Here is a 54,529-nt window from a genome sequence, read left to right as displayed (position 1 = left end):
GTACTCGACGAACACGCGGCCCTTGCGCAGCACCCCGGCCGCGAGCTCGGTCTTGCCGGGGCAGTCGCCGCCGACCGCGTTGACGTGCATGCCAGGCATGACCTGGTGGCCGCCGAGGATGGTGGCGTAGGCCTTGTCGGCCGTGACCGTGGTCACGATGTCGGCGCCGCTCAGCGCCTCGTCGGTGCTGCCGCAGCACACCACCTCGAGCGCGTGCGGCGCCAGGTTGGCGGCCAGCTTGCGCGTGGCGGCCGGGTCGACGTCGTACAGCCGCAGCTGGCGGATGCCCAGCAGGCCGTGGAAGGCGAGCGCCTGGAATTCGCTCTGCGCGCCGTTGCCGATCAGCGCCATGGTGCGGCTGTCGGGGCGCGCCAGCCGGCGCGCGACCATGACCGAGGTGGCGGCGGTGCGCAGCGCGGTAGTCAGCGTGAGCTCGCTGATGAACTCGGGCATGCCGGTGTCCACGCTGGCCAGCGCGCCGAAGGCCATCACCGTCGGCAGGCCGCTGCGCGTGTTGATCGGATGGCCGTTGACGTACTTGAAGGCGAACTCGCGGTCGTCCGAGACCGGCATCAGCTCGATCACGCCATGCGGCGAATGGTTGGCGGTGCGCGCGGACTTCTCGAAGTCCTGCCAGCGCCCGAAATCCTCTTCCAGAGCCTGCGCCATGCCGCGCATGGTTTCGACCACGCCGGTGCGCCGGACCAGTTCGGCGGCGCGCGTGGGGCTCAGGAAGAAGGTCTCGAGGTGGTGGGGCGCCGCGTTTCGCGCCGTGTGTTTTCGTGTCATTCGCTCATCTCCTGGTTGGGACGTTCAAAGGCTCCCACAGAAGAAGATCAAATCAAATCGCCAAGACTGCCTTTAATATGGTAATAGTCGATCAATTTGAATGATCCATTTGCCGAAATGAACGATCTCGACGCGAAGCTCATCGCGCAGCTGCACCACAACGCGCGCGCCAGCGTGGCCACCCTCGCGGCCCGCCTCGGGGTCTCGCGCGGCACCGTGACCAACCGCATCCGCAAGCTCGAGGACGCCGGCGTGATCGTGGGCTACACGGTGCGGCTGCGGCCCGAGACCGAACTCAGCGGCCTCACGGCATGGATGAGCATCTCCGTCGAGGGCAACGACACGCGCCGCATCACGGCCTCGCTGCTGGGCGAGCCCGGCGTGGCCTCGCTGCACAGCACCAACGGCCGCTGGGACCTGCTGGCCGAGCTGCAGGTTGGCAGCCTGGTCGAGCTGGCCCACGTGCTGGAACGCATCCGGCTGATCAAGGGCATCAGCAACAGCGAGACCAGCATCCACCTCGAAACCATCAAGGCGCCGCTGCGCAAGGAAAGCCGGACGCCGAAGCCGGCCTGACGAAATGACGCGGCACCGGTGGCGAAATGCACGCAACCGGCGCCAAGCGCGCATTCGGCGCCCTGTGTTCTGCCCGGCGCCCGTGTCACGCTCGGTGCGTTTTTTTCTTCGACACCACAGGGAGGACTCCAGCTTGAAAACCCATTCGACCCCACGCCGCTTCGCGGCCATCGCCGGCGCCACGGCCGCGCTGCTGCTCGCCGCGGGCTGCGCCCAGACGCAGGCCCCGCCCGCCGCCGCGGGCGCCGGCACGAACAACCTGCTGATCGGCGCCGTGGCCTGGAAGCAGACCGCGGCCGAGTACCGCGCGCTCTATCACCAGGGCTTCAACGTGGCGCGCATGCACGTGGAAGCGGCGCTGCAGAAGCGCCGCCCGGGCGACAAGCCGCTGGCGGTGGTGACCGACATGGACGACACGATCCTGCTGCCGCTGGCCTACTGGGGCTACCTGATCAACGAGGGCCAGGACTTCTTCGACGATCCGAAGTGGGACGCGTGGATCCCGAAGAACCAGATCGTGCCCTCGCCCGGCTCGCAGGAGTTCCTGCGCTTCTGCCGGGAGAACGGCGTAGAGGTGTTCTACGTGACCAGCCGCGAACAGGGCGAACGCACCTACGAATACGCGATGGAACACCTCAAGGTGCTGGGCGCGCCCTATGCCGACAAGGAGCACCTGACCGTGCTGCGCGACAGCAGCAACAAGCAGCCGCGGCAGGAGCAGATCGCGCAGCAGTTCGACGTGGTGGTCTACCTCGGCGACAACCTCAACGACTTCCGGCGCAAGTACTACGTGAAGAACGTCGACCAGCGGATCCAGGCGATGGAAGCCGACCGCGAGCAGTTCGGCCGCAAGTACGTGCTGTTCCCGAACCCGACCGACGGCCACTGGATGGCCGCGATCTTCGGCGACTCGGAGCCGCCGGCGAGCGACGCCAACCGCCAGCTGTTCAGGAAGGCCGCGACCCGCTCCGCCTGGGACGGGCGCTGAGGGGCTTCGTCAGGCCGCGCCGATCCCCGCCACCAGGCTGCCCGGCGCGATGCCATTCTTCAGCCCGGCCGTGAAGGCCAGCATGCGGTCGATCGGCACGCGCGCGCGCAGGCCCAGCGCCGGGTCGACGTGGATCTCGCCGGCACCGGTCTCGAGCGCGTTCGCGAGGTCGGCCAGCCCGTTCATCGCCATCCACGGGCAATGCGCGCAGCTCTTGCAGGTGGCGCCGTTGCCGGCCGTGGGGGCCTCGATGAAGGTCTTGCCCGGATTGAGCGTGCGCAGCTTGTGCAGCATGCCGTTGTCGGTCGCGACGATGAACTCGGTCGCGTCGAGCTGGCGCGCGGCGTTGAGGATCGCCGAGGTCGAGCCCACGGCATCGGCCAGCGCGATCACCTCGGCCGAGGATTCGGGATGCACCAGCACCTTGGCGCGCGGATGGGCCTGCTTGAGCAGCTCGAGCTCGAGCGCCTTGAATTCGTCGTGCACGATGCAGGCGCCGTTCCAGCTCACCATGTCGGCACCGGTCTGGCGCTGGATGTAGTCGCCGAGGTGGCGGTCGGGGCCCCAGAGGATCTTGCGGCCCTGCGCATGCAGCGCGCCCACCACGTCGAGCGCGCAGCTCGAGGTGACGAGCCAGTCGGCGCGCGCCTTCACGGCGGCGCTGGTGTTGGCGTAGACGACCACGGTGCGGTCGGGATGGGCGTCGCAGAAGGCGCTGAATTCGTCGACCGGGCAGCCCAGGTCGAGCGAGCAGTTGGCGTCGAGGTCGGGCATCAGCACCCGCTTCTCGGGCGACAGGATCTTGGCGGTCTCGCCCATGAAGCGCACGCCCGACACCACCAGCGTGCCGGCCGCATGGTCGCGGCCGAAGCGCGCCATCTCGAGCGAATCGCTGACGATGCCGCCGGTTTCCTCGGCCAGGTCCTGCAGGTCGGGGTGGACGTAGAAGTGCGACACCATGACCGCGTTGCGCTCGCGCAGCAGGCGGCGGATGCGCTCCTTGAGCGCCTCTCGCTCGGTGGGCGTGGGCTCGGGCGGCACGCGGGCCCAGGCGCGGCGGGTGTCGCAGACGCTCCCTTCGGCCGGCTGTTCGTACTCGACATCGATGACGGCGGAGGAAGCCATATGCGCGTCTCCCTCAGCGGTCCTGGAAGCGCATCGAGAAATCGATGGCCTTGACGTCCTTGGTCAGCGCACCGACCGAGATCCGGTCGACGCCGGTCTCGGCCAGTTCGCGCAGGCCCTCGAGCGTGACGCCGCCCGAGATCTCGAGCACCGCGCGGCCTTCGCCGGCGGCGTCGTTGATGCGCACCGCCTCGCGCAGGGTGGGCAGGTCCATGTTGTCGAGCAGCACCATGCGCGCGCCGGCGTCGAGCGCCTCGCGCAGCTGCGCCAGGGTCTCGACCTCGATCTCGACGAAGTCGGCGCGTTCGGCCGCCGGGGCCACGGCGCGCAGCGCGGCGGCCACGCCACCGGCCGCGGCGATGTGGTTTTCCTTGATCAGCACGGCGTCGTACAGGCCGATGCGGTGGTTGAGGCCGCCGCCGGTGCGTACCGCGTACTTCTGCGCCAGGCGCAGGCCCGGCAGGGTCTTGCGCGTGTCGACGATGCGCGCGCGCGTGCCCTCGACGATGTCGCTGTAGAGCGCGGCCTTGGTCGCCACGGCGCTCAGCAGTTGCAGGAAGTTGAGCGCGGTGCGCTCGGCGGTCAGCAGCGCGCGGGCCGAGCCTTCCATCTCGAGCACGACCTGGTTCGGCTCGCAGCGTCCGCCCTCGGCGCAGCGCCAGTCGATGCGCACCTGCGGATCGAGCTGCGCCAGCGTGGCCTCGACCCAGGGCGCGCCGCACAGCACGGCCGGCTCGCGCACCAGCACGCGCGCCTGGGCGCGGCGGCCGGCATCGACCAGGGAGGCGGTGAGGTCGCCGTCGGCGACGTCCTCCTGCAGTGCGCGGGCCGCATCGGCCTGGGCCAGCGCGGCGATGGCCGGCGCGGAGAAATCGAAACGGGAACGCATGGGGCGGCTTGTCTTCCGGATGTTGTTATGGGGGCGGCCGGACCGATTCGGGCACCGGGTCGCGCCCGGTCAGCGCGGCCACGGCGTCGGCGGGGCTCACGCGGCCGTCGAGCAGCGCGACCACGCCTTCGGCGATGGGCATTTCCACGCCCAGCCCGCGCGCGCGCTGCACCACGGTGCGGGCGCAGTAGACGCCCTCGGCCACGTGGCCCAGCGAATCGACCGCCTGCGCCAGGGTGCGGCCCTGGGCCAGCAGCAGGCCGACCTTGCGGTTGCGCGACAGGTCGCCGGTGGCGGTGAGCACCAGGTCGCCCAGGCCCGACAGGCCCATGAAGGTGTCGGTGCGGGCGCCGAGCGCGAGGCCGAAGCGGGTCATCTCGGCCAGGCCGCGCGTGATCAGCGCGGCGCGCGCATTGAGGCCCAGCGCGAGGCCGTCGCACAGGCCGGTGGCGATGGCCAGCACGTTCTTGACCGCGCCGCCGACCTCGACGCCGACGATATCGTCATTGGCATAGACGCGCAGCGCGGGGCCATGGAAGGCGTCGACCAGCGCGTCGCGCACGGCGGCATGCGGGCTGGCCGCGACCAGCGCGGTCGGGCGGCCCTCGGCCACTTCCTGCGCGAAGCTCGGGCCGCTGAGCACGCCGGCCAGCAGATCGGGCGCGACCTGCGCGCGGATCTCGTGCGCCAGCAGGCCGAAGGAGGAGGCGGTGGTGTTCGCGGCCTGCGCGGGCTCCACGCCCTTGCAGAGCCAGGCGACCGGCACGCGGGTGCCGCTGTCGCGCAGGGTCTCGAGCTGCCGGCGCAGCGCGGCCATGGGCGTGGCCACGATGACCAGGTCGGCGCCGGCCTGCGCCTGGCCGATGCCACCCGCGCGCACCGCGAGCGAGGCCGGCAAGGCCAGCCCCGGCAGGTAGCGGGTGTTCTCGCGGGCCCGGGAGATGGTCTCGGCCTGGGCCGCGTCGCGGGCCCACAGCGTGACCTCGTGGCGGGCGGCCGCATTGACGGCCACCGCCGTGCCCCAGGCGCCGGCGCCATGAACGCAGATCTTCATCGGCGTCGCGGCGTTGCGTGCCGTCAGGCTTATTGCGTGACGATGGGCGAAGGCTGGCCGGCGGCCTGGGCCTGCTGCTGCTCGTACATGGCCTGGAAGTTGATCTCGGCCAGGTGCACGGGCGGGAAGCCGCCGCGCTGGATCACGTCGGCCACGTTGCCGCGCAGGTAGGGGTAGACGATCTGCGGGCAGGCGATGCCGAGGATCGGGCCCATCTGGTCTTCGGGCAGGTTGCGGATCTCGAAGATGCCGGCCTGCTTGGCTTCGACCAGGAACACGGTCTTGTCGCCGATCTTGGTCTGCACGGTGGCGGACACCGACACCTCGAAGATGCCGTCGGCCACGGGCTGGGCGTCCACGCCGAGCTGGATGTCGACGGTGGGCTGTTCCTGTTCCAGCAGGATCGCGGGCGAGTTGGGTTGTTCGAGCGACAGGTCCTTGAGGTAGACGCGCTGGATCTGGAACACGGGATCTTGGGCTTGCTGGTCGGCCATGGCTGAACTTTCGAGGGTCAAAACAAGGCCCGCCGGGGAATGGTTTCCCGCGGCGGGCCGCAGATGGTGAACGGGCGATTATCGCCCGGCGATGTGACGGCTACGGACCGGCGGTCGGCCGGCCTTGAATCAGGCCGCCTGGCCCTGCAGCAGCGGCACCAGGCCGCCGCGGCTGTCGAGCGCCATCAGGTCGTCGCAGCCGCCCACGTGGGTGTCGCCGATGAAGATCTGCGGCACCGTGCGGCGCTGGGTGATCTCCATCATGGCCATGCGCGCCTGGGGATCGCTGTCGATGCGGATCTCCTCGATCTGCTCGACGCCCTTGGACTTGAGGATCTGCTTGGCGCGTGTGCAGTAGGGGCACACGGCGGTGGTGTACATCTTGACGGCTTGCATGGTTCGTATCTCGGTGGGGTTCAGGCCTTTTCAACCGGCAGGTTAGCCGCTTTCCACGCCTTGAGCCCGCCGGACACCGCTTGGGCCTGCTCGTAACCCAGCTTCTTGGCCGCGGCCACCGCGCGCTGCGCGCGCGAGCCGTTCTCGCACACCAGCAGCAGCGGCACGTTCTTGTTCTTGACCGTGGAGGCCAGCTTTTCCTCGAGCTGGGCCAGCGGCACGTTCTTCGCGCCGATCATGTGGCCGGCGGCGTATTCCTCGGGATCGCGCAGGTCCACCAGCACCGCGCGCTCGCGGTTGATGAGGTGCACCGCCGCGTCGGCCGTCAGCGTGCCGCCCCCCGCGCCGCGAATCAGCGGCCAGGCCAGCATGGCGCCCGAGCTGAGCACGATCAGGACCAGCATCCAGTTCGCGGTGACGAATTCGATCAATTTCACGGGGGTTCCTTGGAGAGAGGCAAACCCGGGATTTTAGAATGTCGGGTTTACAAAGCGCTGCCAAAGGCCTCCGACATGCACAAACTGGTACTGATCCGCCACGGCGAATCGACCTGGAACCTCGAAAACCGCTTCACCGGCTGGACCGACGTCGACCTGACCGAGACCGGCGTCGAGCAGGCCAAGCAGGCGGGCCGGCTGCTGAAGGCCGAGGGCTACGACTTCGACGTGGCCTACACCAGCGTGCTCAAGCGCGCCACCCGCACCCTGTGGCACACGCTCGACGAACTCGACCGTACCTGGCTGCCGGTGGTGCATTCGTGGCGCCTCAACGAACGCCACTACGGCGGCCTGCAGGGCCTGAACAAGGCCGAGACGGCCAAGAAGTACGGCGACGAGCAGGTGCTGGTCTGGCGCCGCAGCTACGGCACCCCGCCGCCGCCGCTGGAAGCCGACGACCCGCGCAGCGAGCGCGGCGACGTGCGCTACGCCAAGCTCGCGCCCGAGCAGATCCCGCTGACCGAATGCCTGAAGGACACGGTGGCGCGCGTGTTGCCGTTCTGGAACGAGTCGATGGCCCCGGCCATCCGCACCGGCCGCCGCCTCGTGGTGGCGGCGCACGGCAACTCGATCCGCGCGCTGGTGAAGTACCTGGACGGCATCTCGGACGACGACATCGTCGGCCTGAACATCCCGAACGGCATTCCCCTGGTGTACGAGCTCGACGACGATCTCAAGCCGCTGCGGCACTACTACCTGGGCGATGCCGCCGCCGCCGAGAAAGCCGCCGCCGCGGTCGCCTCGCAAGGCAAAGGCTGAAGCCGCGCTGTAGAAAAACCGTGCCCGCCGCTCCACCCGTGGAACCCCGGCGGGCAATTTGTTTCCAAGCTGTGTATATTGGTTCGACAGCCGACAAGGACACTTACCCATGGGCCAGAAACTCAAGATCACCGGCTGGGTCGCCGCCGGCGCCGTCGCAGGCGTCCTGACCACCGCCTCGCTGCAGACCGTCGCGCGCGGCTCGCTCGCGCCACTGCCGCTCGAGGAACTGCAGCAACTCGCTGCCGTGTTCGGCATGGTCAAGAGCGACTACGTCGAACCGGTCGACGAGAAGAAGCTGATTTCCGACGCCATCTCCGGCATGGTCGCCGGGCTCGACCCGCATTCCCAGTACTTCGACAAGAAGTCCTTCAAGGAATTCAGGGAAGGCACCACCGGCCGCTTCGTCGGCGTGGGCATCGAGATCTCGCAGGAAGACGGCCTGATCAAGGTGGTCTCCCCGATCGAGGGCTCGCCCGCGTTCCGCGCCGGCCTCAAGCCCAATGACCTGATCACCAAGATCGACGACACCGCGGTGCGCGGCCTGTCGCTCAACGAGGCGGTCAAGCGCATGCGCGGCGAGGCCAACACCAAGGTGCTGCTGACGATCTTCCGCAAGGACGAGAGCCGTACCTTCCCGGTCACGATCACGCGCGAGGAAATCCGCACCCAATCGGTGCGCGGCAAGATGATCGAGCCGGGCTACGGCTGGATCCGCCTGTCGCAGTTCCAGGAGCGCACGGTCGACGACTTCGTGAAGAAGATCGACGACCTGTACAAGGAAGACCCGAACCTCAAGGGCCTGGTGCTCGACCTGCGCAACGACCCGGGCGGCCTGCTCGACGCGGCCGTGGCGGTATCGGCGGCCTTCCTGCCCGAGAACGCCACGGTGGTCACCACCGACGGCCAGCTCGCCGAGAGCAAGGCGGTCTACAAGGCGGCGCCCGAGTTCTATCAGCGCCGCTCCGGCAGCGACCCGCTGCGCAGCCTGCCGGCCGCGCTGAAGTCGGTGCCGCTGGTGGTGCTCGTGAACGAAGGCTCGGCCTCGGCCAGCGAAATCGTCGCGGGCGCGCTGCAGGACCACAAGCGCGCCACCATCATGGGCAGCCAGACCTTCGGCAAGGGCTCGGTGCAGACGGTGCGTCCGCTCGGCCCCGACACCGGCCTGAAGATCACCACCGCGCGCTACTACACGCCCAGCGGCACCTCGATCCAGGCCAAGGGCATCGTGCCGAACGTGCTGGTCGACGAGAGCGCCGAGGGCAGCCCCTTCGCCGCGCTGCGCATGCGCGAGGCCGACCTCGAGAAGCACCTGGCCAGCGGCCAGGGCCCCGAGGTCAAGGACCCGGAGCGCGAGAAGGCCCGCGACGAGGCCCGCAAGCGCCTCGAGGAAGAAGCCAAGAAGCCGCCGCAGGACCGCAAGGTGCCCGAGTTCGGCTCCGACAAGGACTTCCCGCTGGTGCAGGCGCTCAACCGCCTCAAGGGCCAGCCGGTGCTGGTCAGCAAGACGCAGGTGATCGTCGACAACAAGGAAGAGAAGAAGGAGAACTGACCGGCCGGGGCGCAAGCCCCTTCCGGACGCTCCGACTTCGCATCCCACCGCAGGGGACCGGCCAGACCGGTCCCTTTTGCTTTCTCCCCGCCATGAACGAAGACGACGACCTGCTGCGCTACTCGCGCCACATCCTGCTCGAGGAATTCGGCATCGATGGCCAGGCGCGCGTGAGCGCCGGCCAGGTGCTGGTGATCGGCGCCGGCGGGCTGGGATCGCCGGCCGTGCTCTACCTCGCGGCGGCGGGCGTGGGGCGCATCGTGCTGGTCGACGACGACGAGGTCGACCTCACCAACCTGCAGCGCCAGGTCGCCCACACCGAGGCGCGCGTGGGCCAGCCCAAGGTGGCGTCGGCGGCGCAGGCCATGCGCGACATCAATCCCGGCATCGCCATCGAGACCCACGTGCTGCGCCCCGACGCCGACCAGCTGTCGGCGCTGGTCGCGGCGGCCGACGTGGTGCTCGACTGCACCGACAACTTCGTGACGCGCCAGGCCGTCAACCGCGCCTGCGTGGCGCACGGCAAGCCGCTGGTGGCGGGGGCCGCGATCCGCTTCGACGGGCAGCTCAGCGTGTACGACGTGCGCGATCCGGCCTCGCCCTGCTATGCCTGCCTGTTCCCGCCCGACGCGGCCTTCGAGGAGACGCTGTGCGCGGTGCTCGGGGTGTTCGGGCCAGTGGTCGGCACCATCGGCACCCTGCAGGCGCTCGAGGCGCTCAAGCTGCTCGCGGGCATCGGGCCGTCGCTGGCGGGCCGGCTGCTGATGTTCGACGGGCGCAGCGCTTCGTTCGACACGCTTCGCGTGGCGCGCGATCCGCATTGCGGCGTCTGCGCGGCGCACCGCCCCGCACCCTAGCCCCGCTCGGGGTCAGGGCTGCTGCTTCGCGCCCTTGGCCCGTGCCGCACCGTTGGCGGCGGCACCGGCGGTCGGCTTGTTCGCCTGGGCCAGCACCGCCTTGCAGTCGGAATCCTCGCCGGGACCGGTCTCGATGGTCGCGGCCAGCGCCAGCAGCGGATTGACCGCGCCCAGCGCCAGCGCAGCCAGCCCGCGGCCCGCCAACGGCCCGACCTGCAGCCCGCCCTTGGGATCGCCGAAGCTGCCGCTGACCACCAGCGGCGTGCGGATCGACAGCAGGCTCTTGCTCTTGGGCTCCTGGTGGACCACGAAGTCCAGCCCCTCGGTGGCGAAATTGGCCTGCCCCGTGGCCGTGAACAGCGCGTTGGTGGTGTCGACTATCAGCGTGCGGCCGGTCGCCAGCCCCTTGTTTACGTCGAAAGCCACGGCCGCGCAGCGCAGTTCGACGTCGCGGTCGCCGCGCAGCAGGAACTTGAGGATGTCGCCGCCCACCAGCGTCGCGAACACCGGCAGCAGGTTGCCGAACTGGCCGCGGCCGGCCAGCACCGCCACGTCGCCCGAAGCGCCGCCGAGCCAGTTGGCGACCGTGCTGCCCGAGCCCGAGAGGTTGATGCGGCCGTCGAGCCGGCCCAGGCTGTTGCCGGTGGTCTCGAGCTTGGGGAACAGCCGCGCGAGCTGCATCGCGCGCACGTCGAGCGCGGCGCGGATGTCGGCCGGGTTCTTCGAGCCGTCGATGCGGATCGCGCCGCCCAGCTTGCCGCCGGCCACGCCGAGCAGCAGCGGATCGAGCGTGAGCACGCCGTCCTTGAGCTTGACCTGCACGCTGCCGCTGTCGAGCGGGACGTCGCGCACGTTGCGGATGCGGTCGGCCGTGTACTTCACGTCGGCATTCATCGCGCGCAGGCGCTCGAAGTCCAGCGGCGCGGTCGGCAGCACCTTGCCGCCCGGGCGCTTGACCTGGGTCACGGTCGGCGGCGGCGCAACGCCCTCGACGGTGGCGGCGGTGCGCGCGGTCGGCGGCAGGCCGATCAGCGGGCCGAGGTCGTCCATGTCCATCACCTTGGAGCGCAGTTCGCCCGCGAGGTAGGGCACCTGGGTCGCCTGGTCGAAGCGCATGTCGCCCGCGATGTCGGACAGGCCCAGCTTGCCCTGCAGCGCCTTGGCCTCCCACAGGCTGCCGCGCTTGCTGAGATTGCCGCGTACCGCGTAGGGCGAGGTCTGCGGCAGCGCGATGCCCAGCAACGGGAACAGCGCGCCCAGGGTCTGGCCACGGATGTCGAACTTCGCATCGATGCCGTCGAGGTCGGCGAGCGAGCCCACGGTGCCGCCCGCCTTGAGCTTGGTCTGGCCGGCGGCCGCGTCGATCTCGAGCGGGAACGGCGGCGCGCCGGCCGCGTTGATCTGCATCACGTTGCCGGTGCGGCCCTGGGCCGTGAGCGGCTGGCCCTTGTAGCGGCCCTTGATTCGGTAGTGCACCGGCAGCGCGCCACGCGCGGTGTCGTAGCTGACATCGGCATGGATGTCCACGCCCAGGTGCTTGGCCAGGAAGTCGATGGCGCCGCCATCGACCTCGATGGTGCCGATGGTGGGCGCGGTGCCGGCGTCGGAGGTGTCCTTGCCGAAGGCCCAGGTGCGCCGGCCGTCGGCTTCCATCTGCAGGCCCACGGTGGGCGAGGCGAGCACCAGCCGCGGAATCTCGATGCGACGCGACACCAGCGGCCAGAGGCGGATGTCGAACTCGGCGCGCTCGGCCTTCACGAGGTAGGGGTCACGCGCCCACGAGGGGTTGGCGAACTCGATGCCGTCGAACTTGACGGTGGCGCGGCGCCAGCCGAGATCGACATCGAGCCGGCGCGTGATCTCGAACTTGCGGCCGGTCTTCTCGCTCACGTAGCGGTTGACGGGCTCGCGCAGCACGTCCCAGGGGAAGAACAGGATGGCGATCACCAGCGCCGCGAGCAGCGCGAGCAGCAGCACGATCAGCTTCTGCCACAGCGGAAATCTGCGCGGGAGGGTGCGGGTGGTATCCATCGCCATGGCTGCATGATGACCGCATCGCGCGCGCCGTCCAGGTCGGCGCAGGGCCGCATCCCGCGTGCGGCATCACCTACCGCGCGCCGAGCGACGCCAGGGCCCTCGCCTGCGGGGGCGTCGGAACCCGCCTACAGATGCCTCGCACTGAACCCTGCATGATGCGCGGCAGGGAGGCCTCATCGTCCAGAGCCCGGTCCAGCCGCCGCCAGCCACGAGAACACGGCGGGCGCCGCGGCCCACATCATTCGGGCAACGTCGGAGGAAGCGCGGTTCGTCATGGATTCCAGATTGAAGACCTACATCGTCGAGGACAACCTCACGATCCGTGAAAACCTCATCGGCACCCTGGAAGAACTGGCGCGCACCGTGGTGATCGGCTACGCGGAAACCGAAGACCACGCGGTCGAATGGCTGCGCACGCACGCCTCCGAATGGAACCTCGCGGTGGTCGATCTCTTTCTCAAGCAGGGCAGCGGGCTGGGCGTGCTGAAGGCCTGCACCGAGCGGCGCCCCGAACAGAAGGTGGTGGTGCTCAGCAACTATGCGACGCCCGACATCCGCAGGCGTTGTGCGCAGTTCGGCGTGGACGCGGTGTTCGACAAGTCCAACGAGATCGACGCGCTGGTCGATTTCTGCCTGCGCGCGGTGGCGCTGCAGCCACCGGAGCCGGGCTGAGGCCCGGCGCGAACGGTGGCATTCTCAGTCGATCAGCTTGTTCTTGAGGGCGTAGTACGTGAGGTCGCTGTTGGAGGAGAGGTTCATCTTCTCCATCAGCCGCGTGCGGTAGGTGCTCACGGTCTTCACCGACAACGACAGCGTCTTGGCGATGTCGCCCGCGGTCTCGCCCTTGGCCAGCTTCAGGAACACCTGGAACTCGCGCTCCGAGAGCTGCTCGTGCGGCGCGGCGTCGTCCTTGCGGTCGAGCTGGCGGGCCAGCAGTTCGGCCACGGCCGGGGTGATGTAGCGGCGGCCCAGCGCGATGGTGCGGATCGCGTTGACGATCTCCATCGGATCGCACTCCTTGTTGAGGTAGCCGCTCGCGCCCTGCCGGATCAGGTTCATCGCGTAGTGCTCCTCGGGGTAGCCGCTCAGGATCAGGATGCCGACGTCGGGCGCCTTGGCACGGATCATGGCGAGCGCATCGATCCCGCTCTGGCCCGGCATCGACAGGTCCATCACCAGCACGTCGAGCTCGGTGGTGCGCACGAGCTCGATCGCCTCGCGACCGCTGGCGGCCTCGCCGGCCACGCGCAGATCCACGTGCTCGGAGAAGAACTGCCTGAGGCCCGATCGCACGATGGCGTGGTCGTCCACAATTCCAATTTTGATCATCTGTTACTTTCGTCGTTGTGTTGCCGGTCCGCGGGCCGCAACATGCCGGTTCCCTGATCGTTGTCAATTATTCACGATCTTGTCTTGAAAGCGGATCCAAAAGTTTCATGCGTTGGCTAGCGTTCCCAAAAATGGCCTTGAGCCTGCTGCTCGCCGCACTGGCGGCGCTGGCGCTCGTCGGCATCAACGAGGCGGGCTACCGGCAGTCCAGTATCGCCCTGGCCGAGATCGACGCCGCGCAGAAGGTGCGCAGCGTGCTCAACCAGCTGCTGCAGAACATCCTCGATGCCGAAACGGGCCAGCGCGGCTATCTGCTGACAGGGGAAGCCGCCTACCGGCAACCCTACGACAACGCCATCAAGCAGATCGACGGCAACCTGGCGAGCCTGCGCGAGCAATACGCCGGCCGGCCGGCCGAGACGGCCCAGCTGGCCGAGCTGTCGAAACACGTGCTGCGCAAGGTGTCCGAGATGGACATGAGCGTGCGCCTGCGTTCGGACGGAAAGGAGGACGCCTGGAAGTTCGTCATCACCACCGACGTCGGCCGCGAGGAAATGGATGCCATCCGCGAGAAGGCCCGGGGCCTGGTGGAACTCAGCAACAAGACCCTGCACGACAGCCAGACCCAGGTGATGCTGTCGCTGCGGCTGGCGCGCTTCGGCACCAGCATCGTGGCGCTGGCCGCCCTGTTCGCCTTCTTCCTGTACCTGCGCCAGACGCACGTGCTGCGCTCGATCGGCGAGCGCCAGCAGGAGACCCTGCAGCGCGAGCGCAATGCCCTGGAGGACGAGGTGCGCGAGCGCACCGCCTCGCTGGCCGAGCTGGCGACCCACCTGCAGGACGTGCGCGAGACCGAGCGCGGCTTCCTGGCGCGCGAGCTGCACGACGAGCTGGGTTCGCTGCTGACCGCCGCCAAGCTCGACGTGGCGCGGCTGAAGTCGCGGCTGGCCGACGCGCCCGATGCGATCCAGCGGCTGCAGCATCTGACCGAGCTGCTCAACAGCGGCATCGCGCTCAAGCGCCGCATCATCGAGGACCTGCGCCCGTCGTCCCTGGCCAACCTCGGGCTGGTGGCCTCGCTCGAGATCCTCGGGCGCGAGTTCGGCGAGCGCTCGGGCATTCGCGTCGACATGCAGCTGGAACCGGTCAGCACCGACGAGTCGCGCCAGCTCACCATCTACCGGATGGTGCAGGAGAGCCTCACCAACATCGGCAAGTACGCCGAGGCCACCGAGGCCACGATCGCGATGAAGAACCACGACACGCACGTGGTGGTCGAGGTGCTCGACAACGGCAAGGGCTTCGACGCCCAGAAGATGCGCCCGTCGACGCACGGCCTGGCCGGCATGCGCCACCGCGTGGAGGCCGCGCGCGGCAAGCTCACGGTGACATCGACGCCCGGGCACGGCACGCGCATCGCGGCGATGCTGCCGGTGGCATAGGCCCGGACCACGCCCCCCCGCGCGGGCGCATCCGTGCCGGAATTCACGCGATTTCCAGGGCCGCCGGGCGGACTCGGCCATCTCCTACGCCCCGCCCCCCCTGTCACTGACAGGTCCGCCATGGGCCGGCCCTTAAGGTCTGTCCATGCCGTGTTCCTCCTCCTCGGACACGCGGCTTTTCCAACAACGAGGGCAGCCTCCAAGGAGTTCCGCATGTTGCACTACGCAGTGGTCTTTCTGGTCATCGCGCTGATCGCCGCCTTGTTCGGCTTCGGCGGTATCGCCGCCAGCGCCGTCGGTATCGCCAAGATCCTTTTCGTGATCTTCGCGGTGCTCGCCATCGCGAGCTTCCTGGCCGGCTTGCTACGAAGCAAGTAGCGTCGGTACGATCCACAGGCTCTCGCAATTCATTCCCGGAAAGGACTTTTCATGAACACGACCAAGACCCCCCAGCAACTCGCCGATGACGCACGCCAGACCGCCAACGACGCTGTCGATACCACGCGCGCCTATGCACAGAATGCGGTGAATGCGGCGGGCGAAAAGGTCCGCGAGCTGCGTCGCGACGCGGAACCGGCGGTCGAGCAACTGGCGGCGCGCGTGCAGCAGGCCGTGCAGCGCGGCCTCGATGCCGCCTCGACCACCAGCGCGCGCGCGCAGCGTCGTCTCGAGCAGGCCGCCGACGTGACCGGCCGCTACATCTCCGACCAGCCCGTGCGCTCGGTGCTGATCGCCGCCGCGGCCGGTGCCGCCATCACCGCACTGATCGTGCTGGCCAGCCGCCGTCGGGACGACTATTGATCGACTGAAGCATCGGCTCCGCTCCGCAGCACCATGCTTCATCCGATCTTTTCCACGGTGCTCGGGCACCCGGAGCTCATCGCCGAACACATCGCCAACTACGCGGCCCTGGTCCGGCAGGAGTCGGGCACCGCGGCCCGCGGGCTGATCGCCCGCATCGTCGCGGGCATCCTGGCCGCAGCCACCTTCGTGCTGGCGCTGGGACTCATCGGCGTGGCGGTGCTGCTGGGCGTGCTGCACGGCAGTTTTCATTGGGTGCTGGTCGCGGTTCCCGGCGTGGCGCTCGCGATCGCCGCGATCTGCGCCTGGATCGCATCCCGTCCCTTCATCGCCCATGGGTTCGACGATCTGCGTGCGCAGGTCGACGCCGACCTGCAAGCCCTTCACGAAGCCGGAGGCCGCCATGGCCGGCACTGATCCTCGCGCCCTGCTGACGCCGAAGGAACGGCTGGCGCTGTCGCGCCGCGCGCTGGTGCGCGAGCTCAACGGCGGCCGCGATCCCGAGCCGGAGCACCGTACGCCGCAGCAGGAACGCGCCCGGCGCGATGCCGAGGCGGCCTTCGCGCCATCCGACCCCGACGATGCCGGCGCCGCCTTCGAAGGCCAGCGCGCGCACGATCCGGGCGGCGGCCGCGGCGGCAATGCCCGCATCTGGGCCTCGGTCGCGCGCAGCATGGCCGAGCGCTGGTGGCGCCGCCATCCGGCGCATGCGGCGGGCCAGCTGGCGCGGCCGCTGCTCGAACGCTATGCGCGCAAGGAGCCGGCCAAGCTGATGGCGATCGCCGCCGCCACCGGCGCGGTGGTGGTGCTGGTCAGGCCCTGGCGGCTGCTGTCGGTGACGGCGGTGCTGGCGGCGGTGCTCAAGACTTCCGATCTGGCCGACATCGTGAACACGCTCATGCAGCAGAAAACAACTCCCCCACGAAAGGATCCCCCATGAAAGCCAATGCCTCCACTCCGGCGAAGGACCATCAGCACCTGGTGCTGGACCAGAAGGGCCTCGACGCCGCGGCCAAGAGCCTCGACGACGGCGCCGTCACCCCGGCCTACGGTCCGTGGCGCGACGACATCGTCAAGCTGCTGAACGACGCGCTCGCCACCGAGCTGGTCTGCGTGCTGCGCTACAAGCGCCACTACTTCACCGCCAACGGCGTGGAATCGCCGGCCATCGCCGACGAATTCCTCGTGCATGCCAACGAGGAATCGGCGCATGCCGACCGCATCGCCGAGCGCATCGTGCAACTGGGTGGCGAGCCCGATTTCGCGCCCGAACACCTGCGCGAACGCAGCCATGCCGGCTACGACGAATCGACCGACCTGCAGGCCATGGTGCGCGCCAACCTCGTGGCCGAGCGCATCGCGGTCGAGTCGTACCGCCAGATGATCAACCTGATCGGCGACAAGGACCCGACCACCCGCCGCATGCTCGAGGACATCCTCTCGGACGAGGAAGAGCATGCCGACGAACTGAAGGACTGGCTGGGCCACTGACCCGGCGGCCACCCAAGAGAAAGCCCGGCATGCCGGGCTTTCTTTTTGGGGAGGCGGAAAAACGGGTCCGAAAACTCAGCCCTTCACTTCGAGCCGGTTGTCGACCGAGGTCACGCCCTGCACGCCCTTGGCGATCTGCTCGGCGCGCTCCTTGGCGGCGGCGCTCGGCGCGGGTCCCTGCAGGCTCACGGCGCCGGCCTTGGTGTCGACGTCGATCTTGATGGCGCTGAGGTCGGGATCCTTCGCCAGGCCGGCCGAGATGGCGGCTGTGATGGCCGCGTCGTCCACCGTGTTCGCCACGGCGGTACCGGCGTCCTTCACGGCTTCCTTCGCATTGGCGGCACCGTCCCTCACGCTCTGCGAATCGATCTTGGCCTTGGCCTCCTCGGCCATCTGCACGGTCTTGTCGCGCGCGGTGTCGACGGCCTGGCCCGTGCGCGCCACCGCGCTGTCGAGCTTCTCGCCGGCGGTGCGGCCATCGTTCCTGTCGCAGGCGGCGAGCGCAAGGCTGCCGCCTGTGATCGCCAGCACGGCAAGCCAGGTGCGCGTGCGCGAGGCGGACGGCTGTATCGAGATGGTCATGGGAACCTCCACATCGATGGAATGAAAAGAAAAATGGCTGCGCGCCCGCGGGCCGCAGCCATGTTGCATCAGAGCTTGTCGGCGCCGGACTTGATGGCGTCCTTTGCCTTTTCCTTCACGTCGCCGTAGGTGCTCTGCACCTTGCCGGCGGCCTGGTCGGCGATGCCCTCGCCCTGGAGCTTCTCGTTGCCGACGACCTTGCCGGCGACTTCCTTGATCTTGCCCTTGGCCTGGTCGACGCGGCCTTCCACTTGATCCTTGTTCATTGCGATGTCCTTCCTGATTCGGTCACGAAGCACCCGGAGACCGGATGCATGAGCCGGCGGCCCATGACTTCAATCTAGCGACGCGACCTGTGAGCCACGCCACGACGGGGGCGCAAAGCGCTGTAGGACAACCGGGGCCGGCCGGGGTCAGGCGGAGACGATCCAGCCCTCGAGCGGATCGATGCCCGCGGGCAGTCCGTAGCCAGGGCCCGCGCTGTCCGCGCGCTGCAAGCCCCAGGCCGCCTGCACCAGGCACAGCACGGCATCGAGGTCGTCGCCGCGCGGGTCGTCGAGCAACTCGCGGCGCCGCCCGGGCGAGAGCTCGAGGCGCAGGCCGAGCCGCGTGCGGCCGGCCTCGAGCGCGGCCAGCAATTCGACCCGCACGTCACGGCGCTCGGGCGTCTGTTTGGCGAGCTCGTCGCTCTTGTAGCTGCGGCGCCCGACGAGCTCGCGCGCCAGCAGCCCGGGATAGGCCTCGAGCGCCACCCGCTCGGCCGGCCGCACTTCGCGCAGCCCCGGCAGATGCGCATCGGCCGCGAGCAGCGGCGGCACCCCGGCGTGCAGCATGAAGGCCACCGGCGGATTGACCCACTTCATCGACGGGCTGGAACCCGCGGGCGCATCGGTGGCGCGATGCGCGAATTTCCCGCCCACCGGCCGCGCGGCGCAGAAGGCCGCGAAGGTCTCGCGGATCTCGGCGCGGGTGAGCGCGGCGTAGTGCGCGATCAGCGGCTCGAAGTGCAGCGGCCAGCCCAGGTGTTCGACCAGCTCGCGCGGCAGGCTGAACGGGAAGTCGAACCCGCCGACCCAGGCCGGCGTGGCGTGCAGCCAGCGGCTCCAGGCCTCGAGCGTGCTGAAGCGCTGCAGATCGCGCAGCGCCACGACGCCATCGGGCATCGATTCGCCGGTGGCGACCACGATCGGCTTGCGCGCGGTCGGTGCGCTCGAGAAGTCGCAGCCGAACAGCAGCGGGCCCGGGCGCGTCTGGCTCATGGCTCAGCCCAGCGCGAGCGCCACCACGCCCGCGGCGATGAAGAGCGCGCCCAGCAGGCGCAGCAGCCGGTCGCCCTCGCGCAGCAGGTGGCCGCCGATCAGCGCCGCGAACAGCATCGACACCTCGCGCGCGGGCGCCACGTGCGAGATCGGCGCCTGCTGTACCGCGTAGAGCACCAGCACGTACGACACCGGGCTCACGGCCGCCACCACCAGCGCGTACTTCCACTGCGCGCGCCACATGCGCGCGGTGGTGGCGCGATCGTGCAGCGCGGCCGGCAGCAGCAGCACCAGGCGCACGAGGTTGCCGAAGTAGTCGAGCAGGATCGGCGACATCGCGAGGAACTTGACGGCGTAGCTGTCGGCCACGGTGTAGGCCGCGATGAAGCCGCCGGTCAGCACGCCGTAGCGGATGCCCTTGTGCACGCGTTCGCGCTGCGCCGGGTCGTGCGCCTTGTGCCAGAGCTTCGGGCCACCGGCGACCAGGAACACGCCACCCACCACGCCCAGGATGCCCGCCACGCCCACGAGGCTGATCTTCTCGCCGAGGAACAGCACCGCCACCAGCGACGACAAGAGCGGCCCCGAGCCCCGCGCCAGCGGATAGACCACCGTGAGGTCCGACTTGCGGTAGCCGCGCAGCAGCACGATGAAATAGAAGATGTGCAGCACGCCGCTGAGCACGACGAAGCCCCACTCGGTCGCGCCCCAGTGGGGCACCACGTTCCAGCCCAGCGCGATGCCCACCGGCGCCCAGATCAGCATGTTGAACACGCTGGTCTGGAAGCTGAAGCGCACGTCGCCGTTGGCCTTCTTGGCGACGATGTTCCAGCCCGCGTGGATGAGCCCTGCCAGCAGGATCAGCGCGAATGCGGAAAGAGGCACGGGATCAGGTCAGGGAAGTCGCTCGCCCACCGGCCGGCGGGCAACAAAAAGGGGGCCGAGGCCCCCGACGCATTTCAGTGGCGCCCGACGATGGCCGCCGTGGCCATCAATTCCTCGAGCAGCGCCAGCGAGACCTTGCCCGAGACCTTGTACGGGTCGAGCTCGGGCTTCTCGGAGTACTTCAGCAGCGTGGAGGCGTTGAGCTTGGAAAGGTTGACCTGCCCCATGGTCCAGCCGCCGAAGCGGCGCTCGAAGATTTCCTCGTAGTGCAGCAGCACCACGTCCTTGTGGCGCGCATCGCGCTGGATGTGGCCGTAGAGCTCGCTGATCGCCATGCGGCCGCCTTCGATCGCCTGCAGGAAGGTGCCGCCGCCATAGCAGAGGATGCCCGTGATGCCGCAGGCCGTGTTGTGCGAGCGCGATTGCGTGAGGATCGCCTCGATGGCCGCGGGGCTGGTGTCGACGGCGCGGCTGGCGTAGAGGAGTCGGACCAGCATGTCAGCTCTTTCGGGGCAGGAGGGACAGGAATTCGCGCCGCAGGCTCGGGTCCTTGAGGAACACGCCGCGCATCACGGAATTGATCATCTTGCTGTCCATTTCCTTCACGCCGCGCCAGGCCATGCAGAAGTGCTCGGCCTCCATGACCAGCGCGAGGCCGTCGGGCTGGGTCTTTTCCTGGATCAGGTCGGCCAGCTGCACCACGGCCTCTTCCTGGATCTGCGGACGGCCCATGACCCATTCGGCGAGGCGCGCGTACTTCGACAGGCCGATGACGTTGGTGTGCTCGTTGGGCATCACGCCGATCCAGAGCTTGCCGATGATCGGGCAGAAATGGTGCGAGCAGGCGCTGCGCACCGTGATCGGGCCGACGATCATCAGCTCGTTGAGGTGCTCGGCATTGGGGAATTCGGTCAGCGGCGGCGCCGGCACGTAGCGGCCGCGGAACACCTCGTTGACGTACATCTTGGCGACGCGCCGCGCGGTGTTGTCGGTGTTGTGGTCGTTCTCGATGTCGATGACCAGGCTCTCGAGCACGCCCTTCATCTTGACCTCGACCTCGTCGAGCAGAGCCTCGAGCTCGCCGGGTTCGATGAACTCGGCGATGTTGTCGTTGGCGTTGAAGCGCCGGCGCGCCGCGTTCAGGCGCTCGCGGATCTTCACGGAGACGGGCGTGCCCTCGTCGTCGTCTTTGGGAACGGGGAGCGTGTCCACTTCGGTTTTCCTCAGCATCGGGCCATCGTACCAGTGAATCGATGCCCGCCGTTCGGGCCGCGAATGCCCGCCCCTTCTGCGGGCCTTGCTATCAATTCGGCAGCAGAAAATCGGTGACCAGCGGCAGGTGGTCCGACATGCGGGCCCAGATCGGGCCGCGCGGCACGCTGCTGGTCAGGGGTTCGAGCTCGCGCCCGTAGATGAAATCGAGCTGCGCCACCGGCAGCCGCGAGGGATAGGTCAGCGTGCGCGGGCCGCGCAGGTCGCTGGTGTCGCGCAGGCCCATGGCGTTCATCGCGTAGCGCATGCGCGCGCCCCAGTCGTTGAAGTCGCCCGCCACCACCACCGGCTCGCCATCGGGTACTTCGCGCTCGATGAATTCGCGCAGCCGCGCCACCTGCCGCACGCGGCTGCCCTTGATCAGCCCGAGGTGCACCACGATGGCGTGCACCGGCCGCCCTTCGACCTCCATCACCACGTGCAGCAGGCCGCGCTGCTCGAAGCGGTGGTCGGAAATGTCCTGGTGGTTGGTGCGCAACACGGGCCAGCGCGTGAGCAGCGCGTTGCCGTGCTCGCCGTGACGCGTGACGGCATTGGTCTCGTAGACCGCCGTGTAGCCCTCGGGCGCGAGGAAATCGGCCTGCGGCAGCTCGGGCCAGCGCGGAAAGCGCACCGCGGCCTGGCGGTTCATCTTGCGCACTTCCTGCAGGCAGACGATGTCGGCATCGAGCTGCTCGATGGCGTGGCCGAGGTTGTGGATTTCGAGCCGCCGCGCGGGCCCGATGCCCTGCACCCCCTTGTGGATGTTGTAGGTGGCGACCCGGAAGTTGGGCGTCTGCGAGTTCATCGCGCAAATTCTGGCAGCAACAGAATGGCTTCGGCGTTCGATGGGGAAAAGCAGGCGTCGGCGGCCTCGCGGTACGGAAGCCAGCGCCAGTCGGTGTGCTCGCGCGGCGCCAGCACCGGCACGACGCGCTCGGGCACGCACAGGCCGAACAGGTGCTCGGTGTTGTGCGTGACGCCCGGCGCATAGCGCGCGCGCCAGCGCGGATAGATCTCGTAGACGTTGCGCAGCTCCCAGTCGACCAGCTGCGCCGCCAGCGCACTGCCCTGCCCGCACAGGATGCCGGTCTCCTCCGCGACCTCGCGCGCGGCCGTGAGCGCGAGCGGCTCGTCCTCCGCGTCCTTGCTGCCGGTGACCGACTGCCAGAACTCGGTCTCGGCGTCGGCGCGGCGGATCAGCAGCACGTCGAGGGCGGGCGTGTGGATCACGACCAGCACGGACTGGGGGATCTTGAAAGGCCGCATGGGGCGAGGCTCCTTCGTGTCACCGGCTTCGCAAGGAAGCTGACAAGAAAAAAAGGGCACTCATCGAGTGCCCCTGTCGCCGATCAGGCCGCCTGCTGCGGCTGCACGTTGCGCAGCCGGATGTGCAGCTCGCGCAGCTGCTTCTCGTCGACCGGGCTCGGCGCCTGCGTCAGCAGGTCCTGCGCGCGCTGGGTCTTCGGGAAGGCGATCACGTCGCGGATCGACTCGGCGCCGGTCATCAGCATGACGAGGCGGTCCAGGCCGATGGCGATGCCGCCGTGCGGCGGCGCGCCGTACTGCAGCGCGTCGAGCAGGAAGCCGAACTTGAGCTGCGCGTCCTCCGCGCTGATCTTCAGCGCGCGGAACACCTTGCTCTGCACTTCCTCGCGGTGGATACGCACCGAGCCGCCGCCCATCTCGATGCCGTTGAGCACCATGTCGTAGGCCTTGGCGATGCACTTCTCGGGCGCGGTGTCCATGAGGTCCTCATGGCCGTCCTTCGGCGCGGTGAACGGGTGGTGCACGGCGCTCCAGCGCTGGCCTTCCTCGTCGAACTCGAACATCGGGAAGTCCACCACCCACAGCGGTGCCCAGCGGTCGTCGAACAGGCCGCTCTTCTTGCCGAAGGCGCTGTGGCCGATCTTCACGCGCAGCGCGCCGATGGCGTCGTTGACCACCTTCTCCTTGTCGGCGCCGAAGAACAGGATGTCGCCGTTGCGCGCGCCGGTGCGGGCGATGATCTCGGCCAGCGCGTTGTCGTCGAGGTTCTTCACGATCGGGCTCTGCAGGCCCTCGCGGCCCGCGGCCGCGTCGTTGATCTTGATGTAGGCCAGGCCCTTGGCGCCGTAGATCTTCACGAACTCCTGGTAGGCGTCGATCTCGCCGCGCGACAGGCCGCCCTCGGCACCGCCGCCCGGCACGCGCAGCGCGACCACGCGGCCGCCCTTCATCGTGGCGGCGTTCGAGAACACCTTGAATTCCACGCGCTTCATCAGCTCGGTGAGTTCGGTGAATTCGAGCTTCACGCGCAGGTCGGGCTTGTCCGAGCCGTACTTGAACATCGCCTCGCCGTAGGTCATGGTCGGGAACACCGGCAGCTCGATGCCCGCGGCGTTGCGGAACACGTTGCGGATCATGCCTTCGAACATCTCGCGGATCTCTTCCTCGGCGAGGAACGAGGTCTCGATGTCGATCTGCGTGAACTCGGGCTGGCGGTCGGCGCGCAGGTCCTCGTCGCGGAAGCACTTCACGATCTGGTAGTAGCGGTCGTAGCCGGCCACCATCAGCAGCTGCTTGAACAGCTGCGGCGACTGCGGCAGCGCGAAGAAGCTGCCGTCGTGCACGCGGCTGGGCACGAGATAGTCGCGCGCGCCTTCGGGCGTGGACTTGCCGAGCATCGGGGTCTCGATGTCGATGAAGCCGTTGGCGTCGAGGAACTTGCGCGTTTCCATCGTCACCTTGTAGCGCAGCATCAGGTTGCGCTGCATCGCCGGGCGGCGCAGGTCCAGCACGCGGTGCGTGAGGCGCGTGGTTTCCGACAGGTTGTCGTCGTCGAGCAGGAACGGCGGCGTGACCGAGGGGTTGAGCACCTTGAGCTCGTGCGCGAGCACTTCGATCTTGCCGCTCTTGAGCTGGTCGTTGGTGGTGCCTTCGGGGCGTGCGCGCACGAGGCCCGTGATCTGCACGCAGAACTCGTTGCGCAGGTTCTCGGCGACGGCGAAGGTCGAGGCGCGATCCGGGTCGCACACCACCTGCACGTAGCCTTCGCGGTCGCGCACGTCGATGAAGATCACGCCGCCGTGGTCGCGGCGACGGTTGACCCAGCCGCAAAGGGTGACGGTTTGGCCCAACAGGGCTTCGGTCACGAGACCGCAATAGTGAGTACGCATGGCCATGGCTAGATTCCGGCGCCGTTGCGGCGCGTTCGTTTTTATGGGTTGGACGGTTTGGTCGTCGCGATGCTGGCGGGGCTGCCAGGAACGACCACCCCCATCGAGACGATGTACTTGAGCGCCTCGTCCACGCTCATCCGGAGCTCGATGCAGTCGCTGCGCTTGAGCATCACGAAGTAGCCGCCCGTGGGATTGGGCGTGGTGGGCACGTAGACGCTGAGGAACTCCTCGTTGCCCAGGTGTTCCGCGACCTCGTTGCCGGGCGCGCCGGTGACGAAGGCGATGGTCCACACGCCCTCGCGCGGCCACTGCACCAGCACCGCGGTGCGGAAGGCGTTGCCGTTCTCGGAGAACAGCGTGTCGGAGACCTGCTTGACGCTCGAATAGATCGAGCGCACCACCGGGATGCGGCGCACCACGGCGTCGCCCCAGCCGAGCAGGCGCTTGCCGACGAAATTGCTCGCGGCGGCGCCCACCACCAGCAGGATCGCCAGCGTGAGCAGCACGCCCAGGCCGCGCACCCGGTGGTCGCTGAGCCAGACCTGCCACTGCTCGGGCAGCAGCCACAGCGTCTGGTCGAGCGTGCCGATGATCCAGTTCAGCACGCCGAGCGTGATGACCAGCGGCACGATCACCAGCAGGCCGGACAGCAACCATTTGCGCAGGGCGAGCATCGGGAGGTTTCTCTTCTGGGACAGCGGCGGGCGGTTCGGCGCCTCAGTCGGCGCTCTTGGCGGCCGGCGCGGGGGCGGGAGCCGGCGCGGGTGCCGGGCTGGGCGCGGCGGCGGGCGCATCGGCGGACTTGGCGGCGCCATCGCCCGAGGCGACCGGCGCGGTGGCGGCTTCGGACTTCTTGCCGCCGCCGTCGCGGAAGTCGGTGACGTACCAGCCCGAGCCCTTGAGCTGGAACCCGGCCGCGGTGACCTGCTTTTCGAACGCGCTCGCGCCGCATGCCGGACACACCGTCAGAGGCGGATCGGACATCTTCTGCAGGGCATCCTTGGCGAAGCCGCAGGCGCTGCACTTGTAGGCGTAGATGGGCATGGGAAATCGAGTGGGGAAAGCGGCCAGGCGGCCGCTCGCAAAGCCCTCGATTATAGGGGCGCCCCCCGGCCGCCCGACGTCCCCGGGGATTGCGCCCCGGGCCGGATTCAGGCCGTTTCGGTCGCCAGCGGGCGGTGCGGCGTGTGAGTGTTCACCACCCACTGCGGCGCCAGCGAGCCGAGCACCATGCCCGCGAACGAGGCCAGCACCCCCGCGAGCTGGGCCGGGAACACCGCGCCCCAGGGCATGGCCATGAACAGCAGCCAGGTGCCGATGCCGAACAGGATCGCGGCGATCGCTCCCTGGGTGGTGGCGCGCTTCCAGTAGAGGCCGAACACCAGCGGGACGAAGGCCCCGACCAGCGGCACCTGATAGGCGCCCGAAACCAGTTCGTAGATCGGCGTGCCCTGCATGCGGATCGCGTAGGCCAGCACCGCGGCGCTGAACAGCAGCACCGTGATGCGCATCGTCATGAGGTTTTCGCGGTCGGTGCCCGAGGGCCGGAACTGGCGCCAGATGTTCTCGGTGAAGGTGACGCTGGGCGCCAGCAAGGTGGCCGAGGCGGTCGACTTGATGGCCGACAGCAGCGCGCCGAAGAACAGCACCTGCATCACGAACGGCATCTTCTCGAGCACCAGCGTGGGCAGCACCTTCTGCGGATCCTCCTTGAGCAGCGTGGCGGTCTGCTCCGGCATGATCAGGAGCGCGCTGGCCACGAGGAACATCGGCACGAAGGCGAACAGGATGTACGCCAGGCCGCCGATCACCGGGCCACGGGTGGCGGCCTTGACGCTGTTGGCCGACATCACGCGCTGGAACACGTCCTGCTGCGGGATCGAGCCGAGCATCATGGTGATGGCGGCCGCGAAGAAGAAGACCATGTCGTGCCAGTTGGGCTCGGGCCAGAACTTGAACAGGTCCTTGCTGACGGCGAAGGCGACCACCTTGTCGGCGCCGCCGGCCATGTTGCCCGCGAACATCGCGATGATGGCCAGGCCGGCCACCAGGATGATCATCTGGATGAAGTCGGTGACCGCCACCGACCACATGCCGCCGAACAGCGTGTAGGCCAGGATCGAGACCACGCCGATCACCATGCCGGTCGACAGCCCGATGGCGCCGCCCGAGAGCACGTTGAACACCAGGCCCAGCGCCGTGACCTGCGCCGAGACCCAGCCCAGGTAGCTCAGCATGATGATCAGCGTGCAGGCCACCTCCACGCCGCGGCCGTAGCGCTCGCGGTAGTAGTCGCTGATGGTCAGCAAGGTCATGCGGTAGAGCTTGCCCGCGAAGAACAGGCCCACGAGGATCAGGCAGGTGCCGGCGCCGAACGGGTCCTCGACCACGCCGTTGAGGCCGCCCTCGATGAACTTGGCCGGGATGCCCAGCACCGTCTCGGAACCGAACCAGGTCGCGAAGGTGGTCGTGACGATCATGAAGAGCGGCAGGTGCCGCCCGGCGATCGCGAAGTCGGTGGTGTTCTTCACGCGCCGGGCCGCATACAGGCCGATGGCGATGGTGAGCAACAGATAGACGATGACCAGGGTCAGCAGCACGTCAGGTTCTCCTCTTTCCTCGTTCCAAGGCAGCACGCCTTTCTTTCAGGCCGTGGCGGCCAGCCCCCGCGCGGTTCAGAAAATCCGAACGCGCACCAGCAACTGCATGGCCAGCAGACCCAATACAAAACCTATGCCACCGTAGAGGATGGACTGGAGCAACCGGTTGGTGCGCTTCTGCGCGGCCAGCAGCTCCAGCAGCTCGCGCCGGTGGTCGGGCGGCCGATTCTCCAGGAAATCGTGCAACAGGCGCGGCAATTCCGGCAACAGCTTGGCGTACCGCGGCGCCTCGTCCTTGAGCTGCTGGAACAGCTTCTTGGGGCCGATCTGGTCGACCATCCACTTCTCGAGGAAGGGCTTGGCCGTGTGCCAGAGGTCGAGTTCGGGGTCGAGCTGGCGGCCCAGCCCCTCGATGTTGAGCAGCGTCTTCTGCAGCAGCACCAGCTGCGGCTGGATCTCGACATGGAAGCGGCGCGAGGTCTGGAAGAGGCGCATCAAGACCATGCCGAGCGAGATCTCCTTGAGCGGCCGGTCGAAGTAGGGCTCGCAGACGGTGCGGATCGCGGCCTCGAGCTCGTCGATGCGCGTGCCCTCGGGCACCCAGCCGCTCTCGAGGTGCAGCTCGGCCACGCGCTTGTAGTCGCGCCGGAAGAAGGCCACGAAGTTCTGCGCCAGGTACTCCTTGTCGGACTCGGTGAGCGTGCCGATGATCCCGAAGTCCAGCGAGATGTAGCGCCCGAAGGCCTCGGGCTCGAGGCTGACCTGGATGTTGCCCGGGTGCATGTCGGCATGGAAGAAGCCGTCGCGGAACACCTGGGTGAAGAAGATGGTGACGCCGTCGCGCGCGAGCTTCGGGATGTCGACGCCCGCGGCGCGCAGCCGTTCGAGCTGCGCGATCGGCACGCCCTTCATGCGCTCCATCACGATCACCTCGGGATGGCAGAAGTCCCAGAACATCTCGGGGATCAGCACCAGGTCGAGCGAGGCCATGTTGCGGCGCAGCTGCGCGGCATTGGCGGCCTCGCGCACCAGGTCGAGCTCGTCGTGCAGGTACTTGTCGAACTCGGCCACCACCTCGCGCGGCTTGAGCCGCTTGCCGTCGGGCGAGAGCTTCTCGACCCAGCCGGCCATCATGGCCATCAGGCCCAGGTCCTTCTCGATCACGCCGCGCATGTTGGGGCGCAGCACCTTGACCGCCACCTCGCGCAGCTGGCCGTCGCCGGTGCGGATGGTCGCGAAGTGCACCTGCGCGATCGAGGCGCTCGCGATCGGCGTTTCGTCGAACTGCACGAACACGTCGCCGACGGGCCGGCGGAACGCGCGCTCGATGGTCGCCACCGCCACCGCCGAGGGGAACGGCGGCACGCGGTCCTGCAGGAAGGTCAGTTCGTCGGCGATGTCGGGCGGCAGCAGGTCGCGCCGCGTGGAGAGCACCTGGCCGAACTTGACGAAGATCGGGCCCAGCCGCTCGAGCGCCTCGCGCAGCCGCTGGCCGCGCGGTGCATCGAGCCGGCGGCCGAAGGAGACGATGCGCGCGACCACGCGCAGCCAGGGCTTCTGGAAGCTCGTGAGCACGAGCTCGTCGAGGCCGTAGCGCAGCGCGACCCAGACGATGAAGAGGCTGCGATAGAAGCGGCTCATTCGGCGGTGCCCGCCGAACCGATACCGGATCTGCCGGCCGCCGCGCGGTTGCCCACGAACTGGCGCAACGCGCCCACCACGCGCCGCACCGCATTGCCGATGGCATGCGCGGGCACGTCGCCGATCACGCGCGCGAGGTCGTCCTCGACGTCCCAGCGCACATGGTCGACCAGCCAGTTGACCTCGGCCGCGAGCTGCACGTCGCCCACGATCTGCACCGAGGGCTTGTCGCCGCGCAGCGTGGCGCGCGCGATCTCGAAGGGGTTGTCATCGGTGACAGACAGCGTGAGCTCTGGCACCGAGCCCGGCGGTGCCAGGTCGAGCAGGCCGGCGGGCGTGGCCACCAGTTCCATCGTGACGAAGCGCCACTGGAAGCGCACCACGCGGCCCTGCTGGCGCACCAGCCGCTGCTGGGCCTCGGGCTCCTGCTGCAGCACGTGGTTGAGGAACAGCACGGCGCGGTGCTGGATCTCGTGCACGGCCCAGGGCGGCGGCTGCAGGCGCTCGCCGACACGATTGAACAGATCGCCGAGCAAAGAAAAAGGGGACGATGGTGTGGCCATGGTCCCCATTATCCTTTCTGCAGGCGGCCGGGCCGCCCTCGAAGCCGCTGCTTATTGCAGGGCTTGCACGCCGGCCACGAGCCAGCCGTTGCCGCCGGTGGTCGGGCGCGTCATGTTCCAGACTTCGCGGAACGGGCCCGGGCCCGCCGAGGCGTCTTCGCGGATCATGCCGGAGAACTCCACGCTGGCCATGTAGGCATCGGCCAGTTCCTCGATGCCGAGCAGCTTGGCGTCGAGCATCACGACCTCGGTCTTGTTCGACGCGCCACCGGTGTGGCTGGCGCGGTCGGCGAGCTGGCTGCGGATCTCCGCGATCATCTCGTCGGTCATCATCGAACGCAGCATGGTGATGTCGGCACGGTCCCAGGCGTCCTGCAGCGTCACGAAGTTGCGCTTGGCCGCGGCCAGGAAACCGTCGACGTCGAAGCCGGCCGGAATGCCCCAGCTCTGCGAACCCGCGAGGGCCGAGCCGATCATGCTGCCGCCACCGGCCGCGGCACCCGCGGACGAGAGGCTGCTGCCGTGCGAGGTCGCGGCGGGCGTGGCATCGAAGTTCGTCGTGTTGCGCTCCCACGGACGGGCCGAGGCATCGTTGCCGACGTTGTTCGGGCTGTACTGCGCAGGCGCCGCCGGGTTGCCCGGACCGCCCGCGCCCTGGAAGGCGAAGCCGCCCTGGCGTGCACCGGCGGGCTGCGAGCGCGACTTGATCATGCGCCACACGAACACCGCGGCCAGCACCAGCAGGCCGATCAGCAGGATGTTGGCGAAGCCCGCGCCCAGACCCAGCGAGTTCGCGAGCCAGGCGAGGCCCAGGCCCGCGGCCAGGCCGCCGAGCATGGCGCCCCACGGACGCTTCGGAGCCGCGGCGGCGGGCGCCGGCGTGCCGGGCCTCGGCGCCGCGTTGGCGGCGTTCTGTTGCGCGGGCGCGGCCGGCGGCGTGGCCTGGCGTTGCGTCACGTTCGAGGATTGGCGGCCGACCGACTTGCCACCGCCCATGCGTGCGGCGTCGGCCTGGATGCTGACGAGCGCCAGTGCGCCGGCCAGAAGCAAAGTACCCAAACTCTTCATAACGTCTCCTCTCGAACGAAATCTCGTCTGATCAACACTTGATTCCAACATGGAGGGCGACCACGCCACCCGTCATGTTGTGATAGTCCACATGCCCGAAACCGCCCTCTTTCATGAGGGACTTGAGCTCGTCCTGGCCCGGATGCATGCGGATCGATTCGGCCAGGTAGCGGTAGCTCGCGTCGTCGCCCGCCACCACCTTGCCCAGGCGCGGCAGCACGTTGAAGGAGTACCAGTCGTAGACCTTCTCGAGCGGCTTCGCGACCTTCGAGAACTCGAGCACCAGCAGCTTGCCGCGCGGCTTGAGCACGCGGTTCATCTCCTTGAGCGCGACGTCCTTGTGCGTCATGTTGCGCAGGCCGAAGGCGACGGTGACGACGTCGAAGTGATCGTCGGGGAAGGGCAGCTTCTCGGCGTCGCAGACCGTGGTGGGCAGCACCACGCCGGCGTCGAGCAGGCGGTCGCGGCCGGTGCGCAGCATGGCCTCGTTGATGTCGGTGTGGACCACCTGGCCGCTGGCGCCGACCTTCTTCGCGAAGGCCAGTGCGAGGTCGCCGGTGCCGCCGGCGATGTCGAGCACGCGCGAGCCTTCGCCGACGTTCGCGACCATGACGGTGTAGGCCTTCCATGCGCGGTGAAGCCCCATGGACATGAGGTCGTTCATCAGGTCGTAGCGCGTGGCGACCGAGTCGAACACGCCGCGCACGCGGCCGGCCTTCTCGCTCTCGTCGACTTTCTCGAAGCCGAAATGGGTGGTGGTCATGCGACCGATGTTAGGCCGTTCGTCCTCGCATCAAGACGACGACCCCGCTGTACCGGCGGTCATTTGTTGCTTTTTCTGCAAACGCAGAGGTCTTGTAACGCCCGTCACGTCTACCGACGAAGCTATGCTTTCAATAGCAAACGCCGGTCAATGGCTGCCGCAGGCGTGGCCGCCCTTCGCGGCCATCGGTGCATCGCGATCGACGCCCGCTTCGGCCAGCTTCCGCTCGTAGGCGGCCCAGAGTTCGGCCTCCTGCGAACCCAGTTGGTAGAGCAGATCCCACGAGTAGATGCCGGTGTCGTGCCCGTCGCTGAAGGTGGGCTGCACCGCGTAGTTGCCCACCGGCTCGAGCGCGACCAGCTCGACCTCGCGCTTGCCGGTCTGCAGCGTCTCCTGGCCCGGGCCATGGCCCTGCACCTCGGCCGAGGGCGAATGGATGCGCATCAGCTCGAACGGAATGCGGAAGGTGGCGCCATCGGAGAAGCCCACCTCGAGCACGCGCGAGCGGCCGTGAACGGTGATCGATTGCGGCGTCGGTGCGCCCTGTTTCAAGCCTGCCATCGCGAACTCCTCAGATGCCCTGGCCACCCATGCGGCCGAGGCGCTCGATCATCGCAGCCTCCGCGGCCGGCAGGCGCGCCGCGACCTGCGCTTCGCGCACAGCATCGCGTTCGCGCTGCGCGCTCGCCCACACCGAGCCCGGGAAATGGCTGTCGTCCGCGAAGCGCGCGATCACGTGCCAATGCAGGTGCGCCACCATGTTGCCGAGCGCGGCCAGGTTGATCTTCGCCGGCCGCAGGTGCTCGCGCAGGCACTGCTCGACCACCGTCACGGCCTCCATGCACCGCACGCGGTCGGCCGCGTCGAGGTCGGAGAACTCGGGCGCATGCGCGGCCCACACGACGCGGTAGAAGGCCGGGAAGCCCGCCTCCTGCGCATGGATCACGCGCAGCTTCGCGCCCTCGAACACGAGGCGCCCGCCGGGCCCCTCGCACAGCACGCAGCCCGGCGCCGCGCTCACACCAGCACCCGTTCGATGCCACCCTGGTTCGCGGCCGCCACGTACTCCGGCATCCAGTCGGCGCCGAGGATCTTGTTGGCCATCTCGACCACGATGTAGTCGGCCTCGAGCAGGCCGTTGTTCAGGTCGCTGCCGTAGCGCGACAGGCCCTGCAGGCAGCTCGGGCAGCTGGTGAGGATCTTCACGTTCTCGCCGGCGCCGATCTTGCCGCCGTCGCGCAGCGCGGCCTCGCCCTTCTTCAGCTCCTCTTCCTTGCGGAAGCGGATCTGCGTCGAGATGTCGGGCCGCGACACGCCCAGCGTGCCCGATTCGCCGCAGCAGCGGTCGTTCTTGAGCACGTTATCGCCGACCAGCGCCTTCACCGTCTTCATCGGGTCCTGCTGCTTCATCGGCGTGTGGCAGGGGTCGTGGTAGAGGTAGCCGGCACCGCCGGCATCGCCCAGCGTGATGCCCTTCTCGAGCAGGTACTCGTGAATGTCGATGATCCGGCACCCCGGGAAGATCTTGTCGAACTGGTAGCCCTGCAGCTGGTCGTAGCAGGTGCCGCAACTCACCACCACCGTCTTGATGTCGAGGTAGTTGAGCGTGTTCGCCACCCGGTGGAACAGCACGCGGTTGTCGGTGATCATCTTCTCGGCCTTGTCGAACTGGCCGCTGCCGCGCTGCGGATAGCCGCAGCACAGGTAGCCCGGCGGCAGCACCGTCTGCACGCCCGCGTGCCAGAGCATGGCCTGCGTCGCGAGCCCGACCTGCGAGAACAGCCGCTCCGAGCCGCAGCCCGGGAAATAGAACACCGCCTCGGTCTCCGAGGTCGTGGCCCTGGGGTTGCGGATGATCGGCACGTAGTCCGCGTCCTCGATGTCGAGCAGCGCGCGCGCCGTCTTCTTCGGCAGGTTGCCCGGCATCTTCTTGTTGATGAAGTGGATCACCTGCTCCTTGACCGGCGCCGGCCCGAGCGAGGCCGGCGGCGCCGCCGTCTGCTTCTTCGCGAGGCCGCGCAGCAGGTCGTTGGCCATGCGCTGCGCCTTGAAGCCGATGCCCACCATGCCCGCGCGCACCGTCTTGATGGTCTGCGGATTGGTCGCGTTGAGGAAGAACATCGCGGCCGCGTTGCCGGGACGGAAGCTCTTTTGCCCCATTTTGCGCAGCAGGTTGCGCATGTTCATCGACACGTCGCCGAAGTCGATCTTCACCGGGCAGGGCGTGAGGCACTTGTGGCACACCGTGCAGTGGTCGGCCACGTCCTCGAACTCCTCCCAGTGCTTGATGCTCACGCCGCGCCGGGTCTGTTCCTCGTAGAGGAAGGCCTCGACCAGGAGCGAAGTCGCGAGGATCTTGTTGCGCGGGCTGTAGAGCAGGTTGGCGCGCGGCACGTGGGTGGCGCACACCGGCTTGCACTTGCCGCAGCGCAGGCAGTCCTTGACGCTGTCGGCGATGGCGCCGATGTCGCTCTGCTGCATGATGATCGACTCGTGCCCCATCAGGCCGAAGCTCGGCGTGTAGGCATTGGTCAGGTCGGCATGCAGCGACTGCGCGCCGGCACCCGGCTCGCGCAGCAGCTTGCCCTTGTTGAAGCGGCCCTCGGGGTCGACGCGCTGCTTGTACTCGGCGAAGGGACGCAGCTCGTCGTCCGACAGGAACTCGAGCTTGGTGATGCCGATGCCGTGCTCGCCCGAGATCACGCCGTCGAGCCGGCGCGCCAGCTTCATGATGCGCGCGACCGCTTCGTGCGCGGTCTGCAGCATCTCGTAGTTGTCGCTGTTGACCGGGATGTTGGTGTGCACGTTGCCGTCGCCCGCGTGCATGTGCAGCGCGACCCACACGCGTCCCTTGAGCACGCGCTTGTGGATCGCCGTGCACTCGGCCAGGATCGGCGCGAAGGCGGCGCCCGCGAAGATGGCAGACAGCGGCTGGCGCAGCTGGGTCTTCCAGCTCGCGCGCAGCGAATGGTCCTGCAGCTGCGGGAACAGCGCATCGACCTCGTCGAGCCAGCCGGCCCACAGCGCGCGCACCTCCTGCAGCAGCGCCACGGCCTGCGCCACGCGGTCCTCGAGCAGCTCGGCCGAGGGGATCTCGTTGGCATCGTCGGTCTTGCCCAGCGGCAGGTTGCCGTGCACGAAGAACTTCTCGAGCTCGTCGACCAGCGCGAGCTTGTTGCGCAGCGAGAGCTCGATGTTGATGCGCTCGATGCCGTCGCTGTACTCGGCCATGCGCGGCAGCGGGATCACCACGTCCTCGTTGATCTTGAAGGCGTTGGTGTGGCGGCTGATCGCGGCGGTGCGCTTGCGGTCGAGCCAGAACTTCTTGCGCGCCTCGGGGCTGATGGCGACGAAGCCCTCGCCGCTGCGCGAGTTGGCGATGCGCACCACCTCGGAGGTCACGCGCGCCACCGCGTCGGCGTCGTCGCCCGCGATGTCGCCGAACAGCACCATCTTCGGCAGGCCGCCGTGCTTCTTCGACTTGGTGGCGTAGCCCACGGCCTTCAGATAGCGGTCGTCGAGGTGCTCGAGGCCGGCCAGCAGCACGCCCGAGCGCTTCTGCTCGGCGAACATGAAGTCCTTGATCTCGACGATGCTGGGCACCGCGTCCTTGGCGTTGCCGAAGAACTCGAGGCAGACGGTGCGCGTGTGCGCCGGCATGCGGTGCACCACCCAGCGGCAGCTCGTGATCAGGCCGTCGCAGCCTTCCTTCTGGATGCCCGGCAGGCCCGAGAGGAACTTGTCGGTCACGTCCTTGCCGAGGCCCTCCTTGCGGAAGGTGCGGCCCGGGATGTCCAGGCGCTCGGTGCGCAGCGGCGTCTTGCCGTCGGCCGCGAAGTACTGGAGCTCGAACAGCGCACTCTCGGCGTCGTGGATCTTGCCGAGGTTGTGGCCGATGCGCGTGACCTCGAGCCATTCGGCCTGCGGCGTCACCATGCGCCACGAGGCCAGGTTGTCGAGCGCGGTGCCCCACAGCACGGCCTTCTTGCCGCCGGCGTTCATCGCGACGTTGCCGCCGACGCACGAGGCCTCGGCCGAGGTCGGGTCGACCGCGAACACGTAGCCCGAGCGCTCGGCCGCGTCGGCCACGCGCTGCGTGACCACGCCGGCCTCGGTCCAGATGGTGGGCACGGGCGCTTCGAGGCCCGGCAGCGCGACCAGCTCGACCTCGGTCATGGCCTCGAGCTTCTCGGTGTTGATGACCACGCTGTTCCAGGTCAGCGGGATCGCGCCGCCGGTGTAGCCGGTGCCGCCGCCGCGCGGAATGATGGTCAGGCCCAGCTCGATGCAGCCCTTGACCAGCAGCGCCATCTCGGCCTCGGTGTCGGGGCACAGCACGACGAAGGGGTACTCCACGCGCCAGTCGGTGGCATCGGTGACGTGGGCCACGCGCGAGAGGCCGTCGAACTTGATGTTGTCCTTGGCCGTGAGCCGGCCCAGCACGCGCGTGGCCTTGCGGCGCAGCGCGGCGACGTCGCGGAACAGGGTGTCGAAGGCCTGCACGGCCTCGCCGACGCGGGCCGTGAGCTCGCCCACGAGCTGGTCGCGCGGCAGGTCGCTGTCGGGCGTGCGGCGCTTCTGCACCTCGGCCAGGCGATGCCGCAGCGCATCGACCAGCAGGCCGCGGCGACGCGGGTTGTCGAGCAGGTCGTCGATCAGGTAGGGGTTGCGCTGCACGACCCAGATGTCGCCGAGCACCTCGTAGAGCATGCGCGCCGATCGGCCGGTGCGGCGCTCGGCGCGCAGCGTCTGGAGCAATTCCCAGGCGCGCTCGCCCAGCAGGCGGATCACGATCTCGCGATCGGAGAAGCTGGTGTAGTTGTAGGGGATCTCACGCAGTCGTGCGGGCTCTGCGGCCTGCGACAGCAGCGCGTTCAACGCGGTCGGAGCATTCATCGGGGTGGGGCCTCGGCCGGGCGCCACGCGTCCATAGCCGGGGTGGGGATTTTAGGTCAGGGGACCGCTCCCTGCCTTGGCGCCCGGTATTGCGCCCTCCCCCGCCGGGGGAGGGAGAAAGTCAGAACATCAGAACAGCACGCGGCTGCGGATCGTGCCCTGCACCTTCGCGAGCTTCTCGAGCGCGAGGTCCGAGGAGGCGGCGTCGATGTCCATCACCACGTAGCCGATCTTCTCGTTGGTCTGCAGGAACTGCGAGGAGATGTTGATGTTGTTGTCCGAGAAGATCTTGTTGATCTCCGACAGCACGCCCGGCACGTTGCGGTGCACGTGCAGCAGACGGTGCTTGCCCGGATGCGCGGGCAGCGCCACCTCGGGGAAGTTGACCGACGAGGTCGAGGTGCCGTTGTCGCTGTACTTGACCAGCTTCTCGGCCACCTCGAGGCCGATGTTGGCCTGCGCCTCCATCGTCGAGCCGCCGATGTGGGGCGTGAGGATCACGTTGTCGAGTCCGCGCAGCGGCGACTGGAACTCGTCCTTGTTGCTGCGCGGCTCGACCGGGAACACGTCGATGGCGGCGCCCAGCAGCTTCTTCTCCTTCAGCGCGTCGGCCAGCGCGTCGATCTCGACCACGGTGCCGCGCGAGGCGTTGATGAGGATCGAGCCGGCCTTCATGGCCGCGATCTCGGCCGCGCCGATCATCCATTGCGTGGCCTGCGTCTCGGGCACGTGCAGGGTCACGATGTCGCTCTGCGCCAGCAGCTGGTGCAGGTCGCGCACCTGGCGCGCATTGCCCAGCGGCAGCTTGGTGACCACGTCGTAGAAGGCCACGTGCATGCCCAGCGCCTCGGCCAGCACCGACAGCTGCGCGCCGATCGAGCCGTAGCCCACGATGCCCAGCGTCTTGCCGCGGATCTCGAAGGCGTTCTCGGCCGACTTGAGCCAGCCGCCGCGGTGCGCCACCGCGCTCTTCTCGGGCACGCCGCGCAAGAGCAGGATCGCCTCGGCCAGCACCAGCTCGGCCACCGAGCGGGTGTTGGAGTAAGGCGCGTTGAAGATCGCCACGCCGTGCTCGCGCGCGGCCTCGAGGTCGACCTGGTTGGTGCCGATGCAGAAGCAGCCGGCGGCCACCAGCTTGTGGGCGGCCGCGAACACCTCGGCCGTCAGCTGGGTGCGCGAGCGGATGCCGAGGAAGTGCACGTCGGCGATCTTGGCCTTGAGCTGCTCGTCGGGCAGCGCGCCCGGCAGCGACTCGACGTTGGTGTAGCCCGCCGCATGGAGCACCTCCACGGCCGAGGGGTGGATACCCTCGAGCAGAAGAAACTTGATCTTGCTTTTGTCGAGGGAGGTCTTGCTGCTCATGCTGCTGCTCGCGGTAGCCCCGGCCATGGCAACAGGCTAGGCCGAAAAAGGGAGGGCGATGCTAGCATGGTGCAGCGCAGCAAGCAGGGGCCCGGCGCGCGAGCGCCCTGTCGTCCAAGGGGGTTTACCCGGGTTTCTCGACGTGTGCACTCCGTGCGACAAAGCCGCAGAACCGTCACGTATGTAACCTAACATCGCCGGTTTTACTTACTTTTCCCTACAGGAGTCTTAATGCGCTTCAAGACGCTCGCCATCGCCTCTACGCTGGCTGCCGCTCTGGCCGTGCCAGCCCTTGCCCAGGCCCAGACCGAGATCCAGTGGTGGCACTCGATGGACGGCGCCCTCAACGACTGGGTCAACGACCTCGCCAAGCAGTTCAACGAGAGCCAGAAGGACTACAAGGTCGTGCCCACCTACAAGGGCGAATACGACCAGTCGATGGCGGCCGGCATCGCGGCCTACCGCTCGGGCAACGCGCCCGACATCCTGCAGGTGTTCGAAGTGGGCACCGCCACCATGATGTATTCCAAGGGCGCGATCAAGCCCGTGGCCGACGTCATGAAGGAAGGCGGCCAGAAGTTCGACCCCAAGGCCTACATCCCCGCGGTGGCCGGCTACTACACCGCCCCCAACGGCCAGATGCTGTCGTTCCCGTTCAACAGCTCGACGACGGTGTTCTATTACAACAAGGACGCCTTCAAGAACGCCGGCCTCGACCCCGAGAAGGCCCCCGCCACCTGGCCCGAAGTGGTCTCGGCGGCCGCCAAGCTCAAGGCCAGCGGCAGCCAGTGCCCGTTCACCACCTCGTGGATGAGCTGGGCCCAGCTCGAGAGCTTCTCGGCCTGGCACAACACCTCGTACGCCTCGAAGAACAACGGCTTCGGCGGCCTCGACGCCCGCCTGGAATTCAACTCGCCGCTGCACGTGCGCCACTTCGAGAACCTGTCGAACATGTCCAAGCAGGGCCTGTTCGTCTACAAGGGCCGCGCCAGCAAGCCGATCACCTCGTTCACCTCGGGTGAATGCGCGATGTTCATCGGCTCGTCGGGCAGCTATGCCAGCGTGAAGCGCGACGCCAAGTTCAAGTTCGCCGAATCGGCGCTGCCCTACTACCCGGACGTGCAGGGCGCGCCGCAGAACACGATCGTCGGTGGCGCCAGCCTGTGGGTGATGTCGGGCAAGCCGGCCGCCAACTACAAGGGCGTGGCCGCGTTCTTCAGCTTCCTGTCGAGCCCCAAGGTGCAGTCGGAAAGCCACATGCGCACCGGCTACCTGCCGATCACCACGGCCGCCTACGAGCTGACCGAGAAGGCCGGCTTCTACAAGGAAAACCCGGGCACCGACGTCGCGGTGAACCAGATGATCAAGAAGACCACCGACAAGTCGCGTGGCGTGCGCCTGGGCAACCTGCCCCAGATCCGCGCCATCGAGGACGAGGAAACCGAGCTGATCTGGACCGGCAAGAAGACCCCGAAGGAAGCGCTGGACAGCGCCGTGAAGCGCGGAAACGAACTTTTGGTGAAATTCCAGGCCGCAAACAAGTAAGCTCCGCACCCGGATCGGCGCGAACGAATGTTCGTTTCGGTTCGTTTGACCCGCAACAAGCCAGGCTGACCCGTGCAGTCCTGGCTGTTTGCTTATTTAGTGTGTCCGTGACCTGAACGCCCTGCCCCATGGAAAAACGCGTCATCTTTCGTTCGAACTGGCTGCCCTGGGCATTGCTGGCGCCGCAGCTGATCGTCGTCGGCGTCTTCTTCTTCTGGCCCGCCGGCCAGGCGCTGGTGCAGTCGCTGCAGCAGCAGGACGCCTTCGGCAACTCGATCACCTGGGTGGGGCTGGACAACTTCGAGGCGCTGTGGAACGACAGCACCTACATGGCCTCGTTCCACACGACCATCGTCTTCTCGGTGCTGGTGACGGTCCTGGGCCTGAGCATCGCCCTGGTGCTGGCGGTGTTCGCCGACCGCGTGGTGCGCGGCACGCGCTTCTATCGCAGCGTGCTGATCCTGCCGTACGCGGTCGCCCCCGTCGTGACCGGCCTGCTGTGGTCGTTCATGTTTTCCTCCTCGATCGGCATCGTGGCCTACTGGCTCAAGAAGATCGGGTTCAACTGGAACCACCTGCTCAACGGCGACCACGCCATGGCGCTGGTCGTGATGGCCTCGGTGTGGAAGCAGATCTCCTACAACTTCCTGTTCTTCCTCGCGGGCCTGCAGTCGATCCCGAAGTCGCTGATCGAGGCCGCCGCCATGGACGGCGCGCGCCCGATGCGCCGCTTCTGGACCATCCAGTTCCCGCTGCTGACGCCCACCACCTTCTTCCTGCTGGTGATCAACATGGTGTACGCCTTCTTCGACACCTTCGCGATCATCGACGCCACCACCCAGGGCGGCCCCGGCAAGGACACCGCCACGCTGGTCTACCGCGTGTACTTCGACGGCTTCCGCGGCATGGACTTCGGCGGCGCCGCGGCCCAGTCGGTGGTGCTGATGGTGATCGTCATCGCGCTGACGGTGGTGCAGTTCCGCTACGTCGAGAAGAAGGTCCAGTACTGATGACCGCCCCCATGCATTCCCTCTTCCCCGCGCGCCGCGCGGCCAACGCCACGGAGGCCCGCCATGGTTGAGCGCCGCCCCTCCCTGGGCATCCTCGCGCACGTGATCATGATCATCGGAGTGCTGCTGGTGATGTTCCCGATCTACCTGGCCTTCATCGCCTCGACCCACACGCCGCAGGAGATCATGCAGGCGCCGATGCCGATCCTGCCCGGCAGCAACTTCTGGGAAACCTACAAGGCGGCGCTGACCGGCGGCGGGCGCACCAGCGCCAACGTGTCGGTGGCGCGGATGATCTGGGTGAGCACGGTCATCACGCTCGTCATCACCTTCGGCAAGATCAGCATCTCGCTGCTGTCGGCCTTCGCGGTGGTGTATTTCCGCTTTCCGCTGCGCGGCCTGTGCTTCTGGCTGATCTTCATCACGCTGATGCTGCCGGTCGAGGTGCGCATCGGCCCGACCTACCAGGTCGTGGCCAGCCTCGGCATGATCAACAGCTTCGCCGGCCTCTCGATACCGTTGATCGCGTCGGCGACCGCCACCTTCCTGTTCCGGCAGTTCTTCCTGACGGTGCCCGACGAGCTGGTCGAGGCCGCGCGCGTCGACGGCGCCGGGCCGATGCGCTTCTTCAAGGACATCCTGCTGCCGCTGTCGAAGACCAGCATCGCGGCGCTGTTCGTGATCCAGTTCATCTACGGCTGGAACCAGTACCTGTGGCCGCTGATCGCCGCCACCAGCGAGGACATGTACCCGATCGTCGTCGGCATCAAGGCCATGATCGGCAACGGCGAGTCGCCGGTGGACTGGAACGTGGTGATGGCCACGGCCGTGCTGGCCATGCTGCCGCCCGCGGTGGTGGTGGTGCTGATGCAGAAGTGGTTCGTCAAGGGCCTGGTCGATACCGACAAATAAAACGCTGAACTGAAAACATGGCTGCCATTTCCCTACGCAACGTCATCAAGCGCTACGGCCACGGGCCCAAGGCCAACCAGGTCATCCACGGCGTGAGCGCCGAGATCGCCGACCACGAGTTCGTCGTCATCGTCGGCCCGTCGGGCTGCGGCAAGTCCACGCTGCTGCGCATGGTGGCCGGCCTGGAGGAGATCTCCGCCGGCGAGATCGCCATCGGCAACAAGGTGGTGAACCAGCTCGAGCCCTCCGAGCGCGACATCGCGATGGTGTTCCAGAACTACGCGCTCTATCCGCACATGACGGTGTTCGCGAACATGGCCTACGGCCTGAAGATCGCGAAGGTGCCGACGGCCGAGATCAAGGTGCGCGTGGACAAGGCCGCGAAGATCCTCGAGCTGGGCCACCTGCTCGAGCGCAAGCCGCGCGAGCTCTCGGGCGGCCAGCGCCAGCGCGTGGCCATGGGCCGCGCGATCGTGCGCCAGCCGCAGGTGTTCCTGTTCGACGAGCCGCTGTCGAACCTCGACGCCAAGCTGCGCGCGCAGACCCGCCTCGAGATCCAGAAGCTGCACCGCGAGCTCGGCATCACCTCGCTGTTCGTCACCCACGACCAGGTCGAGGCCATGACGCTGGCGCAGCGCATCATCGTGATGAACGGCGGCGTGATGGACCAGTTCGCGACGCCCGAGGAGGTCTATTCGCGCCCCGCCACCACCTTCGTCGCGAGCTTCATCGGCTCGCCGCCGATGAACCTGCTGCGCCACGCGCCGGGCGTGCGTCCGGGCCAGATCCTGGGCATCCGCCCGGAGCACATGGCACTCGACGAGAACGGCTGGTCGGTGCAGGTGGAGCAGGTCGAGCTGCTGGGCGCCGAGCGCCTGGTCTACGGCCGCATCGGCGACGAGCAGATCATCATGCGCACCGACGAGGCCGACCGGCCGCCGATGGCGGGCGACACGGTGAAGATCGCCGCGCGCGAGGACAAGCTGCACTGGTTCGACGCCGGCTCCGGCAAACGCGCGGAATGAGCGCGGAATGAGCACGCCCTGGCCCTATCCACGCTGGATCGCCCACCGCGGCGCCGGCAAGCTCGCGCCCGAGAACACGCTCGCGGCCTTCCGCTTCGGCGCCGCGCACGGCTATCGCATGTTCGAATGCGATGCCAAGCTCAGCGCCGACGGCGTGGTGTTCCTGATGCACGACGCCACGCTGGAACGCACCACCAGCGGCCGAGGCATCGGCGGCCGGAAGCCCTGGAGCGAACTGGCTCAGCTCGACGCGGGCGGCTGGCATTCGCGCGCCTTCGCGGGCGAGCCGCTGCCCACGCTCGAGAACCTCGCGCGCTTCTGCCTGGCCAACGGCCACCTGCTGAACATCGAGATCAAGCCCACGCCGGGCACCGAGCGCGAAACCGGCGAGGCGGTGGCGCGGCAGGCCGCGGCGCTGTGGCGCGATGCGGCCGTCCCGCCGCTGCTGACCTCGTTCCAGGTCGATGCGCTGAAGGGCGCGGCGACCGCCGCGCCCGAACTGCCGCGCGGCCTGCTGCTCGACACGCTCTGGAACGGCTGGCTCGAGACCGCGCGCGAACTCGGCTGCGTGGCCATCGTCTGCAACCATGCGCTGTGGGACGCCGCCGTGGTGGCGCAGGTGCACGGCGCCGGCCTGCGCGCGCTGAGCTACACGGTCAACGACGACTGGGCCGCGCAGCGCCTGATCGACCTGGGCACCGACGGCATCATCACCGACCGCGTCGACCTGTTCAGCCCCGCGCGCTGAACGCGGCGCCGTCACATGCTGTGACGCGCCGCGAAGCCGGGCCTTCAGGTGCGGCTTCTATGATGCGTCCATGAGCTGGACCTCCCGTCTCGCGGCCTTCCTGATGGCCGCCCTGCTGCTGTGCGGCACCGCCTTCGCGCAGCAGGACCCCGACCTCGCGGCCGCGCCGCCCGCGCCCACCGTGGCCGAGCTGCGCGCGCTGCTCGCGAAGATCGACCAGTCCACCGGCTCGGAAGACGACGCGCGCAGCCGCCTCACGCAGATCAACGCGATCGGCGCGCAGGCCGACAAGTTCGTGGCGGCGCGCACCGGCGAGCTCAACGACCTCAACGCGCGCCTGGGCGAGCTCGGCAACCCGCCCGCGGCCGGCGCCAGCGAAGACCCCGACATCACGCGCCAGCGCGCGCGCCTGACCAAGGAACGCAACGCGCTCGACGCCGACATCCGGCTCGCCAAGCTGCTGGCGATCGACGTGCGCCAGCGCGGCACCGACCTGCTGACGCAGCGCCGCGCGGTGTTCGAGGCCCAGCTCACCGAGCGCGCGGCATCGCCGCTCACGGGCGAGTTCTGGAGCGACCTGCAGGAGGCCTGGCCCGAAGACGTCGACCGGCTCCAGGGCATGGCCGCGGGCGTGCAGACCGGCCTCGCCACCGCGTTCGGCGGCGAGGGCCGCACGCTGGTGATCGCGGCGCTGGCCGGCGCGCTGCTGCTGGCCTTCGCGGGCGTCTGGGCGGCCGAGCACGGCCTGGCCCGGCTCGCGGTGAAGCTGCTGCCCGCCGGACGGCTGCGGCGCTCGCTGCTGGTGATCGCCATCGTCGCGGCCCACGTGCTGCTGGTGGCGCTGGCGGCGCACGGCTTCGTCCATGTGCTCGAGCAGCACGCGGGCTGGGCGCCGCAGGCGCGCAAGGCGATGCTGTCGCTGGCGCAGTCGCTGGTGTTCATGGCCTTCGTGATCGGCCTGGGCCGCGCGCTGCTGGCCACCGGCCGGCCGTCGTGGCGGCTGCCGCCGATTCCCGACGCCATGGCCGCGCGGCTCGCGGCCCTGCCCTGGCTGGTGGCGCTGGTGGCGGCCCTGGCCTGGGCGCCGGCCGAGATCAACGCGCTGGTCGACGCCAGCTTCTCGGCCGTGGTCGCCACGCACGTGCTGACCGCGCTGCTGCTGACCGCGCTGGTCGGCGCGGTGCTCTACCGGCTCAAGGCGCTGCGCGCGGGCGCCCCCGGCGAGGACCTGCCCGAGCGGCCGATGTGGGTCGGCATCCTGGTCGCGCTGATCGCCATCCTGATGGTCGCGATCTGGGTGCTGGTGGCCGTGGGCTACGTGGCGCTCGCGAGCTTCCTGGCCTCGCAGCTCACCTGGAGCGGCATCGTCGCCACCGCGTTCTACGTGCTGTTCAAGTTCGCCGACGACGTGTTCATGGCCACCGTGTCGTCGCGCAGCGGCTTCGGCCAGCGGCTGCAGAAGAGCTTCGGCCTGGCACCGCAGACGCTGGACCAGATCGCCACCGTGCTGTCGGGCCTGAGCCGGGTGGCGCTGTTCTTCTACATGCTGATCGCGCTGGCCGCCCCGCTGGGCACCAGCCCCGGCGAGGTGTTCCAGCGCAGCGGCAAGTTCGGCACCGGCGTGAAGATCGGCGAGTTCCAGCTCGTGCCGGGCGCGATCCTCAGCGCGGTGGCGGTGCTGGCCGTGGGCTTCGTGATGCTGCGCATCTTCAAGCGCTGGCTGGCCGCGAGCTACCTGCCGACCACCAAGTTCGAGCCCGGCATGCAGAGCTCGATCAGCACCCTGCTGGGCTACGTGGGCGGCATCCTGGTGATCGCGTTCTCGCTCTCGGCGCTGGGCATCGGCATCGAGCGCATCGCCTGGGTGGCGAGCGCGCTGTCGGTGGGCATCGGCTTCGGCCTGCAGGCGATCGTGCAGAACTTCATCTCGGGCCTGATCCTGCTGGCCGAGCAGCCCGTGAAGGTGGGCGACTGGGTGGTGCTCGGCACGGCCGAGGGCGACGTGCGGCGCATCAACGTGCGCGCCACCGAGATCCAGCTCGGCGACCGCTCCACGCTGATCGTGCCGAACTCGGAATTCATCACCAAGACCGTGCGCAACATGACGCTGGCCAACGCCGAGGGCCGGGTGCTGATCCGCCTGCCGATGCCGCTGACCACCGACGCGCAGAAGGTGCGCGACCTGATCCTCGAGGCCTGCAAGGCGCACGAGGGCGTGCTCGAGACGCCGGCGCCCTCGCTCACGCTCGAGGGCATCGAGAACGGGCTGCTGATCTTCCAGGCGATCGCCTACGTGGCGAGTCCGCGGCTGGCCGGCGGCGTGCGCAGCGACCTGCTGTTCACCATCCTCGACGCGCTGCGCCAGGCCGACCTGCCGATGGCGACGCCCACGCTGGTGATGGCGGCCGCGCCGGCGGCCCCCTCGGCGCTCTCGACCGCGCCCTCGCCGGTGCCCTCCTCGCCGGCCTCGCCGCTGCCGGGCGTGCAGGGCTGAGGGCCGGCCGCGCCCGGCTCAACCCAGCGGCAGGGTGGTCGTGCACTTCACCTCGTTGAGGCACACGCTCGAACGCACCGCCGACACGCCCGGCATGTGCATCAGCGTGTCCATCAGGAACTGCGACAGCGAGTGCAGGTCGCGCGCGACCACCTTGATGACGTAGTCGAAGTCGCCGGTGACCGAATAGCACTCGAGGATCTGCGGCAGGTCGGCCACCAGGTCCTGGAACTTCGGCAGCTCGCCGATGTGGCCGCGCGCCATGGTCACGTGGATGAAGGCGATCACGCCGAGCCCCACCTGGCGCGCGTCGAGCCGGGCCGCGTAGCCGCTGATGAAGCCCATCTCCTCGAGCCGCCGGTGCCGCCGCAGGCACTGGGCCGGAGAAAGATTGGCCACTTCGGAGAGTTCGAGGTTCGATGCACGTCCATGCGCTTGCAGATGCTCCAGGATCTTCCTGTCGATGCGGTCGAGCGTGATCTCGTGCAATTTCGTCTCCTTCAAATGCCGATGGCCGCAATCATATTTCTCAAAGCGGGGTAAGCACTGGCGCGGGATGCACCTTAATTGTGCAAACCACGCTCTAGACTCCAGGCTCGTGGAAGTGCATGCCGCATTTCCGTGCCATCGATTCCCTGCCCCGGTGCAAGCCGTGGCGTCGGACCCGCCCCCTTCCCTCTTTCCGGAGATCCCACGTGAAATTCGCCCTGCTTCGCACCCCTGTCGCCGCCGCCCTGGCCCTCGGCATGCTCGCCGCCGCGCCCGCCTTCGCGGCCGACAAGTCGGTGGCCGTGACCGCCATCGTCGAGCACCCGGCGCTCGACGCCGTGCGCGACGGCGTCAAGGCCGAGCTGAAGGCGGCCGGCTACGAAGAGGGCAAGAACCTCAAGTTCACCTACCAGAGCGCGCAGGGCAACGTGGGCACCGCGGCCCAGATCGCGCGCAAGTACGTGGGCGACCAGCCCGACGTGATCGTCGCCATCGCCACCCCCTCGGCCCAGGCCACGCTGGCCGCCACCAAGACCATCCCGGTCGTCTACTCGGCCGTGACCGACCCGGTGGCCGCCAAGCTGGTGAAGAGCTGGGACGCCAGCGGCACCAACGTGACCGGCGTGTCGGACCTGTCGCCGCTGGACAAGCACATCGCCCTCATCAAGCAGGTGGTGCCCACCGCCAAGCGCATCGGCGTGATCTACAGCCCCGGCGAAGCCAACTCGGTGGCGATCGTGGCCGACCTCAAGAAGGCCGCCGCGGCCGCCGGCATGACGGTGGTGGAAGCCGCCGCCGCGCGCACCGTGGACGTGCCGACCGCCGCCCAGAGCCTGGTCGGCAAGGCCGACGCGATCTACACGCCGACCGACAACAACGTGGTGTCGGCCTTCGAGGGCATCGTGAAGGTGGCGCAACAGGCCAAGCTGCCGGTGGTGGCGGCCGACACCGCCACCGTCGAGCGCGGCGCGGTCGCGGCGCTGGGCCTGAACTACACCGACATCGGCCGCCAGACCGGCAAGATCGTGGTGCGCATCCTCAAGGGCGAGAAGCCCGGCGCGATCGCCTCGCAGACCAGCACCAACTTCGAGCTGGTGGTGAACCCGGGCGCGGCCAAGCTGCAGGGCGTGACCCTGTCGGACGAGCTGCTGAAGACCGCCAAGGTCGTGAACACCAAGTAAGCCCCGGCCTCATCGCCAGCGACGGGTCGTCCTGCGGGCGGCCCGTCTTTTCGTTCTTGCCGGGAGCTTCCTCCTCATGTCCCTCATCGCCTCGCTGGGCGCCATCGAGATCGGCCTGATATTCGGGCTGGTCGCGCTGGGCGTCTTCATGTCCTTCCGCATCATCAACTTTCCCGACCTCACGGTGGACGGCAGCTTCCCGCTCGGCGCCGCCGTGGCCGCCACGCTGATCGTGGCCGGCTGGAACCCGGTGGCGGCCACCGCGGTGGCCTGCGTCGCGGGCGCCGTCTCGGGCTGGGTCACGGCCTGGCTCAACGTGAAGCTCAAGATCATGCAACTGCTCGCGAGCATCCTGGTGATGATCGCGCTCTACTCGATCAACCTGCGCGTGATGGGCAAGCCCAACGTGGCGCTGATCACCGAGCCCACCGTGTTCAGCATGGCCAGCTTCGGCGGCATGCCCGAGCAGTGGGCCAAGCCGCTGTTGCTGCTCTTGATCGTGATCGCCGCGAAGATCGTGGTCGACCTGTTCTTCGCCTCCGAGGCCGGCCTGGCGATGCGCGCCACCGGCGGCAATGCGCGCATGGCGCGCGCCCAGGGCATCTCGACCGACTTCCACACCATGGCGGGCCTGGCGCTGTCGAACGCGCTGGTGGCGCTGGCCGGCGCGCTGTTCGCGCAGAGCCAGGGCACGGCCGACATCTCGATGGGCGTGGGCACGATCGTGATCGGCCTGGCGGCGGTGATCATCGGCGAGACGCTGATGCCCGCGCGCAGCATGGTGATCACCACGCTGGCCTGCATCCTGGGGGCGCTGCTCTATCGCTTCTTCATCGCGATGGCGCTGAACACCGACTTCATGGGCCTGCAGGCGCAGGACCTGAACCTGGTGACCGCCGTGCTGGTGGCCTTCGCGCTGCTGGTGCCCGCCTACAAGCGCAAGCTCGGCGGGCTTTTCAAGGGGAAGAACTGATGCTGCGCGCCGAACAACTCGAGATGACCTTCAACCCGGGCACGCCGATCGAGAACCGCGTGCTGCGCGGGCTCGGCCTGGAGATTCCCACCGGCCAGTTCGTCACCGTGATCGGCTCGAACGGTGCCGGCAAGTCGACCTTCCTCAATGCGGTCAGTGGCGACCTGATCGTCGACAAGGGCCGCATCGAGATCGACGGCAAGGAGGTGACGCGGCTCAACGCCTGGCAGCGTTCGGGCATGGTGGCGCGCGTGTTCCAGGACCCGATGGCCGGCACCTGCGAGGCGCTGACCATCGAGGAGAACATGGCGCTGGCCTGGAAGCGCGGCGAGCGGCGCGGCCTGGGCCTGTCGCTCAACCGTGGCCTGCGCGAGCTGTTCCGCGAGAAGCTGTCGATCCTGAAGCTCGGGCTGGAGAACCGGCTGGCCGACCGCATCGGCCTGCTGTCGGGCGGCCAGCGGCAGGCCGTGAGCCTGCTGATGGCTTCGCTCAAGCCCTCGCGCATCCTGCTGCTCGACGAGCACACGGCCGCGCTCGATCCGAAGACCGCGGCCTTCGTGCTCGAGCTCACGGCGCGCATCGTCGAGGAGAGCAAGCTCACCGCGATGATGGTCACACACAGCATGCGCCAGGCGCTGGACTACGGCTCGCGCACGGTGATGCTGCACGAGGGCCAGGTGATCCTCGACGTGGCCGGCCCCGAGCGCTCGGGCCTCGATGTGCCCGACCTGCTGCGCATGTTCGAACAGACGCGCGGCGAGAAGCTCGACGACGACAAGCTGCTCTTGGCATGACCGCAATGCGCGCGATGCGGCCCGAGGACCTGCAGGCGGTGCTGGCGATCCAGCTCGCCTGCTACGGCGCGGGCTTCGTGGAGGACGGGGCGCTGATCGTGCGCCGGCTCGCCGCGGCGCCGCGCACCGGCTGGGTGGTCGAGCACGCGGGACGGGTGGCCGCCTACCTCGCGGCCTATCCCTCGCGCGTGGGCAAGCTCACGGCCCTGCACGGCGATTTCGAGGTGCTGCCCGAGACACAGGCCGACGCGCTCTACCTGCACGATCTCGCGGTCGACCCGGCGGCCTCGGGCCATGGCCTGGGACCGGCGCTGGTGCGGCATGCGCTGGCCTTCGCCGACACGGCGGGCTGGCGGCGCTCGGCGCTGGTGTCGGTGCAGTCCTCGCTGGGCTTCTGGGAGCGCCACGGCTACGCGGTGCATGCGCTGGCCGACGCGGCACAGCAGGCGCGCCTGGCGAGCTATCCCGCGCCGGCGCACTACATGGTGCGGACCTGAAAGCCGCCGCTCAGCGCCGCCAGCCGCGCTGCAGCAGCCACTGCACGGTGCCGCAGACCACCACCAGCGCGGCATAGCTCGCGATGCGGCCGTCGTGGCCCGTGAACACCAGGCCGGCCAGCAGCACCAGCACGCCAGCTATCGTATTGATAGCGAATTGCGCCCAGATGGCAGGCGTTCCGGGCTTCCGCGGCATCAGGAAGCGGCCGCACAGCGCGAGCACCCCCGCCACGAAGACAGCCGGCAGCGCGAAGTTGAGGAGGTGGTTGAGCAGGGCGAGCGCGGACATTCGGGAAGGGGCGGAAGCGTCATCCGCCAGCCGCTATGGAGGTCATAGACAGCACGGTGCCGGGACGGGCTCCGCAAATTTTATAATCGTGACATGTCTGTCTGGGCTCTTGGCTTGAACCACACGACCGCGCCGCTCGATCTGCGCGGTCGTTTTGCGTTTGCGCTCGACCAGATCGCTCCCACCCTGCAGAGCCTGCGCAGCTCGTTCTCGAGCGGCCGCCACCCGCAGGTCGAGGCCGCCATCATCTCGACCTGCAACCGCACCGAGATCTACTGCGCCGCCGACCATGCCGCGATCGACCACACGGTCGGCTGGCTGGCCCAGAGCGGCGGCGTGGCCCCCGCGCTGCTGCGCTCGCATGCCTACACCCTGCACGACGGTGACGTCGCGCGCCATGCCTTCCGCGTGGCCAGCGGCCTCGATTCGATGGTGCTCGGCGAAGCCCAGATCCTCGGCCAGATGAAGGACGCGGTGCGCGCCGCCGAAACCGCCGGCGCGCTGGGCAGCACGCTCAACCAACTCTTCCAGCGCTCGTTCGCGGTCGCCAAGGAAGTGCGCACCGCCACCGAGATCGGCGCGCACTCGATCAGCATGGCGGCCGCCGCCGTGCGCCTGGCCGGCCAGCTGTTCGAGGACCTGCGCCAGACGCGCGTGCTGTTCGTCGGCGCCGGCGAGATGATCGACCTCGCGGCCACGCACTTCGCGGCCAAGGAGCCGAAGTCCATCGCCATCGCCAACCGCACGCTCGAGCGCGGCGAGAAGCTGGCCTCGCGCTTCGGCGGCGAGGCGATGCGGCTGGCCGACCTGCCGGCACGGCTGGCCGAGTTCGACATCGTCGTGAGCTGCACCGCGAGCACGCTGCCGATCATCGGCCTGGGCGCCGTGGAACGCGCGCTCAAGTCGCGCAAGCACCGCCCGATGTTCATGGTCGACCTGGCCGTGCCGCGCGACATCGAGCCCGAGGTGAAGGCGCTCGAGGACATCTACCTCTACACCGTGGACGACCTCGCCCAGGTGGTGCAGCAGGGTCAGGCCAACCGCCAGGCCGCGGTGGCGCAGGCCGAGGTCATCATCGACGCCGGCGTGCAGAGCTTCATGCACTGGCTGGGCCAGCGCGGCACGGTGCCGCTGATCCAGCAGCTCAACGCCCAGACCGACGAATGGCGTGCCGCCGAACTGGCGCGCGCGCGCAAGCTGCTCGCCAAGGGCGAATCGGTCGACGCCGTGCTCGAAGCCCTGTCGCGCGGGCTCACGCAGAAGATGCTGCACGGCGCGCTGGCCGAGCTGCACGCGGGCGATGCCGCCTCGCGCGAGCAAACGGCGCAGACCATCTCGCGCCTGTTCCTGCGCAAAGAGCGTTAGCGGCGCTCGTCCGCGAGCCCGGCACGGCGTGCCGCGGCCTCCATGCGCCTTGCCGCCATGCCGCGGCACCTCCCCTCTTTTTCGAATCTCTCCGCCGTGAAGCCCTTTCTCCGCCACCAACTCGAACGCTATGCCGCCCGCCTCGGCGAACTCGACTTCCTGCTCTCGCGCGAGGACATCATGGGCGACATGGCGCAGTACCGCACCATCTCGCGCGAGCATGCCGAGGTGACGCAGGTGGCCGGCCGCTATGCGCGCTACGTGCAGCGCGAGGCCGACATCGCCGGCGCGAAGGAAATGCTCGACGACCCCGACATGGCCGAGATGGCCACGCAGGAAATCGCCGAGGCCGAGGCCGAGCTCGCGCAGCTGGAAGACGAGCTGCAGCGCCTGCTGCTGCCCAAGGACCCCGACGACGCGCGCAACGCCTTCCTCGAAATCCGCGCCGGTACCGGCGGCGACGAGTCGGCGCTGTTCGCGGGCGACCTGCTGCGCATGTACACGCGCTACTGCGAGCGCGCCGGCTGGCGCTGCGAGATCGTGAGCGAGAACGAAAGCGAGCTCGGCGGCTACAAGGAAGTGGTGGTGCGCATCTCGGGCGACGAGGTGTTCGGCAACCTGCGCTTCGAATCGGGCGGCCACCGCGTGCAGCGCGTGCCGGCCACCGAGACGCAGGGCCGCATCCACACCAGCGCCTGCACGGTGGCGGTGCTGGCCGAGCCCGACGAGGCGCAGGCGGTGCAGATCAATCCGGCCGACCTGCGCATCGACACCTACCGCGCCAGCGGCGCCGGCGGCCAGCACATCAACAAGACCGATTCGGCGGTGCGCATCACGCACATCCCGACCGGCATCGTGGCCGAGTGCCAGGACGACCGCAGCCAGCACCGCAACAAGGCCAAGGCGCTGCAGGTGCTGTCGGCGCGGATCCAGGAGAAGGAGCGCAGCGAGCGCGCCGCCAAGGACGCCGCGCTGCGCAAGGGCCTGATCGGCAGCGGCGACCGCTCCGACCGCATCCGCACCTACAACTTCCCCCAGGGCCGGCTCACCGACCACCGGATCAACCTCACGCTCTACAAGCTGCTCGCGATCATGGAGGGCGACCTCGGCGACGTGCTGGCGGCGCTGCGCGCGGCGCGCGAGGCGGAGCAACTGGCCGAGCTCGAATCGAGCCTGCCCTCATGAGCACCGAGCCGCTCGCGCCCTCGACCGTGGCCCAGGCGCTGGCCGCGGCCGCGCGGCTGGGCGTCGACCGGCTCGACGCCCAGTTGCTGCTGCTGCATGCGCTGGGCCGGCCGCCGCACGACCGCGCCTGGCTGCTCGCGCACGACACCGACGCGCTGCCCGAGCCGTTGTGGACCGCGCTGTCGGCGCAACTGCTGCGCCGCCTCGCGGGCGAGCCGGTGGCCTACCTGCTGGGCGAGAAGGAATTCCACGGCCTCGCGCTGCGCGTCGACCCGCGCGTGCTGGTGCCGCGGCCCGACACCGAGACGCTGGTCGACTGGGCGCTCGAGTGCCTCGAAGGCCAGGCCGCGCCGCGCGTGCTCGACCTGGGCACCGGCAGCGGCGCGATCGCGCTGGCGCTGCAGCACGCGCGGCCCGATGCACGGGTCGATGCCGTGGATGCCAGCGCCGACGCGCTCGCGGTGGCCCGCGCCAATGCCGAGCGCCTGAAGCTGCCGGTGCGCTTCGCCCAGGCCGACTGGCTGGCGGGCGCGGACCGGGGTTACGCGCTGATCGCCAGCAACCCGCCCTACATCGCCGCCGGCGACCCGCATCTGCCGGCGCTGCAGCACGAGCCCGCCTCGGCGCTGGTGGCCGGCGCCGACGGGCTCGGCGACATCCGCCGCATCGTTGCCGACGCGCCCGCGCACCTGGCCGAAGGTGGCTGGCTGCTGCTGGAGCACGGCCACGACCAGGCCCCCGCCGTGCGCCAGCTGCTGGCCGCCCAGGGCTTCGCCGAGGTGCAAAGCCGCGAGGACCTGGCAGGCATCGCGCGCTGCTCGGGCGGAATCCGGCGCTCGGTGAAATAATCCCTCCAGCCTACTTTTCAGGAGCCCCCATGTCCGACGCCCAGCAACGCATCGACGACCTCGTCAAATCCAACGATCTCGTGCTCTTCATGAAGGGCAACGCCAGTTTCCCCATGTGCGGCTTCTCGGGCCGCGCGATCCAGATCCTCAAGGCCGTGGGCGTCGACACCCGTTCGCTCAAGACCGTCAACGTCCTCGAGGACGACGGCATCCGCCAGGGCATCAAGGACTACAGCAACTGGCCCACCATCCCGCAGCTCTACGTCAAGGGCGAATTCGTCGGCGGCTCGGACATCATGATGGAGATGTACGAGTCGGGCGAACTGCAGAAGGTGCTGGCCGGCGACGCTGCCTGATCCGGGCCCGGCGATGAGCCACGGCCACGATCACGACCACGGACATCCGCACGACGAGGCTGCGGCCCCGGCGTGGAAGCACGACGGCGTGCGGGTGATCGCGGCCAACCAGCTCGACGTCAACACCGCCCAGACGCCCGGCATGAACCGGGCCGCGGCGATCAATTTCGCGCGCGTCGGCGCGCAGAAGCTCTGGGCCGGCACGGTCACCATCCATGCCGACGCCAAGACCGGCGCCCACCACCACGGCCACCTCGAATCGGTGATCTACGTCGTGCGCGGCCGCGCACGCATGCGCTGGGGCGAGCAGCTCGAGTTCACGGCCGAGGCCGGGCCGGGCGACTTCATCTACGTGCCGCCCTACGTGCCGCACCAGGAAATCAACGCCAGCCCGACCGAGACGCTCGAGTGCGTGCTGTGCCGCAGCGACGGCGAGGCCGTCGCGGTGAACCTCGACATCGAACCGGTCGAGAAGCCCGAGTCGGTGCTGTGGGTCGACCCGACCCATCCGCACGGCGGGGTCTGAGCGCACTTTCTCCCGCGGGTCGCGCCCGTGGCGGGCGCCCCCTGCGCCATGGCACCATCGGGGTCTGCTGGTGAACACCATGACCCTGACCCAAAGCCTGCTCGTCATCGCGCTGCTGATCGCGATGAGCGCCTTCTTCTCCCTCGCCGAGATCGCGCTGGCCGCCTCGCGCCGGTTGCGCCTGCGCCAGATGGCCGACGACGGCGACGCGCGCGCCGACCTCGTGCTGCGCATCCAGGAGCAGCCGGGCTACTACTTCACCGTGGTGCAGATCGGCCTCAACGCGGTCGCGATCCTCGGCGGCGTGGTCGGCGAGGGCGCGCTGAGCCCCTACTTCGCGCGCCTGTTCACGGGCTGGCTCGGCCCCGAGGGCGCGCAGAGCGCGGGCTTCCTGTGCTCCTTCGTGACCATCATCGCGGTGTTCCTGGTGTTCGCCGACCTGTTCCCCAAGCGGCTGGGCATGAACGACCCCGAACGGCTGGCGGTGCGCATCGCCAAGCCGATGCAGTTGCTGATCACCACCTTCAAGCCGCTGGTGTGGCTGTTCACCGCCTGCACCGACCTGCTGTTCAAGCTGCTGGGCATGCCGATGGCGCGCGACGACAAGATCACCTCGGCCGACATCCTCGCGATGACCGAGGCCGGCGCGCGGGCCGGCGTGCTCGCCGTGCGCGAGCAGCAGGTGATCGCCAACGTGTTCGAGCTCGAGACGCGGCTCGTGAGCAGCGTGATGACCGCGCGCGACAGCATCGCCTGGTTCCTGCACGACGACCCCGAGTCGGTGCTGCGCGCGCGCATCGTGGCCGAGCCCTTCTCGGCCTACCCGGTGTGCGACGGCGACATCGACCACGTGCTGGGCTACGTCGACGCCAAGGACATGTTCCAGCGCGTGCTCAGCGGCCAGCCGCTGGCCTTCGACCAGGGGCTGCCGCTGCACAAGGCGCTGGTGATTCCCGACCGGCTGTCGCTGACCGAGGTGCTCGAGCAGTTCCAGCAGGCCCACGAGGACTTCGCGATCATCGTCAACGAGTACAGCCTGGTGGTGGGCGTGATCACGCTCAACGACGTGATGAGCACGGTGATGGGCGACCTGGTGTCCACGCCCGACGAGGAGCAGATCGTGCGCCGCGACGAGAACTCCTGGCTGATCGACGGCATCACGCCGATCCAGGACGTGGCGCGCGC

The 54,529-nt window shown here is 68.7% G+C and carries 59 protein-coding genes (1 of these 59 cut by a window edge); 28 read left to right on the top strand and 31 right to left on the bottom strand.

All coding sequences use genetic code 11. The features are described 5' to 3' along the window. Positions 1-789 carry the 5' portion of an ornithine cyclodeaminase gene (ocd, locus tag ACODT0_RS17065; protein WP_489041777.1) on the bottom strand. 318 nt of this gene lie to the left of the window's left edge, so the window shows 789 of its 1,107 coding nt (coding positions 1-789); the start codon lies at positions 787-789; the stop codon falls past the left edge of the window. 117 nt (positions 790-906) lie between these two features. Between ocd and ACODT0_RS17060 the strand changes: the two genes are divergently transcribed. Both ACODT0_RS17060 and ACODT0_RS17055 read left to right on the top strand, forming a co-directional pair. Continuing rightward, complete coding sequence (locus ACODT0_RS17060) at positions 907-1,365, top strand: Lrp/AsnC family transcriptional regulator (protein ID WP_093340944.1); 459 nt, start codon at positions 907-909, stop codon at positions 1,363-1,365. 133 nt (positions 1,366-1,498) lie between these two features. After that, positions 1,499-2,353, top strand: a complete 855-nt coding sequence (locus tag ACODT0_RS17055) for a 5'-nucleotidase, lipoprotein e(P4) family (RefSeq protein ID WP_413762485.1) — start codon at positions 1,499-1,501, stop codon at positions 2,351-2,353. 9 nt (positions 2,354-2,362) lie between these two features. Here the strand turns inward: ACODT0_RS17055 and nadA are convergent, their stop codons facing one another. From nadA to ACODT0_RS17025, 6 genes are all read right to left on the bottom strand, one after another. Next, positions 2,363-3,478, bottom strand: coding sequence for a quinolinate synthase NadA (gene nadA / locus ACODT0_RS17050; RefSeq protein WP_296728965.1), 1,116 nt, complete (start codon positions 3,476-3,478; stop codon positions 2,363-2,365). A 13-nt stretch (positions 3,479-3,491) separates the two neighbouring features. Further along, complete coding sequence (nadC, locus tag ACODT0_RS17045; RefSeq protein WP_489041776.1) at positions 3,492-4,367, bottom strand: carboxylating nicotinate-nucleotide diphosphorylase; 876 nt, start codon at positions 4,365-4,367, stop codon at positions 3,492-3,494. A 25-nt stretch (positions 4,368-4,392) separates the two neighbouring features. Beyond that, positions 4,393-5,421: an NAD(P)H-dependent glycerol-3-phosphate dehydrogenase gene (locus tag ACODT0_RS17040; protein WP_489041775.1), complete on the bottom strand. Its 1,029-nt coding sequence runs from the start codon at positions 5,419-5,421 to the stop codon at positions 4,393-4,395. A gap of 29 nt (positions 5,422-5,450) precedes the next feature. Next, a complete protein-coding gene (secB, locus tag ACODT0_RS17035; RefSeq protein WP_057592035.1) occupies positions 5,451-5,915 on the bottom strand; it encodes a protein-export chaperone SecB in 465 nt (154 codons plus the stop codon). A gap of 129 nt (positions 5,916-6,044) precedes the next feature. Next, entirely contained in the window at positions 6,045-6,311 is a 267-nt protein-coding gene (grxC, locus tag ACODT0_RS17030) for a glutaredoxin 3 (protein ID WP_057592036.1), read from the bottom strand. 20 nt (positions 6,312-6,331) lie between these two features. Then, on the bottom strand, positions 6,332-6,715 hold the full coding sequence (locus ACODT0_RS17025) for a rhodanese-like domain-containing protein (protein ID WP_412179364.1): 384 nt from the start codon (positions 6,713-6,715) through the stop codon (positions 6,332-6,334). 108 nt (positions 6,716-6,823) lie between these two features. Between ACODT0_RS17025 and gpmA the strand changes: the two genes are divergently transcribed. From gpmA to ACODT0_RS17010, 3 genes are all read left to right on the top strand, one after another. After that, positions 6,824-7,567 carry a 2,3-diphosphoglycerate-dependent phosphoglycerate mutase gene (gene gpmA / locus ACODT0_RS17020; RefSeq protein WP_057592037.1) on the top strand — a complete coding sequence of 248 codons (744 nt, stop codon included), beginning with the start codon at positions 6,824-6,826 and terminating at the stop codon, positions 7,565-7,567. A 109-nt stretch (positions 7,568-7,676) separates the two neighbouring features. Beyond that, complete coding sequence (locus tag ACODT0_RS17015) at positions 7,677-9,119, top strand: S41 family peptidase (RefSeq protein WP_057592038.1); 1,443 nt, start codon at positions 7,677-7,679, stop codon at positions 9,117-9,119. Positions 9,120-9,211: 92 nt separating this feature from the next. After that, positions 9,212-9,976 (top strand): HesA/MoeB/ThiF family protein, encoded by a 765-nt coding sequence (locus ACODT0_RS17010; protein ID WP_489041774.1) that lies wholly within the window; start codon positions 9,212-9,214, stop codon positions 9,974-9,976. Between the two features lie 12 nt (positions 9,977-9,988). On the opposite strand, the gene ACODT0_RS17005 is transcribed toward ACODT0_RS17010, so the two are convergent. After that, the gene (locus ACODT0_RS17005; RefSeq protein WP_489041773.1) at positions 9,989-12,007 is read right to left on the bottom strand and encodes an AsmA family protein; all 2,019 of its coding nucleotides are present in this window, start codon (positions 12,005-12,007) and stop codon (positions 9,989-9,991) included. A 279-nt stretch (positions 12,008-12,286) separates the two neighbouring features. Here ACODT0_RS17005 and ACODT0_RS17000 point away from each other — a divergent pair, with 279 nt between their 5' ends. Continuing rightward, entirely contained in the window at positions 12,287-12,685 is a 399-nt protein-coding gene (locus tag ACODT0_RS17000; RefSeq protein WP_489041772.1) for a response regulator, read from the top strand. Positions 12,686-12,709: 24 nt separating this feature from the next. Here the strand turns inward: ACODT0_RS17000 and ACODT0_RS16995 are convergent, their stop codons facing one another. Further along, entirely contained in the window at positions 12,710-13,342 is a 633-nt protein-coding gene (locus ACODT0_RS16995; protein WP_057592041.1) for a response regulator, read from the bottom strand. Positions 13,343-13,473: 131 nt separating this feature from the next. On the opposite strand from ACODT0_RS16995, the gene ACODT0_RS16990 reads away from it, so the two are divergent. The 6 genes from ACODT0_RS16990 to ACODT0_RS16965 all read left to right on the top strand — a co-directional run bounded on the left by ACODT0_RS16990 (position 13,474) and on the right by ACODT0_RS16965 (position 17,076). After that, a complete protein-coding gene (locus tag ACODT0_RS16990; RefSeq protein ID WP_261213971.1) occupies positions 13,474-14,784 on the top strand; it encodes a CHASE3 domain-containing protein in 1,311 nt (436 codons plus the stop codon). Positions 14,785-14,997: 213 nt separating this feature from the next. Then, positions 14,998-15,162 (top strand): DUF1328 domain-containing protein, encoded by a 165-nt coding sequence (locus tag ACODT0_RS16985; RefSeq protein WP_082321940.1) that lies wholly within the window; start codon positions 14,998-15,000, stop codon positions 15,160-15,162. Positions 15,163-15,213: 51 nt separating this feature from the next. Next, positions 15,214-15,585, top strand: coding sequence for a hypothetical protein (locus ACODT0_RS16980; RefSeq protein WP_057592043.1), 372 nt, complete (start codon positions 15,214-15,216; stop codon positions 15,583-15,585). A 33-nt stretch (positions 15,586-15,618) separates the two neighbouring features. Further along, complete coding sequence (locus ACODT0_RS16975; RefSeq protein ID WP_261213972.1) at positions 15,619-16,002, top strand: hypothetical protein; 384 nt, start codon at positions 15,619-15,621, stop codon at positions 16,000-16,002. Then, entirely contained in the window at positions 15,989-16,525 is a 537-nt protein-coding gene (locus ACODT0_RS16970; protein ID WP_261213974.1) for a hypothetical protein, read from the top strand. The genes ACODT0_RS16975 and ACODT0_RS16970 overlap by 14 nt, the downstream gene beginning before the upstream one ends. Continuing rightward, on the top strand, positions 16,522-17,076 hold the full coding sequence (locus tag ACODT0_RS16965) for a ferritin-like domain-containing protein (protein WP_261213976.1): 555 nt from the start codon (positions 16,522-16,524) through the stop codon (positions 17,074-17,076). Before ACODT0_RS16970 ends, ACODT0_RS16965 begins: the two co-directional genes overlap by 4 nt. A gap of 75 nt (positions 17,077-17,151) precedes the next feature. Here the strand turns inward: ACODT0_RS16965 and ACODT0_RS16960 are convergent, their stop codons facing one another. From ACODT0_RS16960 to serA, 20 genes are all read right to left on the bottom strand, one after another. Beyond that, the gene (locus ACODT0_RS16960; protein ID WP_296729564.1) at positions 17,152-17,658 is read right to left on the bottom strand and encodes a BON domain-containing protein; all 507 of its coding nucleotides are present in this window, start codon (positions 17,656-17,658) and stop codon (positions 17,152-17,154) included. Positions 17,659-17,726: 68 nt separating this feature from the next. Next, the gene (locus tag ACODT0_RS16955) at positions 17,727-17,924 is read right to left on the bottom strand and encodes a CsbD family protein (protein WP_057592048.1); all 198 of its coding nucleotides are present in this window, start codon (positions 17,922-17,924) and stop codon (positions 17,727-17,729) included. A gap of 147 nt (positions 17,925-18,071) precedes the next feature. Beyond that, the gene (locus ACODT0_RS16950; protein ID WP_489041771.1) at positions 18,072-18,917 is read right to left on the bottom strand and encodes a DUF429 domain-containing protein; all 846 of its coding nucleotides are present in this window, start codon (positions 18,915-18,917) and stop codon (positions 18,072-18,074) included. Positions 18,918-18,920: 3 nt separating this feature from the next. After that, a complete protein-coding gene (locus ACODT0_RS16945; RefSeq protein ID WP_261213982.1) occupies positions 18,921-19,802 on the bottom strand; it encodes an EamA family transporter in 882 nt (293 codons plus the stop codon). A 74-nt stretch (positions 19,803-19,876) separates the two neighbouring features. Then, positions 19,877-20,299 carry a BLUF domain-containing protein gene (locus ACODT0_RS16940; RefSeq protein WP_057592051.1) on the bottom strand — a complete coding sequence of 141 codons (423 nt, stop codon included), beginning with the start codon at positions 20,297-20,299 and terminating at the stop codon, positions 19,877-19,879. 1 nt (position 20,300) lies between these two features. Beyond that, complete coding sequence (gene folE / locus ACODT0_RS16935) at positions 20,301-21,032, bottom strand: GTP cyclohydrolase I (protein WP_057592052.1); 732 nt, start codon at positions 21,030-21,032, stop codon at positions 20,301-20,303. Positions 21,033-21,105: 73 nt separating this feature from the next. Beyond that, on the bottom strand, positions 21,106-21,861 hold the full coding sequence (locus ACODT0_RS16930) for an endonuclease/exonuclease/phosphatase family protein (protein WP_057592053.1): 756 nt from the start codon (positions 21,859-21,861) through the stop codon (positions 21,106-21,108). Continuing rightward, positions 21,858-22,322: a dihydroneopterin triphosphate diphosphatase gene (gene nudB, locus ACODT0_RS16925; protein WP_261213984.1), complete on the bottom strand. Its 465-nt coding sequence runs from the start codon at positions 22,320-22,322 to the stop codon at positions 21,858-21,860. The genes ACODT0_RS16930 and nudB overlap by 4 nt, the downstream gene beginning before the upstream one ends. A gap of 83 nt (positions 22,323-22,405) precedes the next feature. Further along, a complete protein-coding gene (aspS, locus tag ACODT0_RS16920) occupies positions 22,406-24,217 on the bottom strand; it encodes an aspartate--tRNA ligase (RefSeq protein ID WP_093340982.1) in 1,812 nt (603 codons plus the stop codon). A gap of 35 nt (positions 24,218-24,252) precedes the next feature. Beyond that, on the bottom strand, positions 24,253-24,888 hold the full coding sequence (locus tag ACODT0_RS16915; RefSeq protein WP_057592056.1) for a DUF502 domain-containing protein: 636 nt from the start codon (positions 24,886-24,888) through the stop codon (positions 24,253-24,255). Positions 24,889-24,931: 43 nt separating this feature from the next. Next, complete coding sequence (locus ACODT0_RS16910) at positions 24,932-25,258, bottom strand: FmdB family zinc ribbon protein (protein ID WP_057592057.1); 327 nt, start codon at positions 25,256-25,258, stop codon at positions 24,932-24,934. Positions 25,259-25,365: 107 nt separating this feature from the next. Continuing rightward, complete coding sequence (locus tag ACODT0_RS16905; protein WP_261213993.1) at positions 25,366-26,814, bottom strand: high affinity choline transporter 1; 1,449 nt, start codon at positions 26,812-26,814, stop codon at positions 25,366-25,368. A 75-nt stretch (positions 26,815-26,889) separates the two neighbouring features. Beyond that, complete coding sequence (gene ubiB / locus ACODT0_RS16900) at positions 26,890-28,455, bottom strand: ubiquinone biosynthesis regulatory protein kinase UbiB (protein ID WP_057592059.1); 1,566 nt, start codon at positions 28,453-28,455, stop codon at positions 26,890-26,892. Further along, entirely contained in the window at positions 28,452-29,018 is a 567-nt protein-coding gene (locus tag ACODT0_RS16895) for a hypothetical protein (RefSeq protein WP_057592116.1), read from the bottom strand. The genes ubiB and ACODT0_RS16895 overlap by 4 nt, the downstream gene beginning before the upstream one ends. Positions 29,019-29,069: 51 nt before the next feature. Next, the gene (locus ACODT0_RS16890) at positions 29,070-30,086 is read right to left on the bottom strand and encodes a Tim44 domain-containing protein (RefSeq protein ID WP_261213994.1); all 1,017 of its coding nucleotides are present in this window, start codon (positions 30,084-30,086) and stop codon (positions 29,070-29,072) included. Positions 30,087-30,117: 31 nt separating this feature from the next. Continuing rightward, positions 30,118-30,849 carry a bifunctional demethylmenaquinone methyltransferase/2-methoxy-6-polyprenyl-1,4-benzoquinol methylase UbiE gene (gene ubiE / locus ACODT0_RS16885; RefSeq protein ID WP_057592061.1) on the bottom strand — a complete coding sequence of 244 codons (732 nt, stop codon included), beginning with the start codon at positions 30,847-30,849 and terminating at the stop codon, positions 30,118-30,120. Between the two features lie 147 nt (positions 30,850-30,996). After that, on the bottom strand, positions 30,997-31,410 hold the full coding sequence (locus tag ACODT0_RS16880) for a gamma-butyrobetaine hydroxylase family protein (protein WP_479670722.1): 414 nt from the start codon (positions 31,408-31,410) through the stop codon (positions 30,997-30,999). A gap of 10 nt (positions 31,411-31,420) precedes the next feature. Further along, on the bottom strand, positions 31,421-31,870 hold the full coding sequence (locus ACODT0_RS16875) for an HIT family protein (protein WP_489041770.1): 450 nt from the start codon (positions 31,868-31,870) through the stop codon (positions 31,421-31,423). Beyond that, positions 31,867-35,745: a DUF3683 domain-containing protein gene (locus ACODT0_RS16870; protein WP_489041769.1), complete on the bottom strand. Its 3,879-nt coding sequence runs from the start codon at positions 35,743-35,745 to the stop codon at positions 31,867-31,869. The genes ACODT0_RS16875 and ACODT0_RS16870 overlap by 4 nt, the downstream gene beginning before the upstream one ends. Positions 35,746-35,874: 129 nt before the next feature. Then, positions 35,875-37,107 carry a phosphoglycerate dehydrogenase gene (gene serA / locus ACODT0_RS16865; protein WP_261214002.1) on the bottom strand — a complete coding sequence of 411 codons (1,233 nt, stop codon included), beginning with the start codon at positions 37,105-37,107 and terminating at the stop codon, positions 35,875-35,877. Between the two features lie 231 nt (positions 37,108-37,338). Here serA and ugpB point away from each other — a divergent pair, with 231 nt between their 5' ends. The 6 genes from ugpB (at position 37,339) to ACODT0_RS16835 (ending at position 44,841) form a co-directional block, all read left to right on the top strand. Beyond that, entirely contained in the window at positions 37,339-38,652 is a 1,314-nt protein-coding gene (ugpB, locus tag ACODT0_RS16860; protein ID WP_057592064.1) for a sn-glycerol-3-phosphate ABC transporter substrate-binding protein UgpB, read from the top strand. A 128-nt stretch (positions 38,653-38,780) separates the two neighbouring features. Then, the gene (gene ugpA / locus ACODT0_RS16855) at positions 38,781-39,662 is read left to right on the top strand and encodes a sn-glycerol-3-phosphate ABC transporter permease UgpA (RefSeq protein ID WP_057592065.1); all 882 of its coding nucleotides are present in this window, start codon (positions 38,781-38,783) and stop codon (positions 39,660-39,662) included. Positions 39,663-39,725: 63 nt separating this feature from the next. Further along, complete coding sequence (ugpE, locus tag ACODT0_RS16850) at positions 39,726-40,574, top strand: sn-glycerol-3-phosphate ABC transporter permease UgpE (protein WP_057592066.1); 849 nt, start codon at positions 39,726-39,728, stop codon at positions 40,572-40,574. 17 nt (positions 40,575-40,591) lie between these two features. Continuing rightward, positions 40,592-41,599, top strand: coding sequence for a sn-glycerol-3-phosphate ABC transporter ATP-binding protein UgpC (gene ugpC, locus ACODT0_RS16845; protein WP_413762475.1), 1,008 nt, complete (start codon positions 40,592-40,594; stop codon positions 41,597-41,599). Between the two features lie 7 nt (positions 41,600-41,606). Beyond that, complete coding sequence (ugpQ, locus tag ACODT0_RS16840) at positions 41,607-42,347, top strand: glycerophosphodiester phosphodiesterase (RefSeq protein WP_296729598.1); 741 nt, start codon at positions 41,607-41,609, stop codon at positions 42,345-42,347. Between the two features lie 70 nt (positions 42,348-42,417). After that, positions 42,418-44,841 (top strand): DUF3772 domain-containing protein, encoded by a 2,424-nt coding sequence (locus tag ACODT0_RS16835; protein ID WP_057592069.1) that lies wholly within the window; start codon positions 42,418-42,420, stop codon positions 44,839-44,841. 18 nt (positions 44,842-44,859) lie between these two features. On the opposite strand, the gene ACODT0_RS16830 is transcribed toward ACODT0_RS16835, so the two are convergent. Next, a complete protein-coding gene (locus tag ACODT0_RS16830) occupies positions 44,860-45,330 on the bottom strand; it encodes an Lrp/AsnC family transcriptional regulator (RefSeq protein ID WP_057592070.1) in 471 nt (156 codons plus the stop codon). Between the two features lie 206 nt (positions 45,331-45,536). On the opposite strand from ACODT0_RS16830, the gene ACODT0_RS16825 reads away from it, so the two are divergent. From ACODT0_RS16825 to ACODT0_RS16810, 4 genes are all read left to right on the top strand, one after another. Next, positions 45,537-46,511, top strand: coding sequence for an ABC transporter substrate-binding protein (locus ACODT0_RS16825; protein WP_409976567.1), 975 nt, complete (start codon positions 45,537-45,539; stop codon positions 46,509-46,511). Positions 46,512-46,587: 76 nt separating this feature from the next. After that, entirely contained in the window at positions 46,588-47,484 is an 897-nt protein-coding gene (locus ACODT0_RS16820) for an ABC transporter permease (RefSeq protein ID WP_057592072.1), read from the top strand. Continuing rightward, a complete protein-coding gene (locus ACODT0_RS16815; protein ID WP_209541747.1) occupies positions 47,484-48,278 on the top strand; it encodes an ABC transporter ATP-binding protein in 795 nt (264 codons plus the stop codon). The genes ACODT0_RS16820 and ACODT0_RS16815 overlap by 1 nt, the downstream gene beginning before the upstream one ends. Next, positions 48,275-48,775 (top strand): GNAT family N-acetyltransferase, encoded by a 501-nt coding sequence (locus tag ACODT0_RS16810; RefSeq protein ID WP_489041768.1) that lies wholly within the window; start codon positions 48,275-48,277, stop codon positions 48,773-48,775. Before ACODT0_RS16815 ends, ACODT0_RS16810 begins: the two co-directional genes overlap by 4 nt. A gap of 10 nt (positions 48,776-48,785) precedes the next feature. Here the strand turns inward: ACODT0_RS16810 and ACODT0_RS16805 are convergent, their stop codons facing one another. Next, positions 48,786-49,064: a hypothetical protein gene (locus ACODT0_RS16805; RefSeq protein WP_057592075.1), complete on the bottom strand. Its 279-nt coding sequence runs from the start codon at positions 49,062-49,064 to the stop codon at positions 48,786-48,788. Positions 49,065-49,157: 93 nt separating this feature from the next. On the opposite strand from ACODT0_RS16805, the gene hemA reads away from it, so the two are divergent. The 6 genes from hemA to paeA all read left to right on the top strand — a co-directional run. Beyond that, positions 49,158-50,429, top strand: a complete 1,272-nt coding sequence (gene hemA / locus ACODT0_RS16800) for a glutamyl-tRNA reductase (protein WP_057592076.1) — start codon at positions 49,158-49,160, stop codon at positions 50,427-50,429. A gap of 96 nt (positions 50,430-50,525) precedes the next feature. Then, positions 50,526-51,614, top strand: a complete 1,089-nt coding sequence (gene prfA, locus ACODT0_RS16795; RefSeq protein ID WP_489041767.1) for a peptide chain release factor 1 — start codon at positions 50,526-50,528, stop codon at positions 51,612-51,614. Further along, positions 51,611-52,462 carry a peptide chain release factor N(5)-glutamine methyltransferase gene (gene prmC, locus ACODT0_RS16790; protein ID WP_489041766.1) on the top strand — a complete coding sequence of 284 codons (852 nt, stop codon included), beginning with the start codon at positions 51,611-51,613 and terminating at the stop codon, positions 52,460-52,462. Before prfA ends, prmC begins: the two co-directional genes overlap by 4 nt. A gap of 29 nt (positions 52,463-52,491) precedes the next feature. Then, the gene (grxD, locus tag ACODT0_RS16785; protein WP_057592080.1) at positions 52,492-52,818 is read left to right on the top strand and encodes a Grx4 family monothiol glutaredoxin; all 327 of its coding nucleotides are present in this window, start codon (positions 52,492-52,494) and stop codon (positions 52,816-52,818) included. Between the two features lie 13 nt (positions 52,819-52,831). Beyond that, positions 52,832-53,344, top strand: coding sequence for a cupin domain-containing protein (locus tag ACODT0_RS16780; protein WP_057592084.1), 513 nt, complete (start codon positions 52,832-52,834; stop codon positions 53,342-53,344). 79 nt (positions 53,345-53,423) lie between these two features. After that, positions 53,424-54,529: polyamine export protein PaeA (gene paeA, locus ACODT0_RS16775; RefSeq protein ID WP_489041765.1), on the top strand; the 1,106-nt coding region annotated here is incomplete at its 3' end.

Source organism: Variovorax sp. FG153 (assembly GCF_057809595.1).
Note: the sequence above shows the minus strand (reverse complement) of the source record. Positions and strands in the feature narration are given on the sequence as shown.

Bases quoted from the DNA above. Each gene is read 5' to 3' on its own strand.
- gpmA (WP_057592037.1), top strand. From the start codon at position 6,824: ATGCACAAACTGGTACTGATCCGCCACGGCGAATCGACCTGGAACCTC.
- hemA (WP_057592076.1), top strand. From the start codon at position 49,158: ATGTCTGTCTGGGCTCTTGGCTTGAACCACACGACCGCGCCGCTCGAT.
- ACODT0_RS16930 (WP_057592053.1), bottom strand. From the start codon at position 21,861: ATGAACTCGCAGACGCCCAACTTCCGGGTCGCCACCTACAACATCCAC.
- ACODT0_RS16880 (WP_479670722.1), bottom strand. From the start codon at position 31,410: ATGGCAGGCTTGAAACAGGGCGCACCGACGCCGCAATCGATCACCGTT.
- folE (WP_057592052.1), bottom strand. From the start codon at position 21,032: ATGCTGAGGAAAACCGAAGTGGACACGCTCCCCGTTCCCAAAGACGAC.
- ACODT0_RS16995 (WP_057592041.1), bottom strand. From the start codon at position 13,342: ATGATCAAAATTGGAATTGTGGACGACCACGCCATCGTGCGATCGGGC.
- ACODT0_RS16890 (WP_261213994.1), bottom strand. From the start codon at position 30,086: ATGAAGAGTTTGGGTACTTTGCTTCTGGCCGGCGCACTGGCGCTCGTC.
- ugpC (WP_413762475.1), top strand. From the start codon at position 40,592: ATGGCTGCCATTTCCCTACGCAACGTCATCAAGCGCTACGGCCACGGG.
- secB (WP_057592035.1), bottom strand. From the start codon at position 5,915: ATGGCCGACCAGCAAGCCCAAGATCCCGTGTTCCAGATCCAGCGCGTC.
- grxD (WP_057592080.1), top strand. From the start codon at position 52,492: ATGTCCGACGCCCAGCAACGCATCGACGACCTCGTCAAATCCAACGAT.
- ugpQ (WP_296729598.1), top strand. From the start codon at position 41,607: ATGAGCACGCCCTGGCCCTATCCACGCTGGATCGCCCACCGCGGCGCC.
- ACODT0_RS16985 (WP_082321940.1), top strand. From the start codon at position 14,998: ATGTTGCACTACGCAGTGGTCTTTCTGGTCATCGCGCTGATCGCCGCC.
- ACODT0_RS16970 (WP_261213974.1), top strand. From the start codon at position 15,989: ATGGCCGGCACTGATCCTCGCGCCCTGCTGACGCCGAAGGAACGGCTG.
- ACODT0_RS16815 (WP_209541747.1), top strand. From the start codon at position 47,484: ATGCTGCGCGCCGAACAACTCGAGATGACCTTCAACCCGGGCACGCCG.
- ACODT0_RS16955 (WP_057592048.1), bottom strand. From the start codon at position 17,924: ATGAACAAGGATCAAGTGGAAGGCCGCGTCGACCAGGCCAAGGGCAAG.
- nadA (WP_296728965.1), bottom strand. From the start codon at position 3,478: ATGGCTTCCTCCGCCGTCATCGATGTCGAGTACGAACAGCCGGCCGAA.
- ACODT0_RS16820 (WP_057592072.1), top strand. From the start codon at position 46,588: ATGTCCCTCATCGCCTCGCTGGGCGCCATCGAGATCGGCCTGATATTC.
- prmC (WP_489041766.1), top strand. From the start codon at position 51,611: ATGAGCACCGAGCCGCTCGCGCCCTCGACCGTGGCCCAGGCGCTGGCC.
- ACODT0_RS16870 (WP_489041769.1), bottom strand. From the start codon at position 35,745: ATGAATGCTCCGACCGCGTTGAACGCGCTGCTGTCGCAGGCCGCAGAG.
- ACODT0_RS16975 (WP_261213972.1), top strand. From the start codon at position 15,619: ATGCTTCATCCGATCTTTTCCACGGTGCTCGGGCACCCGGAGCTCATC.
- serA (WP_261214002.1), bottom strand. From the start codon at position 37,107: ATGAGCAGCAAGACCTCCCTCGACAAAAGCAAGATCAAGTTTCTTCTG.
- ACODT0_RS17005 (WP_489041773.1), bottom strand. From the start codon at position 12,007: ATGGATACCACCCGCACCCTCCCGCGCAGATTTCCGCTGTGGCAGAAG.
- nudB (WP_261213984.1), bottom strand. From the start codon at position 22,322: ATGCGGCCTTTCAAGATCCCCCAGTCCGTGCTGGTCGTGATCCACACG.
- ACODT0_RS16950 (WP_489041771.1), bottom strand. From the start codon at position 18,917: ATGAGCCAGACGCGCCCGGGCCCGCTGCTGTTCGGCTGCGACTTCTCG.
- ACODT0_RS16780 (WP_057592084.1), top strand. From the start codon at position 52,832: ATGAGCCACGGCCACGATCACGACCACGGACATCCGCACGACGAGGCT.
- ACODT0_RS17000 (WP_489041772.1), top strand. From the start codon at position 12,287: ATGGATTCCAGATTGAAGACCTACATCGTCGAGGACAACCTCACGATC.
- ACODT0_RS17015 (WP_057592038.1), top strand. From the start codon at position 7,677: ATGGGCCAGAAACTCAAGATCACCGGCTGGGTCGCCGCCGGCGCCGTC.
- ACODT0_RS16810 (WP_489041768.1), top strand. From the start codon at position 48,275: ATGACCGCAATGCGCGCGATGCGGCCCGAGGACCTGCAGGCGGTGCTG.
- ACODT0_RS16965 (WP_261213976.1), top strand. From the start codon at position 16,522: ATGAAAGCCAATGCCTCCACTCCGGCGAAGGACCATCAGCACCTGGTG.
- ACODT0_RS16990 (WP_261213971.1), top strand. From the start codon at position 13,474: ATGGCCTTGAGCCTGCTGCTCGCCGCACTGGCGGCGCTGGCGCTCGTC.
- ACODT0_RS16915 (WP_057592056.1), bottom strand. From the start codon at position 24,888: ATGCTCGCCCTGCGCAAATGGTTGCTGTCCGGCCTGCTGGTGATCGTG.
- ugpB (WP_057592064.1), top strand. From the start codon at position 37,339: ATGCGCTTCAAGACGCTCGCCATCGCCTCTACGCTGGCTGCCGCTCTG.
- aspS (WP_093340982.1), bottom strand. From the start codon at position 24,217: ATGGCCATGCGTACTCACTATTGCGGTCTCGTGACCGAAGCCCTGTTG.
- ubiE (WP_057592061.1), bottom strand. From the start codon at position 30,849: ATGACCACCACCCATTTCGGCTTCGAGAAAGTCGACGAGAGCGAGAAG.
- ACODT0_RS17025 (WP_412179364.1), bottom strand. From the start codon at position 6,715: ATGCTGGTCCTGATCGTGCTCAGCTCGGGCGCCATGCTGGCCTGGCCG.
- ubiB (WP_057592059.1), bottom strand. From the start codon at position 28,455: ATGAGCCGCTTCTATCGCAGCCTCTTCATCGTCTGGGTCGCGCTGCGC.
- ACODT0_RS16940 (WP_057592051.1), bottom strand. From the start codon at position 20,299: ATGCTGGTCCGACTCCTCTACGCCAGCCGCGCCGTCGACACCAGCCCC.
- ACODT0_RS17010 (WP_489041774.1), top strand. From the start codon at position 9,212: ATGAACGAAGACGACGACCTGCTGCGCTACTCGCGCCACATCCTGCTC.
- ACODT0_RS16835 (WP_057592069.1), top strand. From the start codon at position 42,418: ATGAGCTGGACCTCCCGTCTCGCGGCCTTCCTGATGGCCGCCCTGCTG.
- ugpA (WP_057592065.1), top strand. From the start codon at position 38,781: ATGGAAAAACGCGTCATCTTTCGTTCGAACTGGCTGCCCTGGGCATTG.
- ACODT0_RS16960 (WP_296729564.1), bottom strand. From the start codon at position 17,658: ATGACCATCTCGATACAGCCGTCCGCCTCGCGCACGCGCACCTGGCTT.
- ACODT0_RS17040 (WP_489041775.1), bottom strand. From the start codon at position 5,421: ATGAAGATCTGCGTTCATGGCGCCGGCGCCTGGGGCACGGCGGTGGCC.
- ACODT0_RS16805 (WP_057592075.1), bottom strand. From the start codon at position 49,064: ATGTCCGCGCTCGCCCTGCTCAACCACCTCCTCAACTTCGCGCTGCCG.
- ugpE (WP_057592066.1), top strand. From the start codon at position 39,726: ATGGTTGAGCGCCGCCCCTCCCTGGGCATCCTCGCGCACGTGATCATG.
- ACODT0_RS17060 (WP_093340944.1), top strand. From the start codon at position 907: ATGAACGATCTCGACGCGAAGCTCATCGCGCAGCTGCACCACAACGCG.
- nadC (WP_489041776.1), bottom strand. From the start codon at position 4,367: ATGCGTTCCCGTTTCGATTTCTCCGCGCCGGCCATCGCCGCGCTGGCC.
- grxC (WP_057592036.1), bottom strand. From the start codon at position 6,311: ATGCAAGCCGTCAAGATGTACACCACCGCCGTGTGCCCCTACTGCACA.
- ACODT0_RS16895 (WP_057592116.1), bottom strand. From the start codon at position 29,018: ATGGCCACACCATCGTCCCCTTTTTCTTTGCTCGGCGATCTGTTCAAT.
- ACODT0_RS16980 (WP_057592043.1), top strand. From the start codon at position 15,214: ATGAACACGACCAAGACCCCCCAGCAACTCGCCGATGACGCACGCCAG.
- ACODT0_RS16910 (WP_057592057.1), bottom strand. From the start codon at position 25,258: ATGCCCATCTACGCCTACAAGTGCAGCGCCTGCGGCTTCGCCAAGGAT.